Genomic DNA, 57,008 nt, shown 5'->3' with positions numbered 1-57,008 from the left:
CACGCCGGCTCGGTGGGCCGGGTCTGGGTGGCGACCGTGCCGAACTCCCTGTTCGGGTCGCGCAACCCCTACCTCGAGCGCATCGGTGGGGACTGGTTCTTCGACCAGGTCAACACCTGGCACACGGGCGAGGTGTATCTCGACGGCAAGTCGTTGTACGAGTCACTGACCATGGCCGGCGTCGAACACCCCGAGGTCACCGTGGACTCGTTCGACCAGGCGGGTTCGCTGCTGACCTGGTACTGCGAGGTGGGCGACGACGTCACCACGATCTGGGCGAACTTCGGGGGCGCCGACCCCGCGGAGCACCAGATCGAGATCAACGCGCGCAAGTTCGTCTTCTGGCCCGCCGCCACGGGCATCGACTACATTACGGTGCGCGGCTTCACCCTGACGAAGGCCGCCACGCAGTGGGCCCCGCCCACGGCGCTGCAAGAGGGCCTGATCGGCCCGCACTGGTCGAAGGGCTGGGTGATCGAGGACAACACGATCACCGACTCGAAGAACGTCGGCGTCTCGCTGGGCAAAGAGGCCCGCACCGGGCAGAACGAGGCCGCCGCAGGGCCGAAGGGCGCCAAGGGCGGCACACAGCGCGAGCGCGAGGTGATCCAGCGGGCGCTCGCCCTGCGCGGGCCCGCCGCTGGCGAGCCGCACCCGTGGGACCGGGATCACGTCGGCTCCCACACGGTGCGCCGCAACACGATCCGGGACTGCGAGCAGGCCGGCATCGTCGGGCACCTGGGGGCGGCGTTCTCGACCATCAGCGACAACCACATCTCCCGCATCCACGTGAAGCGTCAGTGGCACGGCGCCGAGGTGGCCGGCATCAAGCTGCATGCCGCGATCGACACCGTGATCAGCGGGAACACCATCCATCACACGCACCGTGCCCTGTGGCTCGACTGGCAGGCCCAGGGCACCCTGGTGCGGCGCAACGTCTTCTACGCCTCCACCGCCGAAGACTTCATGGTCGAGGTCTGCCACGGCCCGTACCTCGTGGACTCGAACCTGTTCCTGTCACCGTGGGCGGTCAAGGACATGTCCAGCGGCGGCGCCTACGTGCACAACTACATCGCCGGTCGCATCGCGAACTGCACCGAGCACCAGCGGTACACCCCGTACCACCTCCCGCACTCCACGGCCGTCCACGGAGTCTCGAACATCCTCGGTGGAGACAACCGGTTCTACAACAACGTCTTCGTCGGCGACGGCGCGCGCGCCGAGCACACCGAACCGCAGTCGGAATCGACGCTCGCGAGCTTCTGGTCCGGCGCGATCGACATGGACGGCGTGCCCGGGCAGGCCACCTTCGTGCCCACCCCGGTGGGCACCTCGCAGTACGACGCCTACCCGACGGCGCAGGAGTACCCGAACGAGCACGGCAGCGCGATGGCCGGGCCACGCCTCCCGGTCTGGATCGAGGGCAACCTCTACGCGGAGGGCGCCGAGCCGTTCCGCGCGGAACCCGCGGCCATCATCACAGGCGCATCACCCGTGCGAGTCGAGGTGCTCGACACCGCAGCCGGCACCCTTCGCGTCGAGGTCACCCACCCGGGCACCCACGTGGTCGCCCCGGTGAGCACCGACCGCCTCGGGACCAGCTACCAAGCCGAGATGGGCTACACCAACCCCGACGGGTCTGACCTGGACCTGAGCGCCGACCTCTGTGGGATCCTCCGAGGTGAGGTTGTGCCCGGGCCTTTCGCCGCATCGGCGCCCGTCACCCGGATACTCGCCGCGCCAGAACCGGCGGGCCGACGCTAAGGGTCGCGAACAGCTGAGGGTCGAGTGTGCATAAGCCGTTATGAATGCGCATGGGTGGATGCTAGGGTTCGTTCGTGAATCTTGCGGAGTGGGCGAGGGCGCAGGGGGTCAGTCCCCATACGGCGTATCGCTGGTTTCGTGAGGGCACGTTGCCGGTGCCTGCGACGCGGGTAGGTCCACGTACGATTTTGGTGAATGTCGAGGCGAACGCCGGGCCGGGCCCGGTTGCCGGGGTGGGGTTGTATGCCCGGGTGTCCTCGCATGATCAGAAAGCGGATCTTGATCGTCAGGTGGCACGGTTATCGCGGTGGGCGGCGCAGGCCGGACACGTGGTGGTACGGATCGAGTCCGAGGTCGCCTCGGGTATGAACGGCTCCCGTACCAAGGCCCGGCGCCTGCTCGCCGATCCGAAGGTGACGACTGTTGTGGTGGAGCATCGTGACCGGCTCGGGCGGATGAACACCGAACTGGTGGCGGCCGCGTTGTCGGCTTCTAGCCGTCGGCTGGTGGTCCTCGACGACGGCGAGGTCGATGACGACCTGGTGTGGGACATGGTGGAGGTGCTGACCTCGTTCTGTGCCCGCCTGTATGGTCGCCGCTCGGCGAAGGACCGCGCTCGCAAGGCGTTGGAGGCCGCCGCGCATGGCTGACTTGCGGTCGATCGCCGCGCCGTTCGTGGTGCCCGGCCCGTCCGGGGTGGCGATTCGCACCCGCCTCAAGGGCTTGAGCGCCGAGGACGAGTATGTGCTGGCTGCGGTGGGTGAACATCTGGGTTCTGTGGCCGCTGCTGATCTCAAGCAGCGTTGTGCTGACGGGCTTGGCCACGACATCGGTCGGTGGGCGCAGCGCAAGCGGGGGTTGACGGGCCTGTCGTCGTCGCGGTGGGCCGGGTCGATCACCAAGTCCACCCACGATCAGTGGGCGCTGGCGCGCCGTGGTCTGGCCGCGCATGTGCAGGGCCTACAGGCCGGTATCGACATGCTGGCCCACCGCCTGTGCCTGCCTGTGGGGCAGAAGGGATCGAAACGCGCTCCGGGCGGGTACCGGTCGCGGCGGGAATGGCACGCCAAAGCACGACGCCTGGCGTGCCTGACCGACCGGCACGCGGCGGCGCTTGCGGACTACGACAGCGGCCGGGTCCGGGTGGTCCGTGGCGGCCGTCGCCTGCTCAACACCCGGCACCACCTCGATCAGGCGCAGCTGTCGCAGGAGCAGTGGCGGCAGCGGTGGCGGGCCGCGCGCTGGTTCCTGTCCGCCGACGGCGAGTCCGGTAAACGGTACGGCAACGAGACGATCCGCGTCACCGACGACGGCCGGCTGTCGATGAAGCTGCCCGCACCCCTGGCCGACCTGGCCAACGCCCCGCACGGCCGCTACCTGCTCACCTGCCGCGTCAGCTTCGCCCACCGCGGACAGCAGTGGACCGACCGGATCGCCGCCGACCGCGCCGTGGCATACCGGATCAGCTTCGACGCCCAACGTGGCCGCTGGTATTTGACCGCGTCGTGGCAGCACCCGCCCGTACCCACTATCGGACTTGCGGCTGCCCTGGCCGCCGGGTGTGTCGGCGTGGACGCCAACGACGACCACCTGGCCGCCTGGCACCTGGACGCCCACGGCAACCCGGTCGGCGCGCCGCGCCGGTTCTCCTACGACCTGTCCCGTGACGCCGATCACCGTGACGCGCAGGTCCGCCACGCCCTCACCCGGCTGCTGCACTGGGCCAGAGCCTGCGGCGTGAAAGCGATCGCGGTCGAGGACCTCGACTTCGCTGCTGAGAAGACCCGTGAGAAGCACGGCCGTAGGAAGCGGTTCCGTCGGCTCATTTCGCGGTTCCCGACCGGCCGGCTACGGGCTAGGCTCACCTCGATGGCCGACCAGACCGGCATCACCATCGTGGCCGTCGACCCCGCCTACACTTCCAAATGGGGCGCCGAACACTGGCACAAACCCCTCGCCAGCCCCACCAGGAGGATCACCCGGCACGATGCGGCGAGCATCGTGATCGCAAGACGTGCCCAGGGACACAAGGCCCGGCGACGGACGTCACCGCCCCCAACCGACCAGAGCGATCGGGTGGGGCATCGGAGCGCCCAGGCCAGACCGGACGTGCCTGGGTGTGAGGGACCCCGCCGCCGCATTCCCGGACCGCGCACACGATGCCCGTCGCCGGACAGCGACCCGAACGCGGGCGACCAGTGTGCTCAACACCGTTCGGGGCACACGACTGAGCCTGTGCAACTTATGCACAGTCAGTAGGAACGGTCAGAGCTGCTGTGTGGCACCTCTCGCGGCTGGTTCGAGCGAGGGGCGCCCTTGCTCGATGGCACCCTGTGGCGTGAGCTGCATGCTCGGGCGGTGGCGCCCGCCGATGTGGACTTCCTTTGGGACGGCCGACCGCGCGAGGTGTGGGGCTTTCAATCTTTGTCTCTGCACGACAGGGACCCATGGGGCAGCCCGAAGCGGTTCCGAAGGGGCACCAGCCTGCCCCCCTCGAAGGGCTCCGGGCTGGCTTCAGCCGGCAGGAAAGAACTCCGCGAGGTGTGCAACCAGTTCCACTGCTCCCACATCATGCTGTTCGCCGCAGCCGGGACCGCGGCACCTCCAGGCCGAGGGCGAGGGTTACCCCTCGCCGTCCTCTGCGCCCACGTCGTTGCGCTCGGCGAACGCATCAGCACCGGACTGCCGGGGGTCGGATGCGGTGAAGTTCCGGCGCGGCCGGATCCCGCGCTTCGACGAGCACGGTGTGCGCCTGGAACCGGTGCTGCCGGGGCGGATCCTGGAACGCACGGACGGCCCGGTCATGTTCCGGGACGAGGAGATCTCCCGAGCCGGTGTGCACGTCACCAGGACACCGGTGCTGACCCGCTGGCACGGTGGTGGCGTCTTCGGCTGGACCAGCCGTCGTGCGCAGACAGGCCAGGGCGAGGCTGCCAGCAACCTCCAGTACGACGCAGCAATCCCGCCGAGGACCGTCACCGGGTAGACCGCCCAGACCCGTCCCGCCCCGAGGACCCGACGCTCTACCTCCGCTTCTTCTGACGAGGATCGGCGTCCGTGGCCGGAACACGTGGTGTGATACGACGTTCCGGCCACGGACACCGATCGCCTCAAGCGTCGCGAGGCCGCTGGACGGTCACGGGCGCCGGGGGGACGGGGATGGTCTGGGGCTGGTCGACGGGCTGGGTTTCGGGCTGGGCTCGGGGGACGGGTCGCCGCCGCAGGGCTGGTCCGGGCCGCAGGAGGGTGAGGGCTCGGGGGCAGCGCTGGAGGGGGCTGCCGACGGGGCGGGGGACGCGCCGTCGCCGCGGTCGGGGTCGCCGAGGTTGCCGTCGCTGCCGTCGGCCAGCGGCTGGGCCTTGAGGTTCATCGCCTTGTGCGCGTCGTTCATGAACTGCTCCCAGATCTGCCCAGGCAGCGCCGATCCGCCGATCTTGTCCTTGTCGCGGTCGCGCAGCGGCAGCTCCTCGCGGACGTTGCCGACCCAGACCGCGGTGGCGATCTGGGGGGTGTATCCGATGAACCACGCGTGCGCGTTCTCGCCGGGGAACATCTTCTGGCCGTTGGGTTTGAGGCGGCCGTTCTCCCAGGTGCCGGTCTTGGCGGCGGACTGGCGGCCGGACAGCGCGTGCGCGCCGGGGATCTGTCGGAGCACCGAGGTGACCTCGTCGGCGATCTCGGCGCGCATCGCCTGCCGGGACTCGACCTTCTCGCCGAGGCCATCGACCGGCTCCCACTCGCCGGTGTCCTTGTCCTTCTTCTCGACCTTCACGACGAAGTGCGGCTTGCGCCAGACGCCGTGCGCGGCGAAGGTGGCCGCGCCGGAGGCGTGGTCGAGCACGGTGATCGGGTACTGCCCGAAGCCGACCTGGTAGCCGAACGTGCTCTTGATGCGGCTGGCATCGGCCCCGGCCAGGCGCATCGGCTTGCCGTCGGTGCCCCAGACGGTGGTGACCCCGGCGCGGCGGGCCATGTCGACGACCTTGTCCTGACCGATGTCCCGCGTGATCTTGTAGAACGGCACGTTGTACGACTTCACCGTCATCTGCTCCAGCGTGCAGAACTTGCCACAGCTGGCGTCGTTGTCCCGGCCCGCGTTCTGCACGTTGTCCGGATCGCCGTTCGCCTTGGACAGCGGCGTCGGGTCGAAGTGGCTCTTGACGGAGTAGCCGTCCTCCAGCGCCGCCGCCAAGGTGTAGATCTTGAACGAGGACGCGGGCGGGTGGCCGCCGTACTCCTTCTCGGTGCCGATGGCGTTGCGCCCCGCGTAGTCGACGCCGGTGCCGCTGTTGCCGCCGTAGTACGCGATCACCCGGCCGTTGTTCGGGTCGATCGCGACCGCCGCGGCCATCAGGTTCTTCGGCTGGCCCTCCAGCAGGGTGCCCTTGCCGTCGACAGCCGCCTTCAGGGTCTCGGTGCAGGTCTCCTTGCCGTCCTTGGTCTGGCAGATGCGTTCGAACTGGTGCGCGCGGTAGACCTGGCTCTCCAACGCCTTCTGCGCGCGGCTGTCGATCGAGGTGGTGATGCGGTAGCCGCCGCTGCGCCAGTCCGGCACGTTCCAGGCGCGCATCTCCGCGCCGACGTAGTTGATCACGTTACCGGTGCCGCGGTCCTGGTAGCCCCACTCCCCCGCGTTCTGGCCCGCCTTGTACGCCTTCAGCGTCTGGTCCGGGTAGGCCGCGGCGGCCCGGTCTGCGGCGCTCAGCCAGCCCATCTCGACCATGTTGTCCAGCACGTACCCCCAGCGGGCCTTGGCCGCCTCGGGATTGTTCTGCGGGTCGTAGCCGCCGTGGTTGTCGCTGGGCTCGGGCTGGCGCAGGACCGCGCCCAGCACCGCCGCCTCGGCCACGGTCAGCTTCGCCGCCTCCTTGCCGAAGAACGCCTGCGCGGCCGCGCCGACGCCGTAGGAGCCGCGGCCGAAGTAGACGGTGTTCAGGTAGAACCCGGCGATCTCCAGCTTGTCGTACTCGTCCTCCAGCTTGCGGGCCATCACCGCCTCGCGCATCTTGCGCGCATACGTGATCTCCAGGTCGTCGGCGGCGGCGCGGGCGTACTGCTGGGTGATGGTCGACGCGCCCTGGGTCTCGCCGCCGGTCAGGTTGTTCCAGGCGGCGCGGGCGATGCCCGCCAGGTCGATGCCGTCGTGGCTGTAGAAGTTCTTGTCCTCGCCCGCGATCAGCGCGTTGCGCACCGGCTCCGGCAGCGTGCCGATCTGGATCAGGGTCCGGTTCTCCGCGCCCAGCTTGGCGATCGCCTTGCCGTCGACGGACAGCACCTCGGTGTTCTCCTTCAGCGGCAGCTGCTCCGGACGGGGCACGCTGCTGTAGAACCAGGCGCCCGCGATCAGCCCGACGCCGGACAGCACGACGGCGACGCCGATCATGCCTGCGATCAGCGCCCGCCGACGCCGCGGGCTGCGCTTCTTCTCGGCCACGGACTGCGCCGCCCCGCCAGCCCGGCCCGCCGGGGACGGGACGCCGGCTCGGGACGCCTGCTCCCGACCCGCGACCGGGGCCGGGGCGCCGGCCCGGGGGGCCTCGGCCCGGCCGGTCGCCGGCGGCGCGGGCGGCCGCGCCCGGCCGATGACCGGCTCATCATCACCATAGGTAGTCAAGTTTCACACCGTCCCATCCGGATACACGAATGCTGCCAGGACCTACGCTTGCCGCAGACTAGCCACACCCCGCATGCCCACGGGGAGCGCATGACAATCAGTGGTCTATGTAAAACTGACGAAGTCGGTTGACACCTACAGGGCTCCACGGAAGTTGGAGACTGTATGGACGTCCCCCCGCTCGACCGCGACGGCAAACGCCGGCTGGCGATCATCCGCCATGTCGAAGAAGTCACCGGCAACGTCTCGATGACCTGCCGGTACTTCATCTTCTCGACCCGCTTGAGCTCGAACGACCCGACGTTGTTGACCAGGATGTCCACGCTCGGGATCCGGTCGCACAGCCGATCGACGTGTTCGGTGACCGCGAAGTCTGACCGCTGACCGACGCACCAGGCACCTCGCGGCGCGGCCTGTCGACGGCCTCGGTCAGCCTCTGCGGATCACGGTTGTTGAGGATGATGTCGGCGCCTTCGGCGGCCAGGGCCTTCGCGGTCGCGTAACCGATTCCCTGGGTCGATCCGCTGATGAACGCCGTCTTGCCCGGTCAGGACGGGACCCGGAGCCGCCGGCGGTTGTCCGCGGCGGCCGCCAGCGCCGGATGCCCGCCGTCCACGGTTGCGGCGAGGATGCGGTACGCCCGCTCGGCCAGCACATACGCCTTGGACGTGTCACCGCGGTCGGCGACGACGACGGCCAGGTTGTGCAGCGTCAGCGCGGTGTCCGGATGCACCGCCCCGAGCGACGCCCGCTTGCCCGCCAGCGCCGCGCGGTAGAGCACCTCGGCCTCGGCCAGGTCAGCGCCATCAGCAGCCGGTCGATGCCCATGCCGCCACCGCGGCTTGCGATGGCCAATGGTGAAGAGCGAGGGTCAGCGGCTTCCGCGAGCCGTCGGCGGCTGTGCGGAAGTCCATGTTCTCGTCGATGTGGGGCGGCCGTACCCACTCGGTGAGGTGGTTGAGTCCGAAGTCCACTCGGTCGAAGATCGGTTCCTCGTCAGCGTCATAGGCGACTCCGCCGAGTATGCGCCCGACGTGGATAGGGAGTTCTTCTGAGCCGGGCAGCCGGCGCGCTTCCGACCGCGCAAGCGGGAGCTGGGGCGCGAATGGCAGCAGGTGACCGCATGTCCGGACATCGGGCCGTCTGACGTCAAGGCAGTGGGCAGCCCGCTGTCGTACCAGTGGCGGTTACGCCGGCGTCGGCTGCCGCAAGGTGCGCCGATATCCGTACCCGGTCATGCCGCGCGGTTTGAACGTGGCCAGTGCCGTGGTGACCAGCAGCACGACGATGGCTGCCCCGGCATCGGTGAGGACTTGGATCTGCAGGCCGCGTAGTTGTCCGGCGGCCAGCGCCGTGACGTTGGCGGGGTCGGCTAGTGCGGCGATGGGTCCGGTGTGTAATAGCAGGACGCCTGTGGCCGGGACAGTGAGGATGGTCTTGGCCAATACCCAGTAGTGGCGCAGCAGTCCCCAGGTGGTGCCCGCCGACTGGATGATTCCGGTGGTGAGGCTGGCGAAGGCGAGCGGGACGATGACGGCTGTGGTGATGATGTCGTTGGCGGTGTAGGCGGCGTGGGCGCGGCCGGGGTCGGTGGTGGTCAGGCCGACGACGGCTAGGGCGACGAAGCTGGTGACGGCGCCGAGCCAGGCCAGTGATGTGGTGATGTGTGCGGTGAGCGCGGTTTTGCGCAGCCGCGGGGGCATGGGCATCAGTGGCCGCCGTGGGTGGGCATGTTCCCGATGAGGTGGATGGCGGCGAACACGGCTGCCAGCAGGAGGGCGATGATTGCGCTGATCTTGACCCATCGGGGCGGTCCGGGGTGTGGCCGGTCGGGCTGATTCATGGCGTCCTCCTTTTAACGCGGGGTGGCCCACAGACTTTATCGAGACACAGTGTCTACATCAAGACGTAGTGTATGAAGCATGACGGCCCGTACACTAGCGGGGTGCCGAAGCTGTGGAACGCCACGATCGATGCGCACCGCAACGCGGTGCGCGAAGCGGTCCTGGACGCTGCGGCCGCGCTGGTCACCGAGCGCGGCCTGGCCGCGGTGACGATGTCACAGATCGCCGAGTCGTCGGGCATCGGGCGCGCGACGCTGTACAAGTACTTCCCCGACGTCGAGTCGATCCTGCGGGCGTGGCACGAGCGGCAGGTCGGCGCGCATCTAGCCGCCTTGGAGCAGGTACGCGCCAGCTCCGCAGCGCCGGGCGCGGCGTTGTCGTCGGTGCTGCACGCCTATGGGTTCATCTGCCATGCCCGCCACGGCGGAGCGCTCGCAGCGATGCTGCACTCCGATGACGGTCTGGCGGAGGCGCACCGCAGGCTTCGGGACATGGTCACGGAGCTGGTTGCCGCCGCCGCGAGCGCAGGCGAGGTCCGCGGCGACGTACCGGCCGCTGAGCTGGCGGATTTCTGCCTGCACGCACTGGAGGCCGCCCGGGTGCTGGAGTCGAAGGCGGCCGTGGCACGTCTGGTGGCGGTCACGACAGCCGCACTTCAGCCGACCACTTGACCGCACCTTGCGGCACCAGCGCGGCGTCCAGCTCCGGCTGTCACGCCGCGGCCGGGCTTGACGCATTGGGCAGTCTGGTTGCGTCGGCACAGGTCGCGGCCTACTCGGATGACTGGGGCGACGGTGGCATTTGCCACTGATCTTGTCGTACGGATACCCCCGGGGGTACCTTCGGCTCATGCAGCTGAACGAAGCAGTCGCAGGCGACGCCCTCACCCGCCTCAAGCGTGCCCAGGGCCAGCTCGCTTCCGTGATCTCGATGATCGAGGAAGGCGAGGAGTGCGTGAAGGTGCTGACCCAGCTGGCTGCCGTTTCGAAGGCGCTTGACCGCGCCGGATTCAAGCTGGTCGCGACCGGGATGCGGCACTGCCGAAGCGCCCGGGAGCGCGGCGAGGAGCCGCCGATGTCCGAGGAGGAGCTGGAGAAGCTGTTCCTGGCGCTCGCGTGACCTGATTCCGCTGCCGCCACTCGAACCCTGAGTGGCGGCGTTTTTCGGCGCATCGTATACCCCCGGGGGTATCTGACCTGCGCCGATCCCTATACGTCGGATACCCCCGGGGGTATACGAAATTCGAAGGAGGAAGACCGTGGAGATCGTTTCATTCCGCACGCCCGGCCTGGGCGACCAGACATACCTGCTGAGCCATGAAGGCCAGGGCGTGCTGGTCGACCCGCAGCGCGACATCGAGCGGTTCCTGGTCGCAGCGGCCGAGCGCGATGTGCAGCTGCGCTTCGTGGTGGAGACGCATCTGCACAACGACTACGTCTCCGGCGGACACCAGGCCGCGCTGCGCACCGGCGCCGAACTGGTCCTACCGGCCGCCGCAGCCCCCACCTACACCCACACCCCGGCGTTCCACCTCGAAGACATCGACGGCGGAGGCGGCTTGGCGTTGCGCCCGATCCACACCCCGGGCCACACCCCCGAGCACACCAGCTACCTGGTCCTCATCGACGGCGAACCGGTGGCGGTGTTCTCCGGCGGCAGCCTGCTGGTCGCCTCCGCCGGCCGACCGGACCTGCTTGGCCCGGCTCGGGCGCGGACTCTGGCCAAGCTGCAGTACGGCTCCCTTCACCGCCTCGCCTGTCTGCCACGCGATGTCGAACTGCTGCCCACCCACGGTGAGGGCTCGTTCTGCACCGCGTCCGGAGCCGGCCGCTACACCTCCACCATCGGCGCGGAAGTCGACACCAATCCGCTGCTGTCCGTCGGCGACGCCGAGGCTTTCGCCGACAGGCTGCTGGCCGACCCGATGCCGGTCCCGGCGTTCTACGAGCATATGAGCGCAGCCAACATCCTCGGTGTGGCACCGATGCCGCCGCTGGCGGTGCCCGAGCTCGACGTCGAGCGGCTGCCCGCCGGTGCGCACGTGGTCGACATCCGCCCCCGCCAGGTGATGGCCGCAGGCCACCTGCCCGGGTCGCTGGGCATAGAACTGGGTACCGATTTCGGATCGTGGGCGGGTTGGCTGGTGCCTTTCGGCAAACCGATCGTCCTGGTCGCCGACACCAACCAGGACGTCAGCGAGGCCGTCACGCAGCTGGCGCAGATCGGCGTCGACAGCGTCACCGGCGTCGTCCGCGACCTGCGCACGCACGCGAACGGCACGTTCGAGGTACTCGACCTCGCCGCGTTCGCCGTCCGAGCGGCCGCCGACGACGCGCAGCTGCTCGACGTGCGGATGCCCAACGAGCACCGGACGGTCTCGCTCGACGGTGCGGTGCACAGGTTCCTGCCTGACCTGCTCGCTGTGGGCGTCCCCGCCGAGCTCGACCGCGGCAGGCCGGTGCTGGTCGCGTGCGGGTCCGGTAGGCGTGCCGCGATCGCGGCGACCGTGCTGCTGCGTGCGGGGTATCAGCCCGCGGCGCTGGACCGAGCTGGTGTGCCTGAACTCGCTGAGGCTCTGGCCACCTGAGCGGTCGCGGCGCCGAACTGACGACGCCCGATTCACGAACTACCGCCATTACAACGATCCTTCAAAGGGAGCCTTCACATGACCCAGACCGCATCGGCCATCGACGTTTCCGCCGTCCGTGCCCTGCTCGCCGGCGAGTCCGAGGTGCTGCTGGTCGACGTGCGCACACCAGGTGAGTACCAGACCGCGCACATCGCCGGCTCCGTCAACCTGCCCCTGGACCAGGTCGAGGCGCACCTGGACGACTTCGTGGCCGCCGCCGGCCCGACGATGGTCATGGTCTGCCAGTCCGGCAACCGCGCCGGCCGATGTCAGGCCAGGCTCGCAGCCGCCGGAGCCAGCGGCGCCCGTGTCCTTTCCGGTGGGCTCAACGCCTGGCTGCAAGCCGGTGCGCCGCTCGTGCGCGGCCGTCAGCGTTGGGCTCTCGAGCGTCAGGTACGCCTGGTCGCCGGCGGCATCGTTCTGGCTTCGATCATTGCCAGTGTGTGGGTGCCCGGCGCGCGCTTCGTCGCCGGCCTCATCGGCGCTGGGCTGACCTTCGCGGCGCTGAGTGACACCTGCGCCATGGGCCTGATGCTGTCGAAACTGCCCTACAACCAGCCGCGCAACGCAGCGGCGACGACGGCCGCCGTCGCTCGGCTGCGTGAGCACGGGACGGGCCGGTGACCGCGTCGATCGGCCTGGTCGCGGCTGCGTCGGTGGTCATCGGTCTGACGCTGGGGATGCTCGGCGGCGGCGGCTCCATCCTCACCGTCCCGGTGTTGGTCTATCTCGCCGGCGCGCAGCCGAAGCCGGCGATCGCGATGTCGCTGGTCGTCGTCGGCGTGACCAGCGCCGTCGCGCTCATCTCCCATGCGCGCGCCGGGCGTGTGCGGTGGCGCACGGGAGTGCTGTTCGGGGCGGCCGGCATGGTCGGCGCCTACGCCGGCGGCCGGGTCGCGCAATACATCCCGGGCAGCGTCCTTCTCATCGCGTTCGCCGCGATGATGCTGGTCACCGCGGTCGCGATGATCCGTGCCCGGCAGGACCGAAGCGTCAACGCCGCCCAGGCCCAGATGCGGCTTCCGGTGCGGAAGATCCTCGTCGAGGGGGTCGGTGTCGGATTTGCCACCGGCCTGGTCGGCGCAGGTGGCGGCTTCCTGGTGGTGCCGGCCCTGGTGCTGCTCGGCGGGCTCGCCATGCCCGCTGCCGTCGGCACGTCCTTGTTGATCATCGCCATGAAATCAGCGGCCGGCCTCGCCGGCTACCTGCACAGTGTCAGCGTCGACTGGCGTTTGACGGCCATGGTCACCGCCGGTGCCGTCGTCGGCAGTCTCGTCGGCAGCCGTCTGGCCGGGCGTGTCAGGCCGGAGATGCTGCGTCAGGCGTTCGGCTGGTTCGTGATCGTCATTGGTGCCGGGCTGCTCGCCAGCCAGCTCGCAGGATGAGAACGGGCCGTCGGCGAGGACCAACATCTGCAGGACCCGGCCAGCCCAAGTGCACCTACGTCGACGGCGGGCTGGGACGCTGTTCACGTTGGTCTTGGTGCGCGGCGGCGCTCGAGCTCGTCGGCGTCGACGAAGGTGACCATAGGTGCACCCGGCACACTCAGCATCACCGCCAAAAGCGGCTTGACGAATCTTCCGCTGACGCTGGATGGCTTCGTGAAGTACGCCGCGGGCGCCTACATGGCGATCGTGCAGTGGTGGCTGCACAGTGCAGAGACGATGCAACCGGCGGCCTTGGACCAGAAGGCCCGCGCGTTGATTCTCGCAGCTGCGTATCACTAGCCCATCGACGTCGCCTTCCGCCGCCTGGAGCGGTGGCATGAGGCCCTTGTGCAGCCCTGGCGCCCACTCGATGCCCTTCGGCCAGCTCGCCGCCGAGGGGCAGGGAACGGCCTCTGCGACAGCTCGGCGCATGGCGAGGTGCCCATACGCGGGCTGCGGCACAAGGCGGGCCGGCAGCGGCGTCCGCTGCCGGCCCGCCTCAGGACAGCCGGACTCGCCATGCGCGCGGCCTGCTGGCCCGATTCAGCTGGCGGCCTCCGCGGTGGCAGGCGTGCGGGGCGGCTGCGGCGCGGGCGGGGTGTGCCGGCGCAGCAGCAGGGCGTTGAAAGTGACGATGATGGTCGAGGCGCTCATCAGCAGCGCCGCCCACTGCGGTTGCAGCAGGATGCCCAGGCTCGTGTAGAACACGCCGGCGGCGACCGGAATGGCCAGCACGTTGTAGATCGCGGCCCAGAACAGATTCTGTTTGATCTTGGTCCGGACCGCGCGGGCGATCCGCAGTGCGAACGCGACGTCGGCAGGGTTGTCGCGGATCAGCACCAGGTCAGCGGTCTCCACCGCGACGTCGGTGCCGGCGCCGATCGCGACGCCGATGTCGGCCTGGGCCAGCGCAGGTGCGTCGTTGACGCCGTCGCCGACCATCGCGACCTTCGACCCAGCCTGCTGCAGCTTGGCGATGTTGCCGGCCTTGTCGGCGGGCAGGACCTCGGCGATGACGGTGTCGATGCCCAACTGCCGGGCGACCGCCTCGGCGGTGGAGCGCTGGTCTCCGGTCAGCATCACGGTGCGCACGCCTGCGCCGTGCAGCGCGCTGATCGCGGCCTTGGCGGAGTCGCGGATCGGGTCGGCTACCGCGAGGACACCCAGCGGCCGTCCGTCGACGGCAACGTACATGGCCGTCTTACCGTCGACGGCAAGCGCCCCGGCTTTGCCGGCCAGCGCGGCGATGTCGATGTTGTCGCGCCGCATGAGCCGGGCGTTGCCGATGAGCACCGTCCGGTCGCCGACGGTGGCCTGGACCCCGTGGCCGGGGATCGAGTCGAAGGCCTCAGGAGGGTTGACGGTGATGCCGCGCTGGCGGGCGGCGTCGACGATCGCCGTGGCGAGAGGGTGCTGCGAGGGCTGGTCGGCGCCTGCGGCCAGTCGCAGCAGTTCCTCCTCGGTCACGCCATCGACGGAGATCAGGTCGGTGACGGTGGGTTTGCCGGCGGTCAGGGTGCCGGTCTTGTCGAACACGACGGTGTCGATGCCCGCGGTCGTCTCCAGGGCGGTCGCGTTCTTGAACAGCACACCGCCGCGGGCACCCTGCCCGACACCGACGGTGATGGCGGTCGGTGTGGCCAGGGCCAGGGCGTCGGGACAGGCGATGACAATCGCCGACACCGCCGCGGTCAGCGCGAACCCGACTCCGTGCCCGCCCCACAGCATCCATGCCGCGAACGTCAGGGCACCTGCGGCCAGCGCGACGTAGACGAGGTACTTGCCTGCGGTATCGGCCAGGCGTTGCGCGGGGGCTTTGGACGCCTGGGCGTTGCGAACCATCTGCACGATACGTGCCAGAGCGGTGTCGGCGCCGACGGCGGTGGCGGTGAACGTGAACGCGCCGGTGGTGTTGATGGTGCCGCCGACCACCGTGTCGCCGGGCCGTTTGACGACCGGCACCGGCTCACCGGTGATCATCGATTCGTCGACGTAGGACTGCCCGTCGGCGACGGTGCCGTCGACGGGGACCTTCGCGCCTGGCTTGACGACGATCACGTCGCCGGTGACGACCTGGTCGAGGGGAAGCTCGGTGTCCTGGCCGTCGCGGCGCACGATCGCCGTCGGCGGCGCCAGCGACAGCAGCGCTTCGACGGCGCGTCCGGTGGCGAACCGTGAGCGCATCTCCAGCCAGTGGCCGAGCAGGCTCAGCGTGGTCAGCATCGCGGCGGCTTCGAAGAACACCTCGTGTCCGCCGAGCAGGGTCGAGGCGACCGAGTACAGATAGGCCACGAGGATGCCGACGGCGATCAGCGTCATCATGGTGACCTCGCCGTGGCGCAGCGACCGGGCGGCCGAGGAGATGAACGGCCAGCCGCCCCACCACACGACCGGGGTGGCCAGGATCAGTCCGAACCAGCCCATGGACAGGCCGAACGGTGGCTGCGACGGGAACCCGAACACCTCCCCGATCGGGGAGAACAACACGATCGGGATGGTGAGGATCGCGCTGAGGACGAAACGGCGCAGCATCGAGGCGACCATGTCGGCGCCGTGGCCGGCGTGCTCGTCGTGGCCGCCGTGTTCGGTGTGCTCGGCCGGGTGGGCGGGCTCGGCGGCATGCGGGTGGTCCATCGTCGCTGTGCCCGAGTGTTGGTGGTGATCGGCGTGGGCGGTACCCGGGTCGTCGGCGGGTGCGCCGGCGGCGGTGTGGCTGGGGTGGTGGGCGTGGGCGTCGGACTCGTCGGTGTGGCCGGCGGCCGGGTGCCCTGGCTGGCAGCACGAGGCGGGGCAGTCGGCGCAGTCGCAGCCGTAGCCGTGCCCGCGTAGCAGTGCCTGGATGCTGGCGGTGTCGGTGCGGGCCGGGTCGTAGGCGATGTGCAGGACGGAGCGGGTCCGGTCGGCGACTGCGGAAGTGATGGCCGGCTGCGCAGTCAGGAATCGTTCAAGTGCGGCCAGTTCGGTGGCGCAGAAGCAGAAGTCCAATGCGACCTCGGCGACGTGGCTGCGGCGCCCCCTGTCGTGCCGGTGGTCGTGGCCGGTGTGTTGCTGTTTCATCGCGGTTCCCCAGTCCCGTCTTTTCTAGATCCACTTCCGACCATACCCCGTGGGGGTAAGTCAGGCGCGGAATTTGATCATTATTCGGGAGCGCTGCTGATGGCGCCGGTGACGATCTGGTGGGTGGCGGCGGGCAGCTGCCGTGTCGGCGGCTGCCCGCCCTCGGTTGGTCAGGCTCGGACGTGGAGGTCGCCGCTAGGCTGCTCGGCGGTCGCCTGCCAGGTCGGCGTCTGTGTTGAGGGGGACGGTGGTGTGCGCAGTGTCAGTGCGGCCAGGACCGCAGCTGCGGCTGCGATGACCGCGGCGCCGGTGAACGCGGCCGAGAATCCGCTTGTCAGCGCCAGGGGGTCGCCGAGCGCCGTGGCGCCGCGGGAGGCGGCCAGGGCGGTCATCGCCGCCAGGCCGAGTGCCGAGCCGACCTGGTAGCTGGTGTTGACCAGACCAGAGGCCAGGCCTCCGTCGGCGGGCGGCGCGGCGGAGATCGCGGTGCCCAGCGACGGGATGAACGCCAGCGCCATACCCACTGCGGCCAGCAGTGACGCGGCGAGCACGTCAGCGGTGAAGCTACCGTCAGGGCGTACCAGCGCCAGCCAGCCGATGCCTGCGGCCAGGATCGCCAGGCCGGTGACCGTGGTCGTCTTTGACCCGAACCGGGCGATGACCCGGGGCGCGACGGTGATCATCGCGGCCATGATGAGCACCGTCATCGGCAGCAGCGCTGCGCCTGCGGGCAGTGAGCTGTAGCCGAGGACCTGCTGCAGGTAGAGGTTGAGGAAGAACCACATCGGGATCCACGCCGCGCCCAGCAGCGCCTGGGCGAGGTTGGCCGCGGCGAGGTTGGGTGAGCGCAGCAGCGACAGCCGCAGCAGCGGCGCCCGCCGCACGCCCTGGATGATCACGAAGGTGGCCAGCAGCGCGGTCGCGGCGCCGAGCACGGCCCAGGTGTAGGGCGAGGTCCAGCCGCGTTCGGGGGCGGCGATGATGCCGTACACGAGTGCGGCCAGGCCGGCGGTCACGGTGAGTGCGCCGGCCCAGTCGATGCTGCCGCGGGCGCGTGTTCCTGCGGGCATCAGTGCCGGTGCGGCGATGACGGCGACTATGGCGACGGGGATGTTGAGGTAGAAGATCCACGGCCAGGACAGGTACTGGGTGATCAGGCCGCCGAGGAACACTCCGGCGGTTCCGCCTGCCGGTGCGGCCGCGCCGTACAGGGCCAGGGCCCGGGTCAGTTCGCGGGGGTTGGCGCCGAACAGCATCATCAGCAGGGTCAGCGACGATGGGGCGATCAGGGCGGCGCCTGCGCCCTGCACGGCGCGGGCGCTCAGTTCGGTGGCGACGTTGCCTGCGGCTCCGGCCAGAGCGGATCCGGCCAGCAGGATGATCCAGCCGGTGATGAACATGCGCCGGGCGCCGAACAGGTCGGACAGGCGTCCGCCGAGAAGCAACAGGCCACCGAAGGCGATGACGTAGGCGTTGAACACCCAGGACAGGTTCTGCTGGGTGAAGCCGAGCTGGGACTGGATGTGGGGTAGGGCGACGCCGATGATCGACGTGTCCATGATGACCATGAACTGTGCGGCGGCGATGAGCGCCAGGGCCCACCAGCGCCGCGGTTGCGTTGACATGACTTCGAGGTCCCTTCAGGGTTCCGGCCGGGTGGGCCGGCTGGTCTAGGGGTGAGCGGTGTATCCGGCGGCGGCGAGGGCCGCGACGATGTCGGCCTGGGTCGCGGTGCCGGCGACGGTGAGGGTGGCGGTGGCAAGGTCGACCGAGGCGTCGGTGACGCCCGGCACGGCCCGCGCTGCGGCGGTGACGCGAGTGGCGCACGAGCCGCAGGTCATCCCGGACACGGCGTAGGCGCGGCCGATGGTCGGGACGGTGGTGGTCGAACAGGTGCCGTTGTCGCAGCAGCCCATGACAGAACCCCTCTCAGATACCCATACCCGGTGGGGGTATGGCGTCTTCGGCAACCTAGCATACCCCCCGGGGGTTTCGCTATAGTGGTGTCATGACGACGCACGCCCACGCCCCGACCACGCCCGCCACCGGCGCCCCGACCCGCGGCTACACCGCGACCAAGGACCAGTTGCTCACCCGCATCCGCCGCATCGAGGGCCAGGTGCGCGGCATCGAGAAGATGGTCGAGGACGACCGCTACTGCATCGACGTGCTCACCCAGATCTCGGCGATCCAGGCCGCGCTGGACAAGGTCGGCCTCGGCCTGCTGGACGGCCACGCCCGCCACTGCATGCAGGCCGGCGCCGAGCAGGGCCGCTCCGACGAGATGGCCACCGAGATGATGGCCGCGGTCGGGCGGTTGATGAAGCGCGGCTGAACGGGTCACCGCGTCGTGGACGGCGGGTGCAGGGCTGGTCCACGCACCCGCCGCGTGCCGCTACTTCAGCCGGTCGAGAATCTGCTGCCACGAACAGAGCAGCGGCGAGTGAGCCGGTCAGCAGCAGCCGCCGGACGGTGTGCTTCGCGTTCACGGGTATGCCTTCCATCGGTCTGCCTGACGTGAGGTGTTCCGTGCGGCCGCGGGTGGGCCGCCGGGTCGTCTCACGTCCGAGACACCGACAGTCGGGCAAGGCGTATGCGCAGCGGTTCCACCGCAGGCGGCCCACGCGAGCAGGCGAACGCCGCCGCGGCCGGCCGTGGCGGATGGACGCGGCCGGCCGCTCGGCGCAGCCAGAACCAGGCGATCGCGAGCAGCGCCAGGGCTGACAGCACGGCCATGCAGACGCTGAATGCCTGCCATGGCTGGTGGTCGCCGCATCCGTGGCAGTCGTCCTGCTGGAATGCGGGGGCTGCGGCCGGCACGGCTTGGGTGTTGGCGCTCGCCGATTCGGGGTGGTGGGGGCCTGCGTGTGCTGCGTGGCCGAAGGTGTGCATGAGGGTGAGGCCGAACAGGACTGCCAGCAGCAGCGCTCGCAGCGTCACCCGGTGCACGTCGGTCACTTTCCACGGTAGCCATGCTCTCGCCCGCGCAGCGGGTGATCGCATCTGCGGCCAGGGTGCCACGCGCCGCGGTCCGGATACGGGCGGGGGGTATCTTCGGCGGCGAGCAGGCGATACACGCATCGGCCAGTGGTCGGGCGGTGAGCCCGGTGCCAGTGCGGTCAGCCGGTGAGGGCGTGGCCTGCGGGGAGGAAGTGTCTGTTGTGACGAGGGCCATCGCCTCCCGCTGGCCACACCCCCGGGGGGTATGCTACGGTCCGAGGAAGAGATACCCCATGGGGGTATCGCGTGGAGGGAGTTGTGATGGAGACCGTCTACACCGTCAAGGGCATGACCTGCGGGCACTGCGTCAACTCGGTCAGCGCCGAAGTCGGCAGGATCGACGGCGTGACCGGTGTGCAGGTCGACCTGGCGTCCGGTGCGGTCACCGTGACGAGCACCGCGCCGCTGCAGCAGGCCGCGGTCGCCGCCGCGGTCGACGAGGCAGGCTACGAACTGATCGGAGCACGGTCATGAACACCCCGCTCAAGCTGAGCCTCTACGGGCTCGGCCTGGCCGCGGTCTTCGCAGCGTCGCTCGGGGCCGGCCACCTGGCCGGCCCCGGCTCTGCCGCTGACAACCCCCCACCGGCAAGCCCGGCGCACGGCGGCCACACCGCCACACCTGCCGCCCCGCAGGCGGCAGAGGTTCCCGGCGGACTGCAGATCGCCCAGGACGGCTACCGGCTGCAGCCGCTGACCGCCGCGCTGTCCGCCCAGTCCCCCGCCACGCTGCGGTTTTCGGTCCTGGGCCCGGACGGCAAAGCGGTCACCGGCTACACGCCCACCCACGACAAGGACCTGCATTTGATCGTCGTGCGCCGGGACCTCACCGGTTTCCAGCACGTGCACCCCACGCTGGGTCCCGACGGCGTGTGGCAGATCGACGTGAAGGCGCCGGCGGCCGGGCAGTACCGGCTGTTCGCCGACTTCCAGCCCGCCGGCCGCAACGGGCCGCTGACCCTCGGCGTGGACCTGCCCGCCGCAGGTGACTACCAGCCGCAGCCGCTGCCCGCGGCCGCACGAACGGCCACCATCGACGGCTACACCGTCACCCTCGACGGCGACCTGGTTCCCGGCACCTCGTCGAAGCTGACGCTGACCGTCGCCAAGGACGGCGTACCGGCCACCGACCTGCAGCCGTACCTGGCCGCCTACGGGCACCTGGTCGCGCTACGTGACGGAGACCTGGCCTACCTGCACGTGCACCCCGACGGAACACCCGGCGACGGCCGCACCGCACCCGGGCCGCACATCGTCTTCCACGCCGAGGTCCCGTCAGCCGGGGCGTACCGGCTGTTCCTGGACTTCCAGCACGCCGGGGTCGTACGCACCGCGGCGTTCACCGCGCTGGCCGGGCAGCCCGCCGCATCTGATTCACCGGCACCGGTGCCGAGCGCACCGGCGCCCCGCCCGTCGCACGGACACGAAGGAGGGCACTGATGAGCACCGACAGCAAGCCGCTCACCTACGCCGCCCAGCAGATCGAGCTCGCCATCGGCGGCATGACCTGCGCCTCCTGCGCCGCGCGGATCGAGAAGAAGCTCAACCGCATGGACGGCGTGACCGCCACGGTCAACTACGCCACCGAGAAGGCATGGGTGACGTTCCCCGACACGGTGAGCGCCGATGACCTGATCGCCACGGTTCAGGCCACCGGCTACACCGCCGCCGTGCCCGCACCCCCGCAGACCGACACCGACCAGCAGCCCGAACCGGCCGACGAACTCGCCGGGCTGCGCCGACGGCTGTGGACCTCGCTGGTCCTGGCGGTGCCGGTCGTGGTCCTCGCCATGGTCCCGGCGTGGCAGTTCACGAACTGGCAGTGGCTGTCGCTGACCCTGGCGGCACCGGTCGTGGTCTACGGCGGCGCGCCGTTCCACCGCGCCGCGTGGGTCAACCTGCGCCACGGCGCGGCGACCATGGACACCCTGATCTCGGTCGGCACCCTGGCGGCGTTCGGGTGGTCGGTATGGGCGCTGTTCTTCGGCAGCGCGGGCACCCCCGGCATGACGCACCCGTTCAGCCTGTCGATCTCCCGCAGCGACGGCTCCGGCAACGTCTACCTCGAGGTGGCCGCCGCGGTCACCGTGTTCATCCTCGCGGGCCGGTTCTTTGAGGCCCGGTCCAAGCGACGCGCCGGCGCGGCCTTGCGGGCGCTGCTCGAACTCGGCGCCAAGGACGTCAACGTTCTGCGTGACGGCCGCGAGCAGCGCATCCCGGTGGCACAGCTAGCGGTCGGGGACAGTTTCGTGGTCCGGCCCGGGGAGAAGATCGCCACCGACGGCGTCGTCGCCGACGGCAGTTCGGCGGTGGACGCCTCGATGCTGACGGGCGAGTCGGTGCCGGTCGAGGTCGGTCCCGGTGACGCGGTGGTCGGTGCGACCGTCAACGTCGGCGGGCGGCTGGTCGTGCAGGCCGGCCGGGTCGGTGCTGACACGCAGCTGGCGCAGATGGCACGTCTGGTCGAGCAGGCACAGACCGGCAAGGCGGCCGTGCAGCGGCTGGCTGACCGGATCTCGGCGGTGTTCGTCCCGATCGTCATCGCGCTGGCGGTCGCGACGCTCGGGTACTGGCTGGGCACCGGCAACGGGGTCGCGGCGGCGTTCACCGCCGCGGTCGCGGTACTGATCATCGCGTGCCCGTGCGCGCTCGGCCTGGCGACACCGACGGCGCTGCTGGTCGGCACCGGCCGAGGCGCACAGCTGGGCATCCTCATCAAGGGTCCCGAGGTTCTCGAATCCACGCGCCGGGTGGACACCGTCGTGCTGGACAAGACCGGCACCGTGACGACCGGCCAGATGACGCTGGTCGAGGCCGTCACCGCCGACGGCACCGACCGGGCCACGGTGCTGCGGCTGGCCGGCGCGGCCGAGGCAGCCTCCGAACACCCGATCGCCCAGGCCATTGCCGCCGCGGCGGCCGAAGCCGGGGACCTGCCGCCGGTGTCCGAGTTCGCCAACACCCAAGGCCTGGGTGTCACTGGCACGGTCGAGGGCACGGCGGTGGTCGTGGGCCGGGCGGCGCTGCTGGCCGAGCACGGAATGACCGTGCCGGCCGAGCTGGACGGCGCGCGGCAGGCCGCCGAACGCGTCGGACGCACCGCGGTCCTCGCTGGCTGGGACGGTGCCGCGCGGGCGGTGTTCGCCGTCGCCGACGTCGTCAAGCCGACCAGCGCCGCCGCGGTCGCCGGGCTGCGGGCGCTGGGTTTGACGCCGGTGCTGCTGACCGGTGACAACACCACCGTCGCCAAAGCCATCGCGGCCGAAGTCGGCATCGAGCAGGTCATCGCCGAGGTCCTGCCCGCCGACAAGGTCGAGGTCGTCAAGCGGCTGCAGGCCCAGGGCAAGGTCGTGGCGATGGTCGGCGACGGCGTCAACGACGCCGCCGCCCTCGCCCGGGCCGACCTCGGCCTGGCGATGGGCACCGGCACCGACGCCGCGATCGAGGCAGCCGACCTCACCTTGGTCCGCGGTGACCTCATGGCGGCGGTCGACGCGATCCGGCTGTCGCGCCGGACCCTGGCGACGATCAGGACGAACCTGTTCTGGGCGTTCGCCTACAACGTCGCTGCCCTGCCGCTGGCGGCGCTGGGGCTGCTCAACCCGATGATCGCCGGGGCTGCGATGGCCCTGTCGTCGGTGTTCGTCGTTACCAACAGCCTGCGGCTGCGCGGCTTCAAAACCGTCACCGCACGCTCCTGACCGAACAGCGCCGGTGGCACCGCCCAGGCTCGGACGGTGCCACCGGCGCACCTTCGCCCGGAAGGCCACCCCACATGCCCTCCTCCACCCCCGCGGCAAGCACCTGCCGGGTCGTGCTGTGCCGCGGCTGCTGCTGCGGCACCCTCGACAAACACCCCGACACCGACCACCACCTGCAGACCGACCAGCTGCGCGCCGCCGCGGGCAGCAACCTGACGGTCACCGGCTGCCTGGGCAACTGCGAGCGCAGCAACACGATCGTGGTGCTGCCCAGCGCTGCCGGCCGTGCCGCGGGCGGCCGGGGCACCTGGCTCGGGCGCATCCTCGACCCGGCGCTGACCCAGGCCGTCGCCGACTGGATCGCCGCAGGCGGACCGGGGCTTGCCGACCCGCCGCAGCGGCTGGCCCCGCACGTTCAACCACCTGGTCGTCGCATCGCCGCGGCCGCCCCAGCCGATGCGCGCTGACCCCACCGCGGCGCAGCGGCAGACCGCAGCCGGACGCGCCCCGTATCCTGTGTCCATGCAGCACAGCGCGACCCGATCAGCGGCGATGCCGCTGCGTGTCGTGCTCGTCGCGCTGCTGCTGGCGGGGCTGGGGCTGTGGCAGTCGTGGCAGTGCACCGATGACATGGCCCTGCTGCTGATGCCGGCTGCCATGGCAGCCGACTCGGGCCACGACCGGCATCCGACTGACGCCGAGCACGGACAGCAGCCCACCGACGACCACGGCAGCCTGGCTGTGGCGTGCATGAGTGTGCTGGCTGCGATCGCCGGGGCGCTGCTGTTGCTGGCCGAACCGTCTCGGCTGCTGACGCTGCTGCGCCGAGCCGGTCAGGTTCTGGTGCACCCCGTCGGGCCGCTGCCGCGCGCGGCGACCCTCGCGCAGCTGTGCATCCTGCGCACGTAGGAGAAACCCGCCCCGACACATCTACTGACGTGGATGTTGTGCTGCTGGTTTCCTCCTTCTTGCGAAAGGTCTCATCCCCACGTGTCGACGAATCTTTTCTCCGTGCTGCTGCTCGGCCTGCTCGCCGGAGGCGTGTCCTGCGCCGCGGTGCAGGGCGGCCTGCTGGCCGGCCTGGTGTCCCGCCAGCGCCAACCTGTCACCACCGGCCCCAGCCGTCGCCGCGCTGCCCCGGTTGCGCCGGCCGGCGTCGGTGACGACCTCGCCCCCGTCGGCGGGTTCCTGATCGGCAAGCTCGCCTCCCACGCCCTGCTGGGCGCCCTGCTCGGCGCCGTGGGCACCGCGGTGCAGCTCGGCATGCACCTACGTGCCATGGTCCAGATCGGCGCCGGGCTGCTGATCATCGCGATGGGTCTGGGCCAGCTGGGCGTCAAGGCGTTCAACGGCCTGACCTTCACTCCCCCGGCCTCCTGGACCCGGCTGGTACGCGGCCGCGCCCGATCCCAGTCCGCACTGGCTCCGGCCGTGCTCGGCGTGGCCAGCATGCTCATCCCCTGCGGGGTGACGCTGTCGGTGATGGCCCTGGCTGTGGCGTCCGGGTCGCCGTGGCAGGGCGCGCTGATCATGGCCGTGTTCGTGGTGGGGACCGCGCCGCTGTTCACGGTGCTGGGCTTCGCGGCCGCCCGTGCCCGCCGTGCCGCCGGTGCCTGGGCCAAGCGTCTGGCGGTCGCGACCGGGGTGCTGATCCTGGCCCTGGGTGCCTACACCTTCAACGGTGGCCTGGAACTGTCCGGCTCCCCGGTTGCCGCCAGCCAGATCGCCTACGCCCTCGGCCTGACCGGCGATGCCCCCGCTGAGGTCACCGGCCCCCGGGTCAGCGTCGAGTCCGGCCACCAGACGGTGATCGTCAGCGCCGTCACCGGCGCCTACACCCCGGCCAACCTCGACGTGGCCGCCGGGCTGCCCACCACGCTGATCGTGCGCTCGGACAAAGCGCAGGGCTGCGTGCGCTCCTTCGTCATCCCCAGCCTCAACGTCGAGAAGATCCTCCCGGTCAACGGCGACACCCGCATCGGCCTCGGTGTCCTGAAACCAGGCCGGCTGGCCTACTCCTGCGGCATGGGCATGTACACCGGCCGCCTGACCGTCACGGAGCAGTCCTCATGAGCGCGACCTACGTATTCACCGTAACCGGGATGCACTGCGCCAGCTGCGGACTGCTCATCGACGAGACCCTCGAAGACGAGGTCCCCGGCGTGCAGCGCGCCGAAACCAGCGTCCGCAAAGGCCACACCGTCGTGACCGGCGACGACGGCCTCGACCCGGCCATCGTCGCCGCAGCGATCACCGCGGCCGGATACCAGGCGGTTCTGGCGCCGCAACCCTGAGCGCGAAAGACGGCAGATGCCGTTGCCGGTGGCGCGACGACCGCCACCGGCACCGCAGTATGCCCACTGCGTGCCGAGCACCGGCCTGCCACGAAACCGCACCAATGAACGCTTTTCGGACATATGGTGGTCGAGGATTGCTGGACCTGTCCCAGGGAGCCGACATGGGTCACACCGTTCGCGCGACGGCGCTCACCGCCGCGGTCCTGATTGCCACCGGTTCTGTTTCGGGCTGCGCCGGCACGCAGGCCACCCAGAACACACCTGTGCCTGCCGCGGTGCAGCCAAGCCCGACCCAGCAGTTCAACGACACCGACGTGCAGTTCGTCCAGCAGATGATCGTGCACCATCAGCAGGCACTCATGATGGCCGACATGGCGGCGCAGAAGGCGGCCGGATGAGCCTCGCCGCACCCTTGAACCACAGTGACGACGGACCGCAGTTTGCACAGACTACAATTTGCTCATGCGCGGTCACCGTGCGTTGATAGAGCCGTCAAGTGTGGCGCCGGCGAAATCCGCCAAGGCGGCAAGTCCGGATGCTCTGGTGTCCTCGCCCGCTGACGGCATCTCGCTGCCCGAGCCGTTACGCACCCGTATGCAGCAACGATTCGGTTTCGACCTCTCCACGGTCTCGATCCATGCCCGCGGCGCGGACGCCGCAGCAGCGCATGCGCTGGGCGCCGCGGCGGTCACGGTGGGACGACACATCGTCTTCGCTCAGGGAACCTATGCGCCCGAGACCGCTACCGGTCAGCGCCTGATCGCCCACGAACTCACACATGTCGTCCAGAACGCGCGCTTCGGAGCCGGCCCACCGCGGATCAGCGCCGCGACGGACACTGCGGAACGCGAGGCCGAACGCCTCTCGAACAGCGACGCCGGAACCGTGCGGGAGGCCCCGACGGCGGCGGTGGCCCGGCAGAGCGCTCCGGCGACGGCGCCGCCGCCCAACCGGGTGCAGGAGAACATCCCGCCGGTGTTCGCCGTGTTCGCGAACCCGGTCGCCGCGACGCCCGCCGGCGCGCCAGCCGCGTTCGACGCCTACAAGGCGTTGGCCGCAGATGATAAGGAAAAAGCCCTCAAGTGGGCCCATTCCACGGGTCGACTGAAGCTGGTACTTGCCGCGCTGGGACCGGTCAGGGCGGCCGAGCCGAAGTATGCCGACATCGTGCATGGCATCCTGCGCTGGATCGAGGAGACCGAGACGCGAAAGACGACGGGAAAGACCGACGCGGAGATGGCGAAGGTGCAGGCCACCTTCATCAAGGCCCAGCCATCAGCGCCGCCAGGCTGGGGCGGGACCACGCAAACACGCTGGGCCGGGCTGCTGCCGGCGGCGCGGAGGGACTGGGCCGATCGCGGGCTCAAGGCGATCGCCGCGATGGTCTCCTACGCCCACGGCGCCGCTCCCGAGCTGGGGCTGACGGCGGGCAGCTTCGAACTGAACTTCGACCTGATGGACACGCTGTCGTTGGGTTCGCTCGCAGCGGTAGGGTCGGCACCTGGCAAGAACGTCACGATCGGCTTCGAGTTCGTCGCCCTCGTGGAGGTCGATCCGGCCTATGCACTGTCGACCGTGGTGCACGAACTGGCCGGCCATCCGATGTACGACGAGGCCAGCGGCGCCTCGACCTACTCCGCGAACTATGCCGCGAAGCTGTACAGCGCCGCTGCTGCACAGGTACCGTCCGTGGCCGACCCGCACGGGAACGAGACGTTCGGGTACTGGCAGTCGGAGATCTACTCGCTACTCAAAGAAATCCCCTACTGGCGTGCGGTGTTGCCTGCACACGCCGCCAAACGCCTCGATCTGCCGGGCCCCGCCACGACCGCTGCCGCGACCGCCTACGACCCACGCAGCGAGATCCCCGGCGTCTTGCAGAGCATTCGCGACAACTGGGAACCGTCGCTCGTCAACGGCCTCGTGCGCGGGTTCTACCAGCGGGTGGCGAACGATCCGAGCATGAGGAGGGAGTCCGTGACCGAGTTCGAGAACATCGTCAGGCAGGTGTTTCCCGCAGCCGACGCCGCGGTGATCCTCAAGTGAGCGTTCCCGCCTTGCCGCTGCCCGACGACGCCGAGGCCGATCGCCAGATCCGACGATTGCTCGCGCCCAGCGGAGATCCGCAATACCGGCTGGCACGCGGCGCGGCGCTGACCTGGCTGCTGGAGCATCCGCAGGAGGCATATCCGCGACTGCTGGCGATCCTGCAGAGTCCGGCACCGCCTGCCCTGGCGCTGGCCGCGGTAGTCCACTTCCAGCGCGCCGACAGCGTGCCGGTGTTGGAACACGTGCTGCACACCGCCGACGATCCGACCGTGGTCGTCGCCGCGCAGGCACTGGCCGAGCACCCGGCACCCGAGGCGGGCGCGGTGCTGCGACGTGCGCTGGGCTCGGCACGCGAGCAGACCGTGGCGTCGGCCGCCGACGGACTGGCGATGCGCGGCGACTCGGCAGCGTGCGTGCCGTTGACCGCGGCACTGCAGCACCCCGACCCCGACGTGCGCAGGCGCGTGCAGGCCGCGGTCGCCCGACTGGGTTGCGAGCAGCCGGCGCATGGTGCGCCAGGGTGACGTGACGCTGACGCCGCGGTGACGGCTGGTAGCGACGATGCGTTCATGGGCAATATGACCTCGAGCCCGCGGACGCTGCGCGGCGCGATCTTCGCCATCGACATGGCGATGCCGCTGCCCCGTATCGTGATCTTTCAATACAACCCGGAGAGCGTCACGCGGTCGCTGACGCCGCGATCGGCCCCGACGGGCGCGTCGGCTGCCGGGCCCGCCGATGCGCACCGTATCTGGGGAGCGCCGGTCGAGTCCTGCAGCATGGTCGTCGAGGTCGATGCTGCCGACCAGCTTTCCGACGTCCATGCGGGGGTGGTCGGTGTCAGCGCGCAGCTGGCCGCATTGGAGTTGCTGCTGTACCCCAACGTGATCCAGGTCGTCGCGAACACTGCGCTACTGGCGGCAGGGACGATCGAGATCCTGCCGCCGCAGAGCCCGCTGACGGTGTTGGTCTTCGGGCCGGGGCGCGTCGTTCCGGTGCGTGTGGACGGCCTGTCGATCACGGAAGAGGCGTTCGATCCGTTGCTCAACCCCATCCGGGCCCGGGTGGAGTTGAAGGTGACCACGCTGACCTACAACGATCTGCCGCCGAGCGACGCGGGGTATGCGCTGTTCCTGGTGCATCAGGTAGTGAAGGAGGCGCTGGCGGTCACGGGTTCGGCTGTGGCCGTCGGGTCGGCGTCATTCGAGCTGGCGGGGGTTTGAGTGTCGACCGCGATCAGCCGCTACGCGGATGCGCCGACGGCGACTCTGACGGTCTCGGACGGCCGGGGCGGTCGGCGGGAGGTCCGGTACCTGCTGAGACGTGCGCCGACGATGGAGGTGGCCCTCGAGTCGGGTGTGCTCATCCGTCACCGGGTACGCGCCGACGACCGGCTGGACCTGCTGGCAGCGCGCTACCTGGGTGATCCCTGCGCGTACTGGCACATCTGCGACGCGAACGCGGCGTTGGACCCCGACGCTCTGGTGGGGCCGGCCGCGGAGGGTTCCACCATTCTCATCCCGGGGGGCTGAAATGCCAGGCGGTGGGCTGCATCTGAGCGTGCTGGCCGGGTCGACCATCCCGGTGCCGCTGCCTGCACCGATGGCTGCCCGGCTGCGTTCGGTCACGGTGACCGAGAGCGACAAGGATCGTTCGCTGTTCTCGATGACCTTCGATGCAGGGCGGTCCGGGCCCGCGGCGGTCATGGACACCGCGCTGCTGACCGCCTCCCCGGTGGCCGCGTTCGCGCGCGTGGTGCTCGTGGTCAAGTTCGGTGCGCTGCCACGAGTGCTGATGGACGGCATCATCACGCAGGTGGAGCTGGCGCCAGGAAGGCAGCCGGGGTCGGCCACCCTCACCGCTCTCGGCGAGGACGTGACCTACCTGCTCGACCGCGTCGAGGCCGACGCCGAACACGCCTGCCTCAGCGACTTCCTGATGGTGCAGAAGATCCTTTTGCAGTACTCCGGGCACCGGCTCGTGCCGATGGTGATCCCAACCCCGGTATCGGACCCCGTGTTGCCGGTCGAGTACGTCCCGACTCAGCACGACACCGATCTGGGACATCTGCGCCAGCTGGCCGAGCTCCACGGCTATGTCTGCTACGCCATTCCGGGACCGGCGCCGGGCCAGAGCGTCATCTATTGGGGTCCGCCGGTGCGACAGGGGCCGCCACAGCGTGCCCTGTCGGTCGATCTGGGGCCGCACAGCAACGTCACGGAGGTCAACTTCCGCCTGGAAGCCCTCGGACCGGTGCTGCTCGACGGCGAGGTGCTGGACGAACGTTCCGGACAGCAGCTGCCCGTGCGCACCGCGGCCAGTCTGCGGCCCCCGCTGTCGGTGCTCCCGTTGTGGGCGACCCGCCAGGGCGACCTCCGCCGGCGCCGGTTTCGTGACAGCGGCGTGACCATCACCACCGCCTACGCCCGCGCGCAGGCCCGGGTCGACGCGGCCAGTGACGCGGTGATCGCCGAGGGCGCCCTCGACGGGGCGCGCTACGCCGACGTGCTGCGCCCTCGCGGGCTGGTCGGGGTACGCGGTGCGGGCTGGTCGCACGACGGCCTGTGGTACGTCCGCCAGGTCACCCACGAACTCTCCCGCGGGGCATACCAGCAGCGTTTCACTCTCAGCCGCGACGGTTACGGCTCGACCGTACCGGTGGTGGTGACGTGAAGCAGTTCTTCGGCAAGTACCGCGGTGAAGTCAGGGCGAACATCGACCCGCTGCGGCGTGGCCGGGTGCAGGTCTCGGTACCGGCCGTGTTCGGCCACGGCAGGTTGAGCTGGGCCGAGCCGTGTGTGCCGTACGCCGGACGCGGTGTGGGGTTCTTCGCGGTGCCGCCGGTGGGCACGAAGGTGTGGGTGGAGTTCGAGGCCGGTGATCCGCGACGGCCCATCCTCGCCGGTTGCTTCTGGGAGCTGGGCCAGGTTCCCGGTCCTTCGCTGCCGCAGGTCAAGGTGTGGCAGACCGACTGCGTGACGATCACACTGAGCGATCTACCGCAGGTCGGTGGGCTCAGCATCGAGGTGCGTCCGCCCGCGGTCGCCAGCCCCATGAAGATCTCCTTGTCCGGCAGCGGCATCGAGGTGAAAAACGGCCTGGCCAGTATCTCCCTGGATCCGAAAACCGTGTCGATCAACGGCGGGGCATTGGAGGTGACGTGAATGCCAGGGTATCTGGCCCATCAGGCCGCCACGGTGCTCTGCGCCCACGGCGGCCAAGCCACACCCACTGCGACCTATCCGCGGGTGAAACTCAGCGGCAACGCCGCGGTGGTGCTGACCACGCCGTATGTCGTGGCCGGCTGCGCGATGCCGCCGCCGCCCCCGGGCACCGGCCCGTGCGTGTCGGGCCAGTGGGCCACCGGCACCGTGCGGGTACGCGTGCTGGGCGGCCTGCCGCTGGTCGTCCAGGGCGGCCAGGCGGTGTGCGTGCCGACCGGCACACCGCTGACGGTCGCGGCACAACAGATCAGGGTCAGGGGGACGTGATGCATCTGGCGTTTCCACTGCGGATCGACAGCCGCGGGCGCACCGCCGTGGCCGGCGACGAGGAGTACCTGCGCGGCCTGATCGAACAGGTGCTGTTCACCCGCATGGGCGAGCGGGTCAACCGACCCGACTTCGGCAGCGGGGTGAACAGCCTCGTCTTCGCCCCTGCCGGCGACGAGCTCGCGCAGGGTGTGCACGCCATGGTGCACGGGGCCCTGCAGCAATGGCTGGGCGAAGTGCTGCATGTGGAGGAGATCGGCGTGCAGGCGGCCGACAACGTCCTGCATGTCACGGTCGTGTACCGCCCGAGCAGCTCCGCGGCGGACCCGGCCGAGCGGCGAACCATACGCGTCAGTGCACCGGGCGGTGCGCCATGAGCGAGCAGGGCCGTACCGGGGTCGACGTCGACCGGGAGGCCCGGGTGGCGTTGATCCGCGGCAGCGGCCACAACGGCATCGACTTCGTCGAACTGCTGCCGGCACAGCCCCGCAGCATGTCCGACGGTGGCCGCACCCTGCTGGTGCACCTGCTCCGGGGTCCGGTCCCGGCCGAGCTGGATCGCAGCCGCGTGGCCGTCGTCGGGGGTGTGCGCCCGGATCCGCGTATCAACCCGGTACGCGTCGGCTGGGCGTACCCGGCCGCCGCCGTGACCAGCGCTGACCCGCCGCCGCTGGTGACCGACGCCGACCAGCAGGCGGTTCGGGCGGCATTGCAGCCGCAGGTCCGCGACCGGGTGCTGGTCGTACGCACCTCCAGCGGCGGCGACTGGTCCACCTATGTGCTGCGGCTGCTGGGCGCCGGCACGCACCTGGCACCGGACGGTTTCGACGAACCGCTGGCCGAGATCCCGTTCGTGTTCACCGTCGATTGCCCGTCGGACCTGGACTGCCGGGCCTCGCAGCAGGTGGCCGGGCCGCCGGAACCGGCACCGGTCGTCGACTACCTGGCCCGTGACTACGCGGCGCTGCGTGTGACGCTGCTGGATCGGCTGGCCGCACAGCTTCCGCAATGGACCGATCGCAGCCCCGCCGATCTGGGCGTGACTCTCGCCGAGCTCTTCGCATACCTGGGTGACCGCCTGGCTTACTGGCAGGACGCGGTGGGCGTGGAGGCGTATCTGAGCACCGCCCGACGCCGCACGTCGGTCCGCCGCCATGCCCGGTTGCTGGACTACCACGTGCACGACGGCTGCTCGGCACGGGCGTGGCTGGCGTTCACCGTAGGAGGTCCCGACAAGGACGGAACAGCACGGCCTGACGCGGTCGCCGACGTCGAGCTGCCCGCCGGCACGGCCGTCGCCGACCATGTGCCGGCCACCGCAGCCGGCATCGTGTCCGCCGACGAAGCCGCAGCAGCGGGCGCCGTCGTGTTCGAAACGTGCATCGCCGCGCGGCTGACAGCCGCGCGGGACAAGCTGCAGCTGCACAGCTGGGGCGACCCCGATCACACCCTGCCCGCCGGGACCACCTGCGCATACGTGCAGGTCCCCGCCGATACCCCGGACCTGCTTCTGCACACCGGTGACGTGCTCGTGCTGGCCGAGGTCGGAGCCAGCGGCAGGCCCGACAGCGGAGATCCGGCACGGCGATACGCGGTGCGGCTGGACCGCGAACCTACCCTGCGCCAGGACCCACTGGCCCCGGCCGGCGTGAAAGTCGTGGAAGTGCACTGGCACCCCGATGATGCGCTTCGCGGCCAGCTGCGGGTGTCGCGTCCGGCAGCCGACGGCCACATGTTCGTGGCCGCTGTCGCACTGGCCAATGTGGTGCCGGCCGATCACGGGGCGACGGTGGCCGTGGCCGAGCTCGACCCGGCCCAGGTGCCGCAGCATGGCGGTTACCGGCCGCGGCTGCCCCAGCCCGGCCTGGCGTGGGTCGAGCCGTACCGGCTGGCCCCGGACGCACCGGCTGCGGCCGTGCTGCGCCCCGACCCGCACGGAGCGGTGCCGCAAATCGAGTTGAAGGACCAGATCTACACCTGGAGCGCGCGGCGCGACCTGCTCGACAGCGGCTGGCTGGACGCGCACCTAGCCGTCGATATGGAGTCCGACGGCGTGACGCGGCTGCGGTTCGGCGATGGGGTCCTGGGCCGGCAACCGATCGCCGGAACGAGGCTGCAAGGTCACTGCCGTATCGGCGGCGGCACGCACGGAAACGTTGCCGCCGGGCAGCTCACCAAACTGCTGAGGCTGCCCGACGGGCAGGTGCTGAGCGGCATCTCGGTCGACAATCCGATCCCGGCCGCCGGCGGCACAGACCCGCAGCCGATCGCCGAAGCCCGCAATCTGGCACCGCACGCCTTCCGCGGGCAGCTTCGGGCCGTGACACCGGCCGACTACGCCGCCGTGGCCAGCGTCTTTCCCACGGTGCAGCGGGCCGTGGCGCGTCGCCGCTGGACGGGTTCGTGGTACGCGCACGAGGTCATGATCGACCCGATCGCGGGGCACGGCGAGGACGCCACGGTCGGCGCCCAGATCGCCACGGCACTGCAGATGCGCCGGATGGCGGGCGTGGACGTGGAGACCGCACGTCCGGTCTACGTCCCGCTGGAAATCGTGTTCACCGCCCACGTACACCCCGGCTATTCCCGCTCGAGCATCGCCGAGCAGCTGCGCCAGGCGCTGGGCACCGGCACGCAGCCAGACGGACGGCGCGGGTTCTTCCACCCCGACAACTTCACCTTCGGCCAGCCGGTCTACCTCAGCGACGTCGTCGCGGCGGTCATGGCGGTGCCGGGCGTGGCCCGCGTCGAAGTCGACGACACCCCGGGGTCCGGCAACGTCTTCGGCCGGTGGGGCCGGCCCAGCCGCAACGAGGTCGCACTGGGCCGCATCGAGATGGCACCGCGCGAGGTCGCGCGTGCCGACAGCGATCCGAGCAACCCGGAGAACGGCCGTGCCGAGGTCCTGCTGGAAGGCGGTGAGGCATGAACGCCGCGCAGCAGAGTGACCGGCCGCCGCAGTCTTACCCGGCAGCCGGGGGCGGGCCGCCGCAGAGCGGCGTGTTCAACCCTGCCGGGCAGCCGCGGCTGCGCTACCGCGCCGCGCCGCACGCGCAGGCCATGACACGTATGCGAGCCGCGCTGAGCGCCGCGCACCAGCCGCTGGCTGTGCGGCTGATGGCCGGGCACAACACCGACGACCCCGCGCTGGCGCTACTGGACGCCTGGGCCGTCGTCTGTGACATCGTGTCGTTCTACCAGGAACGCATCGCCGATGAGGGCTTCCTGCGCACGGCCAGGAGACGCGACTCGGTGCGAGAACTGGCCCGCACGCTTGGCCACGAGTTGCGCCCGGGGGTGTCCGCCCAGACACATCTGGCGTTCAGCGTGGAGGACTCCCCCGGCGCGCCGAGCACGGCCGTCGTCGCCGCCGGTACACCGGTGCAGAGTGTGCCGGGCCAGGACCAGCTGCCCCAGACGTTCGAGACGACCGCGGCGCTCACCGCGCACGTGGCGTGGAACGAGATCGCCGCGGTCGACACCGAGGCACAGGTCTTCGGAGCCGGCGAGACACAGATCTGGCTACTCGGCACCGGTCACGGCCTGCGGCCGGGCGACCCGCTGCTGCTGATCGCCGACACGCGAGCGGACCCCTCCCAGCGGCCCACGGGCAACCGCCGGCAACGCGCCCTCCACTGGGATTTCCAGGTGCTGCACGAGGTGCTGGAGCTGCCGGAGCCCGGCGGCGGCTGGACGGTGCTCACGATCACACCGGGCCTGGGCGCCAGACCTGATCTGGACCTCGGCACGCCTCGGGAGGCAGACAGGTCACGAGACGTGCAGGTGTATGCCTTCCGTGAGCGCGCCAACCTGTTCGGCATGAACGCCCCCGACCCCAAGCGGTTTCCCGACGAGACGCCCGTGGACGGCGATTGGGCCCAGTTCGGCGTCGGCTCCGGCGAGTTGGAACTCGACGGCGATCACCCGCAGGTGCTGACCGATTCATGGGTGGTACTCGAGCAGGCGAGCACGTGCGCGCTGTACCTGGTGACCGAGGTGTCGCCCGACGGGGCGAAGAAGTACGGCCTCAGCGGCCGTATCACCAAGGTCAAAGTCGCCGACGGAACGGGGTTGGGCACTTTCACCAGGCGCAAGACGCTCGTGCACTGCCAGTCGGTGCCGCTGCCGGCGGCACTGCGCCCTCGCCGCGGCACACTGGCGGGCCCCGAACTCGAGTTGCGGGCCAGCCAGCCGACGCTGCCCGAGGGTCGCCTGGTGCTGGTCACCGGCACAGCCGACGACACCAGGCAGCCGGCCGTCGAGCCGGCCACGGTGTCGGAGTGCCTGGGATCAGGTCCGGCCATGACCGTCAAATTCCAGCAGGCCCTGCGGCACCGCTATGTCCCGTCGAGCGTCCGGGTCCTGGGCAACGTGGTGGCCGCCACTCACGGCGAGACGGTCCTCCAGGTGCTCGGCAGCGGAGACGGCCGCGCGTCCTTCGCCGAATACCTGCTGCGCCGCGGTCCGCTGACCTATGTGCGAGCCGGCAACGCCGCCGGTGCCGTCGACACCCTGGAGGTTCGCGTCGACGACGTCCGCTGGAGCGAGGTCGAGTCGCTGGCCGATGCCGCGGCCACCGACCGCGTCTACAGCGTACGCACCTACGACGACGGCGAAGTGGGCGTCGTGTTCGGTGACGGCGTGCACGGCGCCCGCCCGTCCACCGGCATCGAGAACATCACCGCACGCTACCGCGTCGGCATCGGCCAGGAGGGCCGGGTCGATGCCGACGGGGTCAGCCTGCTCGTCCAGCGGCCGCTGGGCATCCGGCAGGTGCGCAACCCCGCCGCAACCCACGACTGGGCCCCGCCCGAAGACGTCGACCAGTCCCGTGCCAACGCAGCGCTACGCGTGCGCACGCTGGACCGCGCCGTGTCCGTGACCGATCACGAGGACTTCGCCCGGGGCTTCGCCGGGATCGGCCGTGCCCGCGCCGACCTGGTCTGGGACGGGCGCCGGCACCTGGTGGCCGTTTCGGTGCTCGGCGTCGACGGGCGAGAGCCCGGCGACGGGTTGCTGGCCGACCTGCGAACGGCGCTCGTCAACGCCCGCGACCCCGGCACCGAACTGATGGTCTGCGGTGGGCGGATGCTCACTTACGCGTTGACCATCCAGCTGGCCCACCACCCGGATCATGAGCGTGCCGCCGTGGAGGCCGCGGTGCGGGCAAGCCTGCGGGATCGGCTGGGTCCGGCCCGGGCCGACTTCGCATCGACCATCGCCGCCTCGCAGGTCCTCGTCGCGGCCGGCGCCGTGCCCGGCGTGCTGGCGGTCACCATGCCCCGTCTCGTGCTGGTCGGAACCGGTGCACCTCAACCACCCGGTCCGGGCCGAGGCGACCCACCGGGTGAGGCGCGGCCCGGGTCTGGTCCGGTCGGCGCGCTGCTGATCGCACAGCCCGCGCGGTGGGTGGACGGCGACCTCGCGCCGGCCCAGGCACTGTCACTGGCCGGCGACCAGATCACGATCGCGGAGATGCCGTGAGCGACAGCGTGCCGGATCCTGACGGCACCGCCGCGCCGGCCCGGCTGTTCCAGCTGCTGCCGGCGCACCTACGCGCCCGCGACGCCGCGGCCGGCGATGACCAGCCCGGTGGGCCGCTGGCCGCGCTGCTGCAGGCGGTCTGCGGCGAGCTGGAAGTCCTGGAGGCCGACATCGAGGGTCTCTACGACAACTGGTTCATCGAAACCTGCGCCGACTGGGTGCTGCCATATCTGGCGGATCTGGTCGGGCTGGAGCACCTGCCAGCCGACCTGGGGCCCGGCGTCAGCGCCCGCCGGCTCGTGGCCAACACCGTCGCCTACCGGCGGCGCAAGGGAACACCGGCGGTGCTCGAGCAGGTGGCCCGGGACGTCACCGGCTGGCCGGCCCGGACCGTGGAGTTCTTCCAGCTGCTGGCCACCACCACACACCTCAACCATGTGCGGCTGGACCGGCCGACGACCGCCGACCTTCGCCGCGCCGACACGCTGCAGCTGGTCGGGAACTTCGCCGGTGGCGCACTCGACTCGGTGGCGCACACCCCCGACGTACGGACCCTCAGCTCGGGCAGGGGCCGGTACGGCATCGCCAACATGGCCGTGTTCCTCTTCCCCCTGCAGACCTACGAGGTCACCTGGGCCCGGGCCAGCCACCGCGGCGAAGGCACGTACGCCGCCGACCCGCTCGGCAGAACCACGCCGCTGTTTGCGGCACACCGCACCGACCCGGTGATCGAGCACCTGGCGCAGGAAGCCGACCTGCCGCTGCCGCTGCGGCCACACCGGTTGCTGCAACTGTTGCAGGCGGCCCGGAATGCGCTGATCCCGGATGACGACCTGCCGATCGGCGTGCGGATAGGCACCCAGGGCCGGCCACTGCCCCCCGGCCGGATCCGGGTGTGCGGGCTGGAAGACCTCGACCCTCACGAGACCGAGCCACAGGTCATGATCGACCCTGTCGGCGGCAGCCTGAAGGTGTATCAGCTAGGCCGTCAAGTCACCCCCGAGCAGCTGTTCGTGCGGTACCGCTACGGTGCGGTGGCCAACGTTGGCGCGGGGCCCTACAACCGGCGCCAGATCCACGACCACTCCCTCTGCACCGACAACTTCCTGGGCGCGCCTCACGTCGCCGGGCAGATCGCGGTGCGCTCCGGCGCGCCGCCCTCCGCCGGCACCGTCGGCTCCCTCGGTGCAGCCCTGCAAGCGGCCGGGCACGCTTGGACGGGCTCGGCCGGGCCTGCCGGAGGGACCTATTTCGTCATCGTCACCGACAGCGCCACCTACACCGAAGACCTGAAGGTCGCGATCCCCGCCGGAGCACGCCTGGTGATCGTCGCCGCTGCGGCGCCGCCCGGCAGCCCCCTGCTGGCCGGCACCTACATCACCGACGGCCTGCGCCCTCACCTGCTCGGAAATCTCCATGTCACAGGCGACCAGACCAGTAGCCTGATCATCGACGGCCTGCTCGTCGAGGGCCGGGTCAGCGTCGGAGCCGGTCTGCTGTCCGCGCTGACCGTCAGCCAGTGCACCGTCACCAACGGGGTCACCGCAGGAACCCGGCTCGACGTTGAGGAGGATGAAGAGCGCGACACAGCGTCGGTACGCCAGGACGCCAACAGAGGCTTGAACATCAGGCTGGTCCGCAGCATCGTCGGTGCCGTCACGCTGGCCGACACGGTGCCGTCGCTGGCGGTCGCCGACAGCGTGTTGGACCCCAGCCTGCCGATGCGGTCGAACGCCGGCACCGCCGGAGCCGCGGCCGTGGCCGTCGCAGCCGCGGGCGCCGCGTTGACGGTCGAGGGCAGCACCGTGCTGGGCGAGGTGACGGTGCGCCGGCTGGAGGCCAGCAGCGCCATACTGGCCGGGCGCACCACCGTCCAGCACCGCCACACCGGCTGCGTTCGATACTGCTTCGTCGCACCGGGGTCGCGCATCCCCAAGCACTTCCGCAGCGTGCTGCCAGGCGATGAGGCCGCCCCGCAACCGGTGTTCGCATCATTGGATCCCGGATCCCCGCACTACGCGGCGCTGGCGCGGAGCTGCCCCCAGGAGATCGCCGAAGGCTCCGAAGGCGAGGCCGAGATGGGCGTACACCACCACCTGCGCCGCCCTCAGCGCATCCGTGCCGCACGGCTGCACATCGCACCGTACGTACCGACCGCACTGGAGATCACGATCATCGGAGGCTGACATGCACGGCGACTTCTCTCGACTTCCCGCTGACCGCGGACACCGCGCGGTGCTCCTCCAGCAGGGCCGAGTGCTGCTGGACTCGGACTGGAACGCGCAAAGTGCGATCGTCGTCTACCAGGACGAGACCCGCACCCGCGACATCGTCGGCCGCTGCGGCGGCCCGGCCGACTCCGCAGGCTTCAAAATCGTGGCAGACGACGGCACCGCCGCTACCAACGTGCCATGGGCCAGGCTGTGCATCACACCCGGCCGTTACTACGTCGACGGCATCCTGGTCGAGGCCGCCGCACCCGACGCGCCGACCGCGGCCCTCGACGGGTTCGGCCAGCAACCCGTTGCCGCGAAGGCAGGATGGTTTCTGGCCGACCAGCCGCACCTTCGCACCATCGGCCAGAACCCCGGACTGCCGGAAGAGACGGACGGGCACTTCTACGCCGCATACCTCGACGTCTGGCACCACCACCTCACCGCCGAGCAGGATCACGCCCTGCGCGAGGTGGCGCTGGCCGGGCCGGACACCGGAACGCGGCTGATGACCGTGTGGCAGGTCAAACTTCACAAGCTGGACGCCGCGACGGTCTGCGCCGAGGCGCACGCCGCGCCCTGGCTCACCGATCAGCCCCGGACCATGTCAGCCTCGCTGCAACAGCCCGCGGAGGAGATCGACCCGTGCCGCATCAGCACCTCAGGTGGCTACCAGCGGCTGGAGAACCAGCTCTACCGCGTGCAGATCCATGACGGCACGAACTTCCTGTGGTCGCGGGAGAACGGCAGCGTCGTCGCCGGCCTGGTGGCGATCGAGGAAGGCCATGATGCCCAACATGCCCGCCTCGTCATCGATCGAGCAGGACGCGACGGGGAGCTGTCCATTCCCAAAAACGGTGTCGTCGAGGTGACCAGCCGCGACTGGGAGCTGCGCGGCAAGGCCGGCTTCCTCGCCACGGTGGAGACCCCCCAGGACCTGGTGCTGCCGGTTCGCTGGATCGACAAGCCGGCCGTTCCGCTGCCGGACCTCGGCCGCGCGCCCATCGTGCGCCGCTGGGAGGGGCCGCCCCGCGCGGCGGCGGGCACGGCGGAACTCGAAGCCGGTATCCAGGTCCAGTTCGGCGAGACGGGCACGCACCAGATCGGCGCCTACTGGGCGATCCCGGCCCGCGCGGTCAGCCACGCTTACGGAATCACCGGCATCAACGGCACGATCGAGTGGCCGAAGGGCGCCTCGGGGCCGCTGGCGCTGCCGCCGCACGGCCCGGCACATCACCGCACGCCGCTGGCGATCCTGGAACGCTCTCAAGGAGCCGGTCCGGTGACCTGGACGGTGCTGTCGGACTGCCGTCGGCTGTTTCCGTCATCCACACAGCTGACGACCCTGGATCTGGTCGGTGGCGACGGCCAGGAGTCACTGCGCGGGCAGGCCCTGCCTGCACCGGTGCGGGTGTGCGTACGAAACGGCGGCCGGCCGGTGGCGGCAGCCCGAATTCGGTTCAGCACCACCGACCAGGGAGCAGCGCTGGGCAGCACGCAACCGCCGACCGGCCCGCCCCAGCTGCCACCCCAGGCCACCGGTGTAGACGGCGTCGCAGCCGTGTTCTGGCGCCTCGACCCTGCCGGCAGCGCGACGCAGACACTACGAATCTGCCTGCTCGACGACCGTGACAACGAGCTGGCTCCACCGCTGACGGTCACCGGCAGGTTCAACCAGCCGACGCTGCGGCTGCTCGGTGGCGACGGGCAGCTGGCCGGCGCGAGGAACACGGTGCTGCCACAGTTCGTCCACGTGGTCGTCGACAGCCCGGACGGGCCCGTTTCCGGCGTGAAACTCGTGGCCGCGGCGGCGCCCGGAGCAGGTGCCGGCACCCTCGTCGCCGACGTCGTGAAGATGCCGCAACGCCCGCAGACGCTGACCGGCACCGGCGCCTCCACCGTCACCGCCACCACCGCCGGCAACGGATCGGCCAGCTTCTGGTGGCAACCCGGCTTCCCGAACACCGACACCGACGCTCTACAGATCCGCTTCGATGATTCCACCCTCAAGACTGCCCCGCTGCGCGTCACCGCTCAGCTGGCGGCCGCGGCGGCTGGGCTGCCTCAGGGCATGCACATCGAAGCGGTCCGGCTGCGCACCGGAACCCCCAAGCCGCTGCTCAACGACGCGGATGTGTCGGCGGCGGACCTGAAGACCGGCATCGACGTGCTGATCAGCGAGCGGGTCCGTGCAGACTCCGTCAACGGGAAGCCGGTCATGCGTGTCGTGATACAACTGCCGTGGCCCCTGTTCGACGACTTGACGGCCAAATGGAACAGCCCCGCAAAGTTGCTCGGAACGCAGTCGATGGAGCTGCGGGCGACGTGCGACGTCGAGGATGTGACCATCGACGGTAAGCAGAAGTCTCGGCTGCGATGGACACCGGATGCCCAGACCAAGCAGTGGTTGAAGGGCGATGGCGCGGACGTGGGCGGCCTGTGGACCACTTTGGCCAGCGGCAGCATCACCGCGGTTTCCGGCTGGTTCCTGCTCGACGGTTGGGCGGTGTTCTCACAGGATCCGGCCCTGCGTCCGCTCAACTGTCACGCTGTCGCCCTGCCTGACGATACCCGGCCCGGCCGCACGAGCCTCAAACTGCCGACCGACGACGCCGTTACCGGCGGGCAGTTCGTCCAGTGGTTCAAGCTGACGAAGTCGTAGGTTCGTGCGGCGGTTCCATTCGTTCAGGCCGGCTCCGTTCAGCCGGCGTCGTCGGGAACCCGGCCCGACTTGGCCAGCTCCCAGGTGATCGCCGTGGCGATGTGGTCGGCCGTCACCACCTCGGTGTCGGCGGCGGCCAGGTAGGCGGCGTTGCGGGCGATCGACGCGACGCCGCCGCCCGGCACATCCACGGCTGCCAGCTGTCCGGGGTCGATGTCGTGCCGTGGTGTGCGGTCGGGGAACGCCCCGCGCCACAGCACCAGCCGCGCGGCGTGATCGGGGTAGGGAAAGCTGACCACGAGGCCCAGCCGGCGCAGGAACGCCGGATCGAGTGCGGCACGGTTGTTGGTGGTCAGGATGGCCAATCCACGAAACGATTCCAGCCGCTGCAGCAGGTAGCCGACCTCCAGGTTGGCGTAGCGGTCGTGGCTGTCGCGCACCTGCGTACGCTTACCGAAGATCGTGTCGGCTTCGTCGAACAGCAGCACCACGGCGCCGTCGTCGGCGTCGGCGAACAGCCGCCGCAGATTCTTCTCGGTCTCCCCGATGTACTTGCTGACCAGTTGGCTGAGGTCCACGTGCACCAGGTCCACGTCGAGTTCCGTCGCGATGACCTCGGCGGCCAGTGTCTTGCCCGTGCCGCTGGGCCCGGCGAACAGCGCGGTCGTGGCCAGGCCACGGGTGGTGCGGGCGGCGAACCCCCACTCGTCGAGGACGGTGGCGCGGTGGCGGACCTGCGCGGCCAGCGCGTGCAGCTGGGTCAGCTGCGCCGCGGGCAGCACCAGATCGGCCCAGCCCGCCCGCGGCTGCAGCACCGCGGCCAGCCCGGCGAACGATCGGCGGGCGCGCAGCCGGCAAGCGTCCCAGATCGGCACGCCCGCGGCGACATCACCGGCAACCGCGTCCACGTCGGCGAGGGGAAGGTCGAAGGCACCCGCCGCGCCCGCCACCGCGGACGCGGCCTCATCGTGCGCACCCGCTGCCCGGGACAGGACGTCACGCCGCTCGGCCAGGGGCAGCCGCGGCACCGTCACGGGCACGACGTCGGATGCGACGCCGGTCCAGGCAGCGCAGTCCCCGGCGCCGAGCAGCACCATAGGCGTCGGAATGTCACACAGTCCGCGGACGACCCGGGCGACGTCGGCCGGCGCCATGTCTGCCACGTCCACCGCCCAAGCGCATCCGGCCAGAATGGTCTCGCGCTGCATCCGGCGCACCAGCCGCCGCCGCTCCAGCGCATCGCCGGGCAGGTCGGCCGCGGCAACAATCCGCAGCCGGAGACCGGCAGCGTCTGCGGCAGCGGCGGCGACGTCCTTGACGTTGGCCGGCTGCGGTCCCTCCAGCAGCACCAGGCGGTGCGCCGCCCAATGCGTGGCCACCAGCCGCACCGCCTGCTGCAGCGTGTCCGGCAGGTGCTCGCGGGCCGGCATCGGCTTGCTCAATGCCGCCAGGCACGGGTCGGTGCCGGTGAGGCCGGCCAGGTGATGCAGGATGGTCTCGTCGATGACCATGGGGCTGCGTGTGGGCGAATCGGGGTCGCTCAGGTGCACCAGCTGCCAGCTGCGCAGTGGTGCCTGGGGGGTCAGCGCGCTCCAGTGCGGCTGTTGCAGCAGCGACATCGCCGCGCCGAACGAGAGCCGCGGCGAGCCGGTGACCGCGTGCAGCTCCTCGGCGCACTGGGCGACCAGATCGGGCCCGGCCGCGAGAACGAGCACGTCGCGCTCGAACTCGGTCAGGCCCAGGCCGCTGACGAGATTCTCCAGCGCGCTGGCTGAGCTGAGCCGCGTGGCGACCTGGGCCAGCGCTGCCTGCGCCTGCGCCACCGAGGCCAGCGACGGGTCTTGTTGCTCGGCTGCGGCGCGTACGTGCGCGCGCAGCACGCCCAGGGCCGCGAACAGGTAGTCCCGGTTCGCGGTCAGCCAGCTGTCGGCGGCGCTGCTGTCGGTCATGGCGGTGGCAGGGTGAGGGCCGGTGCCGCGTACACCCCGTCGACGGTCTGCGGGACGCTGACCACGCCGTCGACCTGCACCTGGACCAGCCAGGTGCCGTCGGGCACCGCCGAGCGTGCGATGTTCACGACGTCTCGCGGCGCGGCGCCGGGTTCGGGCGCGTCCAGAGGTAATACGAGCAGCTGGTCGGCGCGGTCGGCACAGGCGCCGGCGATGCAGGACAGCTGCACGCTGGCCTGCTGACCTGCCCACAGCGGAGGACTGAGCCGCAGCCGGACATCTTCGTCGACCACCTCGACGGCTCGGAGGTGCGGCCGGATGAGGGCGGCGACGGTATTGGACGCCGCTGCGACCGGTTCCGGCCGGTGCGGCAGCGGCGCGTCCAGGTGGAGCACCTGAACGGTGTGCGCACCGGCGGGGACGTGACCCTCGACCGCGACGACGAGAGTGCCCTGCTCGGCGGGCTCCGCAGCGAGTCTTGCCGGCCCCACCTGAGCCACCGTTCGGGTGGCGTGCAGGTCGATGCCGCGCAGCCGCAGCGTCCGGCCGGTGCCGTCGGCGGCTTCGGCCGACAGCAGCCGCGGGCCGGGCGAGGACCGTACGTCCAACTCGCGGTGGCGCACCGGCAACGCCACGGACGGCATGTCGGGGGCCTCCAACACCACCACCGAGGCGACATACGCCACCGACAGCAGGTAGGACGCTTGGAAGTACACCGACCAGAGCTTGGACAACTCCTCCAGCGACAGCAGCGCGGGCGACAGTTTTACCGGCTCCGGTGCGTCGGCCAGGTCGGCATCGGCCAGGAACTCCAGGTCGCTGCCTGCGGTGCCATAGGCGCGCAGGGCACGTCGCACCAGCTTCGCGGCCAGCACGGGTGTCCTGGCCAGTTCGGTCACCGTGCGGGCGAGCAGTCGCTGGCTCTCCAGTTTCGCGTCGTCGCCGTAGCAGGTGATCAGGTAGTGCAGATCGAGCGTGGCGCACGGGCGGGCGGCCAGCGAGCCGTCGGCACGGCGGGTGGGCAGGTCCCGCCTGCCGTGGGCGTGGTTGTCGCCGATCTGGTAGAGGTAGATGTTGATCCCGGCCGATCCGTTCTCGGTATCGGTGCTGTCGTGCAGTCGGTCGGGTCGTAGTGTGGTCACCTTGGCGCCGCCGACCGGTCCGGGCAGCTCGCATGTCAACGCCCGGGTGAGCAGGAACCGGAGCGTCGAAGTCACCGCCGCGATGGACAGTACGTTGCTCATGCCCACTCCGAGGCACGGCGGGCCGCATAGGTGCCGAGCCGGTCGGCGGCCGACGGGCCGGCCGGCGGGCTGTGCGGCTGAGGTTCGGCACGCCGCGGTTCGGCCGGCCGCACCACCTCCACCCGTCCGATGTTCAGATGGACCCCGTCGCTGTCGTCGAGGCGGTGCTCCCCTGTGACGAGGCGCAGCCCGGCTGCCTCGTGCGGCTCCACGAGTCCGCGTTCGAGCAGCAGCGGGACGAGCTGTGATCTCAGCAGCCCCGGTATGTCCACCGCGGCGGGTGGTGGCGGGTGCGGGTCGTCGCCTGCTGGTGTGTCTGCCGACGGGCCCGGCTCATGCTGCCCGTCTCCGGCATGTGATGTGTCGACCCTGGTCGGCGGTGGGCCGGCAGGCGGAGGGAGCAGCGCCTTGGCGCGGTTTCGGGCCGGGCGGGCGGCTGCCCTGCCGGCGGCGCCCGTGCCGGCCGTGGCACCCGGCTGCGCAGGCCGCGCCGCGAGATGCGGTGTCACCGGCACGGACGGCTGCGGCTGCGCCGCTGTTGTCCCCGCGTCGACATCCGCAGGCTGCAGCGAGGGCTGCTCCCGCGCGATGGTGTCGCTCTGGTGGTCAGCGCCCGGTACGGGCAGCGCCGGCGCCGCTGAAGCGTGGACGTTCTCACCGGGCACGGGGTTCGCCGAGTGGCTGGGGATGGGCGCTGCCGACACGGCATGGTGCGGGGCTGCATCCAGCCGCCGCGGTGTAGTGCTATGAAGATCCGTCGACTCGGCCGGCCCTTCGGATGCTCGGACGACGTGCTTGACGTCGGTACTGCCGGCAGCCTCGGCCGGCGAATGCCGCGCGCGGGCATCGGCGGGGCGGGCAGCCCCGCCTGCATTCGGCTCTGGCGGCTGCGCTATCGCACCACGCTCGGATTCGGGCTCGTCAGGCACCACCTTCGGGCGGATCGGCGCTGCCGCCGCCGGCCAGGTTGCCGAGAGGGGCGGATCGAGGGCGGCTTCGTCGCCGCTCGGTCGAGCACCCGCCGTGCCGAACCGGTCGGGCGTCAGCGTCTCGGCGGGCGCCTCGGCCATCGGGACGCGGTCAAGCGGCACATGCTCGGGTGGTTCGCCGGCCGGCTCGTCGGACGGCCAGCCGACGGTCGGTTCCTCCGGCTCGAAGCGGGAGCTGACCCGCAGCGAGAGGGCGCACGGCTCCGATCCCCTCGCCCGCGCTGCTATCCGGGCCAGAAAGGTGTCCATCGTTCGCCCCTGCTCTCACCTCGGCGTCTCATGAACCCACCAGCGCCAGGTAGGACCTCCTGCGTCTGGCCGACATCGCCAGCACCGAATCCTCGCTCCAGCCGTAGGCGCCGGCGAGGGTGGCCACTTCGCTCAGCAGCCGCGGCGCGGCCGCATCTATCCGCTGCCACAGCAGCGCGGCGACGTCGACGCCGGCACGGATGTCGCTGCCGCAGGCCGGGCAGTTCATGCTGAGCGTCACCGCCGCGGCCCCGGCCAGTTGCCGGGCCGCCGTGTCGACCAGAGCCAGATCGCCATCGCCCAGCTGATCAGGCGTCACGGGACGGCCGTCGGGCCAACTGGCACAGGCCGATACGAGCGCCGGCACGGCTTGCTGCTCCGGCAGGCCGCGCACAGCCAGCAGGTCGCGCACGGTCAGCGCAGACACAACAAGCTCGCCCGCGCCTGTCCTGACGCCAAGCGGTGCCACGTCCCTCGTGGGCTGGGCGCCGCTGATCCCGGCCTCGCTCAGGTCGATCTGCGCTTCCAGCAGCTCACCGCATTCAGGACAGGGCACCAGGCCGGCCACGGCGGGGCCGAACATGTCGGCGTAGACCTCGGCGGCCAGGGCCGCCACGTCGCCCAGTGGCAGGTCGAGGACGTCGGCGACGTCGGCGGCCGCACCTGCGTGGTGCACGAGCACCGCGCCTCGCGCCGCCGGTGGCGACCCCGCTGCCGCCTCCCAGCCGCGCAGCAGGCTACGAGCGTCGAGCATGGCTGCCACTACTCCGGGTAGGAGAGCTCTTGGGGCTCGGCGACCGCGAAGTCCCGTTCCCAGCCTTCGTTCTCCAGCTTGATCGACTGGATGGCCACGGCATTGGCGTTGGCGTCGAGGTCTGGCAGCGCCTGGTACTCCGACACCCAGCACCGGTACACCTTGTAGGCGATGGCCAGCTGACCGGCCTCGTTGTAGACCTCGATGATCACGTCCTTGCGGAAGTCCTTGAGCGAGATCTCGCTGCCCAGCCCAGAACCCCAGTTCCAGACCTTGCTGGCCCATTGTTCGAAGTCTGCGTCGTGGGTCACGCCGCGTTCCAGGACGATCGCGTCGTATTCCGAGCGTCCCGGAGATTTGCGGCTGCTGCTGGGGTCACCACCGTGCCGGTGGCGCACCACCTCAGTCGACCGTTTGAGCGCGCCGACCTTGCTGATGCCGGCCACGTGGCGGCCGTCCCAGCGGACCCGGAACTTGAAGTTCTTGTACGGGTCGAAGCGGGTCGGGTTGACGGTGAACTCGGCCATCGCCGTCCTCCTACGTGGTGGCTGCCGATGTCTTCTGCTGGATGCCGATCACGACGAACTCCGCCGGCTTGAGCGGCGCGAACCCGACCATGATGTTGACCACGCCACGGTCGATGTCGTACTGCGTCGTGGTTTCGGCGTCACACTTGACGAAATAGGCGTCGCGCGGGCTGCTGCCCTGGAACGCGCCCTGCCGGAACAGGTCCTGCATGAACGCCCCCACCGACAGTCGGATCTGACCCCACAGGGGTGCGTCGTTGGGTTCGAACACCACCCACTGGGTGCCCCGGTAGAGGCTGCCTTTCAGGAACAGCGCCAGCCGCCGGACCGGGACGTAGCGGTATTCGTCGGCCAGGCTGTCGGCGCCACGCAGCGTCCGCGCTCCCCACACGACGCTTCCGGCATCGCGGAAACTCCGCAGGCAGTTGAGCCCTCGCGGGTTCAGCCGACCGTTCTGCTCGTCCGTCAGGGGCACCGACAGCCCGCTCACTCCGAGCAGGCCGGCGTCGATACCCGCCGGCGCTTTCCACACGCCGCGGGTGGCGTCGGTACGCGCCATGACGCCGGCTACCGCACCGCAGCCCACGAACTGCCCCACGGCACCGCCGCGTTCGGGGTCGGCCTGGCGCAACCGGGGAAAGTAGAGCGCGGCGTTGCGCATCTGCACGCCCGCCAGACCGGCGGTGTCGGTGACCCACGTCGGCAGGGTCTCGATCGTTGCCAGTGCCGGCGGATCGACCAGGAGCATCGCGTCGCGATCGGTGCACAGTGCCAGTGCCTCGGACCAGATCTCGGCCGGCACGTCGCCCTGTGGGCTCGAGGGCGGCAGGCACAGCAGGTTGAACAGGTCGACCTGCCGCAAAGCGTCGATGCCAGGCCCGGACTCATTTGCCCGGTAGTCGTCGGCCTGCAGTTCGGATCCGTCATCGCCGAAGTCGGGTGTGGCGACCTCGTAGACGGCCTCGCCCGGCCGGTCGTCGGGCAGTTCGCCGCTGACGCGGACGAGGCGCGATCCTTCCAGGACCAGATCGATCCGCCGCGGGCCGTCGCTGACGGTGACGTTGTTGAACTGCTCGAGGGCACGCGGCTCGGCCTGCGGCCCCTCCCACACGGTCAGGTCGAAGTACGACCCGGCCGCCTCCCCCAGCTCGGCCGAGTCGGCCGATCCGGGATGGGTGACCTTGACCTTGATGTCGTTGCCCCAGCTTCCCGGCCCGTACGCTTGCAGCGGTAGCCCTCCGGCGTTGAGCGTGGCAGTGAGCGCACCCCCGTCCAGCCGGACGATCTGTGCGGCGCTTCCGCCGTTGCGGAAGTAGTCCCGCACCGCGTAGCCCAGGCCGCTCTCGAGCCACAGCCCGCCGAAGGTCTGCTCGTACTCCGACCAGCTGCCTACAGCCACTGCCACCCCGGTCGGCCCCCGCCTGGCACGGCCCACAAACGCGGTGATCGACGTGCCGACCCCGGTGATGGTCCGGCTGCCACTGGCAAGTTCGGTGACATGCACACCCGGATACGTCAGCGTCAACGCCATGACGGCTCCCTCCCTCGATACGGGGCACCTGCCGACCACGATGCCGGGTAGGTGTCACCGCCCCGTCACCACTCCGTCAGCACCCTGAACGCGCCGGCAGGCGCTGAGTCGGCGACGGTGAGCAGCCACCCATCCGCTTGCCTGCAGGCAGGCGCTGCGCGTGACAGCGTGGTGACGTCCGGCTGACGACCGCTGCGCAGGATGGAAGCGCGCTGACACCAGATGGTGTGGCACCGCATCCGGGAGGTCACGATGGTCGACATTTCGCTGAAGTCGTCCGTGCAGGTACGCGGCGGCCCCATGTTCGCCATGGCGGCGACCATGGAGCCGACCTCATACACGCTCGCCACCGTGAACGTCGCCAAGAACACCAGCAAGGAGGTACCGCTGCTGGCGAACGAGGGCGTCCCGATGCTGTTGGCCATCCGGGCATACGACGCCGAGGGCAAGAAGGCCACCATCGGGGTCACCCCGAAGAAGGACGGTCAATCAGGTAAGAAACTGAACGTCGTCGGCAATCTCCTGCTGGCGCACTCCGGGGCGCTGGACGCGCTCGTCACCGGCGGGCCGCGGTCGGTGACCGTGGAGAACGCCGGCGACAAGCCCGTCGTCGTGGAGATCCTCGCCGGCCTGGCTCCGGCCCCGGACACCGGCCCGGACCCGGGGCCGGGCCCAGGCCCTGACCCAGGTCCAGGCCGCACCCGATAGCCGGCTATGACGACGACCTGTACACCAGGCGTTCCAGGTCAGCGGTCGGAGTCAGTCCGAGCTCGTCGGCAAGCTGCAGGCGAAACGCCTGAAAGTGCCGCATCGCCTCGGCGACGTTCGACTCGGCCAGAAACGCCTCTATCAACACGCGCGTGGCGCTCTCTCGCAGCGGGTCCATCCTGACCGCCGCCAATCCCGCCTCCACCGCCTCACCATGGCGACGCTGGGCGGTCAGCCGCACGGCCAGCGCCTCCAGGGCATGCAACTGCAACTGGCGCAACCGCTCCCGCTCGAAGATCACCCAGTCGTCGTACCAGCCTGGCAGCAGCTCACCGACCAGCACACACGACGGCGAGGGAAGCGCAGCAGCGTCCGGGCGGTCTGCGGCCCGCCGGTGACCTCCCTCTACCAGCCGCCACGCCAGCGTCTGGAAGTTCGCGACGTCAGTGTCCACCGCGGGGCCGATGGCCAGGGTGTCCCGGCCGGACAGCAGACCGGGGGCGATCCGGTGCAACCGCCACAGCAGCGTGCGCAGCCTGGCCTGAGCCTTGTCCTCCAAGGTTTCCGGCCAGAGGGTGCCGACGATCTCCGCACGGCTGCGCCGGCCGCGGATGCACAGGAAGGCGATCAGCCGCCCCGCGGCCGGCTGCTGCGTGACCGGACAGCCGTGGTGCTCCATGTGGAAGCCCTCGAACAGCCGCAACCTGAAGTCGGGACGGGCGCCCGAGCCTTCGCCCTGGCCGCCGACGTCCGTCTCGACGGTGGAAACACTACGTGGCATCAGCTGGCTCCTGGGTGGTACCGCAACCGGGCGAAGGGCGGCCGGTTCAGCACTGAGGCCACACCCTGATCACTAATTCGCGTCACCATGACCATCGGCAGCCGCCGGGACGACACCGCGAACTGCCCGCTCGTCTCGGCGGCTTCCCACGACCGGCCGCTAGCCTGCATGGACGGGCTGCTCGCTCAGCTCGACGGGTGCGGTGTACACCTGGTGTGTCGTCATGGACCGGAAAATGATCGAGCGCCATGGCGGCTGCCAGACCGGTAGCCCGTTGTGCGGCACCGGAGCGGCGACGACGGTGAAGTCCAGCGCCACCGAGGTCGTGCGGTGTTGCAGGGTCACGGTGTGCACGCCGATCCCGAGATCGGCCGCGGTGGCCGCTGGTCCCATTCCCATGACGTCGTCGTCGACGATCCAGACGAGCTCGCTGGCCTCACCGTCGCCATCGAGGTGACCGGCCAAGCTCACGCGAACTCCCTTGGGTATCCGCGCCCCGGCCGGCGGGGAAGTGATCACCGGCACTCCCGCCTGCGGCGGCAGGAACAGGCCGCCCTGTGTCGTGGTCGCCTCGCGGACACCGTCGAAGTAGCTCACCTCGAGTCGGCACCCCTCACCGCCGGGTAGCCTCGTCAGGTCGAGGTCGAGGATCGCGGGTTCACCCGCGCTGAGGTTGACCATTCCGACCGGCACGGGGGGCCGGCCCGGCGGCGACCACGTGCCGACCAGGTACGCACCGAAGCCAGGCTCGGGTCCGTCGATCTGCACGGGGACCCGGACGTGCCGGCGCGGCAGTCGCGGCCCCAGCGGCTCGACCAGACGGACGGCTGCCGGCTTGGGAACCGTACGACGCAGCACGTCCCTGCCACAGTCGCGGACTGCGACCGACGCGGTGCCCCCCGGCAGTGCCAGGACGGCGCTGAAGTTCTGAACGGGCCTCACGCCGCAGGCCGGGGCGGACAGCGTCAGGACGCCCGGGGCACGTGCGAGTGTGTGGCCGCTGTGGTCCAAGGCGGCGGCCCCCCAGCCCGCCTCGCCATCAGGATCCGGAACACCCGGCGGCGGCTTTTCCGGCTCGGCAGAACTCCACCAGCCGGTCGTGAACGCGCCGCCGCAGTCGACTCTGCCCGTCACACGTACGTACTGCATGGGCATTCCTCTCGCTACGGTCCTACCTTGAGGAAGATGCGTCGCCAGCGTTCCGGCGTCATCCAGCTCTTGCCCCAGCAGAACGTCATGACGTCGATGCCATTGGGCACCGTCTTGTTGCTGTACGTGTCCCAGCCGGTGACGACGAGCTTGCCTTCATCGGGGAACGACGACGGCTCTTCCGGGTTGTGCGCGGCACCGCACAACCCGAGGTCGCGCTGGTCGAACATGTGTCCGATGCCGTGGGCGGCGAGCGCGGCGCTGGCTTCCGTGGAGCCGGTCCACGGCTGCGAGCCCTGGTTGACGACCGAACCGACCCCGGGAGGGCCGACGACCAGCCAGATCTCGTTGCGCCAGTCCGCCGTCGGCGTCCCTCCACGTTCCTGGATCATGTCGGCGATGTAGTCGGAGCTGGGGCGCGCCGGATCGTTGTCGAGCACCACGATCTCCGGATCGGGGATCGGGAGCATCGCCACAGCGGCACGGATGGCCGCCACCGCTTCCTGGGTCGTGGGTGTCGGCTGGTCGTCAGCAGTGTGCCGTCGGTATCGGATGCGCACCCGCCGCCGGTGGTGGAACTTCGCCACCCTGCTCGCGGCGACCGTCCAGGACTGCTTCGGCGCGGAGGCGACCACCGTCGCCTCGAGTGTCACCTCCGACTTGCACCAGTCGGCGGGCATCACCACGTTGAAGGTCGCCGGCAGATTGCCCTGGGCGACCCACTGCTGATAGTGCTCGACCGAAGAGAAAGGCGGGCCCGACGGCAGGGTGATGCTGGTCATCGGCGGATCCTGCGCGGTGGAGGTCCCGGGCAGCAACGTTCCCGACAGGGACGGATGACCGTGATTGATCACCCGAAGCGTGGCCACCGCCGACAGTTGCTCGCCGACGGGCACCTGCGCGACGGCCGGCCACCAGTCGATACGGACGACCGTGCGCTTCTCGGCCACCAGCGGGATCGACCGGCCGGTGGCCGGAGACAGTGCCTCCGCGCCACCGGGGTTCACAAGATCGACGTCACCGCCCGGCAACGATTGCAGCACCGTGATCGTCGGCCCCTGCTGCAAAGCCGCACCGGTGACCACCAACCGCAGCGGCACGCTGCGTTTCCCGCAAACGGTGTTGCCGGCCTCGACGGTGAACTGCAGGATACTGGGCTGCGACGGTGCGAGCAGCCGGACCTGGCCCTCGCGTCCTGCCACGCCCTCGGCAGGATGCCCGGCGGCCTGCAGAACCTGCGTACTGACCGCGTCCACCGCCTTCAGCGCGCCGGTCACGGAGTTCGCCGACTTCCACACGATCCAGAACTCTTGGCCGGCTTGCAGGTGCAGGGCGGTATCGCTCCACGCGGGCACTGCTGTTCCGGACAGATTACGGGTTACGGCCGCCGTGATCAGCGGCAGGCCGAGGTCGACCTTCGCGGCCGGCGTCGGAGTCGGAGTCGAGGCATACGGCGGCCAGGCCAGCGGCCGTTGCGGTGGCCCCCAGCCCGGGCACCCTGCCGCACGCATCGCCTTGATGATCTGGTCGTTGGCGATATTGGCCCACCGGTTGAAGGCTTGGATGTAGTCGAGATCGGCGAATGCCACCGTACCGCCCACGGAACCGGGCGGCAGCTCGGCGTTCACCAGCGTGTTCGACCAGCTGAGAACCTTCGCCACGCGGTAGCGGACGCTGCCCGTGGTCCGGTCCCACCAGGGGGCTATCACCGACAGACCCGGTGGCCTGACCGACCCGAATCCGCTGCCGTGAATGGCCACCTTCGGCTGGTCGGCGCAGGGATCGTTGGTCACCACCGAGGTGATGCCCGTCGTGGACATCACCACATTGGGTTCTGGCGGCGGTGGATTGCTGTCCAGGATATTTTCGGTCGTCTCCCCGAGCAGCCTTATGCACTCGAGCGACGGCCGACCGAGAAGGTTGATGCGCTCAGACAGTTGTGACAACGACGCCCAAGCCGCGGATCCCACAGCGAACTCGTCCCGAGCACCGTCGAACTCGGTTCCGGCGGCGCCGTCATCAGACGGGCGAGCCGAGATGGACCGACCAGGAGCGTCAGCTTCGGCGTTGTGATCAGCGGCGCCATCTCCGAGCTGGTCGAGCAATTGCGTCTCGGCCGCAGTGGCCACGTTCGACAGCGCACCGACCACCAGCGCGCCCTGCATACCGGTGAGACGGGCGGCCACCCCCAGAACGAGGTTGACTCCGCAGCTGTCGACCAGCCCGTTGCCGTCGGATTCGGCTCCACAGCACGGGTCGTGCCGTGGGCCGCCGGGTTCTGCTTCCGCAGCTGCGTGAGTCTCGGCATCCGCATCGCGCTGGTACGTGAAAGCCTCGGAGCCGACAAGCCACGGTGCTTCAGCGAGCAGCGTTCCGATGCTCTGCCGGAAAGCCTCCTCAGCCTCCGGGGCACCCCGGTGGACTTCGCGCGCCTGGGCGCCAAGCCGGTCCAACATTCGGTGCGCGACCAGGTCAGGATGCTCCAACAACGAGTCCGGGCTGAACCCACCGGCGGTGGTCCACCGCACGGCCGGATCCCAGCGGACGGGCCATGTCCACGATTGGTCGATGTCCGCCATGATGCCCCTTCCATTTCGGAGTTCAGGAACATCGTATTTCGGATTAGTCCGGTATGCGCCGTCTCTAGCAAAAAACCGCAGCTCAGGTCATATCGTCCGACGCGAAGTGCCATCGGCACCGCGTACGGGCCGGCAGTGAACCAGGACGGATCAAGGCCAGTCATCGCCCCCACGCCTCAAGCGCCCGGTTCACGACCCCGCGTAGGCCGCAGGAAGGCAAGGGCCGTCTCCAGGCCCGCTCGGCTTCCTGAGTGCACACCTCACCGGCTGCCAACTTGCGGGAACGCAACGCACCCTCCGCCGGCTCGCCAGGGTGCTTCATCGCCGAGGCGGCGGAAGCGGGAAGATCGCCCGCACGGCGAACGGGAACACTCCTCGGCCGAACATGCGCCCTGCGGCGTAGTTGTCCAGTTGCATGAGGCAGATGTTGCCGAGGTACACCGACTCCTCGAGCGGCGCCGGAAGGGCGAGTTCGAAATCCAGCCTCTTGATGCCGGGCGGAAGCGGAAACTTGTGCGGGTCGCCTTCGGCGAGGCCCGGGTATTCCGGCCGGGTGAGTCTCGGGAAGCGGCTGTCGACATTCGCCAAGAAAGTGTCGACACCGGAATCGATGTTGCCGGAGCCGACCCATACATGGACGAACACCTTGGGAGTCGGGTATTCCACCGAGTCGTGGATGAACAGCCGCAGATCGAGCTTACCGCCGGGTGGTGCGCCCTTCCTCCAGCCGTACATCGTGAGAAAAGGATCCGTGGACGTCGCGAGACGCCGCTCCACCTCGTCCGCGGGCATTGCCGAAAAGTTTTCGTCGTTGGCGAGGGCGTCCTTGCGCTCCCGCTCGATGAGATCCAGCACGCTCTCGGCATCGTGACTGGCTTTCGTGGTCGTTCTCCCCATTGCCGTCAGCCTTCTTCCGATCGTTCCACATCGAAACCCGAAGCCAATCGCCGCGGCGAGGGCTCGAGACGAGCGTAGCGGGGCTACTACCTGCACATATGGGGAAACAACGGTGGCCTCGCGCGCCCCCACACCGGGATGTGCAGGAAATCTGGGCGAAAACGATGAACAACCGCGTTGGGGACGCGACGTGGAGCTGTGAACAACGGCGTCAGGCCGTGGGAGACCGTGGGACAATGATCATATGTTCGGCGAAGGGGGGCACATGGCCGAACACGCGGAGCGCCCAGTACACCGCCCTCCCGCCACCTGGCGGAGCAAGCGCCAGCGAGCGGAGAGCGAGCCGTGTTGCGCACGCGTGCCGTCGAGCGCGTCGCGCGACCAGGCGACGGGGTCGACGATGGACAGCCCGTTCGCGTACGACTTCAGCCGCGTCCGGATTCAGGATGGCACGGCGGCTTCGGAGCGCTCGGCGGGTCGGGCGTTCGAGGTGAGTCAACCGGACGATCACGCAGAGCGGGCCGCCGAGGCCGCAGCGGAGGCCGTCACGGCAGCCACGACCGCTGCGGTGAGGCCCGATCGCCTCCAGCGCACACCGATGCGGCCCGGCTCTACGGCGGCCGGCGCGCCGGCCGGGGTCAGCGCGGGCCTGGCGTCGCATGGGGCACCGCTGGACGCGATCATCCGCGATGAGATGGAGAGCAAGTTCGGCTTCGACTTCGGCCAGGTGCGTGTGCACACCGATTCCACCGCGGCCCGTTCTGCCGCTGCCGTCAGTGCACGCGCCTACACGGTCGGCCGCGACGTGGTCTTCGGGGCCGACCAGTACGCCCCGCAGACCGCCAGCGGGCAGCGGCTCCTCGCACACGAACTGGCCCACACGGTCCAACAGGCTGACGGCCCACCGCGGCTGAACCGCGACGTCGACCCGGCTGCCCTGGAACAGTGTGTCGCCGAGCTCGGTGGCAGCCCGTCCTACCGCGATGGCGGCATAGCCCAGCCCGAGGAGCTGGAGCGCTACCGGAAGGAGTGCCAGCGGCGCCTCGCGCCGGTCGCGCCTGCCATCTCGGCGATCGACAACCTGCTCCAGGCCTGGGAGTACGCCAAGCCCCAGCTCAAGCCCGAAGTGGTCAAGGAGGTCGAGAACCTCTTCACACGGCAGTCGATCGCAGCAATGGCCGCGTTCGCCGCGCTCTATGCGGGGGCGCAGTTCACCCCGGTCGGCTGGATCGCGGATGCGTTCGCCCTTACCCTGCTCACCCTCACGGTGATCGTCGTGGGCGCCGCCGCCTGGGACATCCTCAAAGAACTCTCGACATTCCTGTCCGTTGTCAACGCCACGACGGACGACGAGAGGCGCGAGGCAGGGAACGCGCTTGCCCGGGCCCTCGCCAAGGGCGGCGTGGCCATCTTCGTCGCCCTGGTGGCCCACACCTACAAGGGCGTGGCCCGCCCCGGCCCGCCGACGCAGACCGCAGTCGTCGAAGTGGTCGCCGTGAACGGGGCACGGATACGGACCGCGGTGACCGTCGGCGAGGCGGTGGAGGCATCCCGCGCGCAGAAGATCGCCTCGTACGCGATGACCGTGCCACCGCCGGGCGGTCACGAGCCGTCGTCGCCGCAGCAGTCGTCCAGCGGGGGCGGGTCCGGGGGCAAGGAACCGGCCGGGCGTGAACCTGCCTCACCCGAGGGCGGCCCAGGACGCGTACCCGGCGGGTTCTCGCTCGGGCGCGTCGGCTACGGCGAAGGCCCCATGAGCCGGCTGGCCCAGCGGCTGCGCCTGGCGCAGGGGTTGCGCCGGGGCGGCAACGTCGCCGTATTCGAGTTCGACAACCTCCCGCAGGGTTTCCAGAAGATGCTGACCAACCTGGGCGGAAGGAATGTCAGTATCGAGGGCAACCGCGTCGCCTTCCAGAACGTGGCCGGTGCGGCTCATTCGGAGCAGCTGGCCCATCAGCTCATCACGCAGGGTCGCAAGGCCGGATACACACTGACCGTGCGTCGGATCTACACCGAGTACAACCCCTGCTCGCAGTCATGCCTTCCGTTGGTTCGGCGTCAGTACCCGTCGGCAGAGGTGTCCTACTCGTTCCTCTGGGAGCTCTGGGGCCGGGAGACCCCGGACCGCAACGCCGCAGTGGAGCGTTTGTTCGAGTCGAACCAGCGGTGAGGAGCGTCGGCGCCGGGAGTTCTCGGACCGCAACGCCGCCGTGGAGCGGCTGTTCAAAGCCGGGCTGTCTTCGCCCCACGAGACGCACCTGCCAGGGACCTGCAGTCAGCTCGGCCGTTCGAGGTCCTTGGTGTCTTTGGCCTGTTGTGCCTGGTGGCGCAGTAGTTCGCCGGGGGCGCCGTTCGTGCCGCCCGGCTCTTCGGTCAGCGCGCTGCTGGACAGGTCGGGTCTCAGTTCGGGTCCGATGAAG

Annotated in this window: 53 protein-coding genes (1 of these 53 running past the window's edge); 35 read left to right on the top strand and 18 right to left on the bottom strand. The window is 70.2% G+C overall.

Annotated features, from left to right (window positions below; all coding sequences use genetic code 11):
- The 4 genes from HAV39_RS31625 to HAV39_RS31610 form a co-directional block, all read left to right on the top strand.
- Positions 1 to 1,764 carry the 3' portion of a right-handed parallel beta-helix repeat-containing protein gene (locus HAV39_RS31625; RefSeq protein ID WP_191842843.1) on the top strand. The gene continues 264 nt to the left of window position 1, outside the view, so 1,764 of the gene's 2,028 nt are visible here — the last part of the coding sequence; its start codon lies beyond the left edge, outside the window; the stop codon is at positions 1,762 to 1,764.
- A gap of 74 nt (positions 1,765 to 1,838) precedes the next feature.
- Positions 1,839 to 2,414 (top strand): IS607 family transposase, encoded by a 576-nt coding sequence (locus HAV39_RS31620; RefSeq protein WP_191842842.1) that lies wholly within the window; start codon positions 1,839 to 1,841, stop codon positions 2,412 to 2,414.
- On the top strand, positions 2,407 to 4,023 hold the full coding sequence (locus HAV39_RS31615; RefSeq protein WP_191842841.1) for a transposase: 1,617 nt from the start codon (positions 2,407 to 2,409) through the stop codon (positions 4,021 to 4,023). Before HAV39_RS31620 ends, HAV39_RS31615 begins: the two co-directional genes overlap by 8 nt.
- A 442-nt stretch (positions 4,024 to 4,465) precedes the next feature.
- Positions 4,466 to 4,750 carry a hypothetical protein gene (locus HAV39_RS31610; RefSeq protein ID WP_191842840.1) on the top strand — a complete coding sequence of 95 codons (285 nt, stop codon included), beginning with the start codon at positions 4,466 to 4,468 and terminating at the stop codon, positions 4,748 to 4,750.
- 150 nt (positions 4,751 to 4,900) lie between these two features.
- Here the strand turns inward: HAV39_RS31610 and HAV39_RS31605 are convergent, their stop codons facing one another.
- Positions 4,901 to 7,378, bottom strand: a complete 2,478-nt coding sequence (locus HAV39_RS31605) for a transglycosylase domain-containing protein (protein WP_191842839.1) — start codon at positions 7,376 to 7,378, stop codon at positions 4,901 to 4,903.
- Between the two features lie 165 nt (positions 7,379 to 7,543).
- On the opposite strand from HAV39_RS31605, the gene HAV39_RS42980 reads away from it, so the two are divergent.
- Positions 7,544 to 7,762: a hypothetical protein gene (locus HAV39_RS42980; protein WP_239120637.1), complete on the top strand. Its 219-nt coding sequence runs from the start codon at positions 7,544 to 7,546 to the stop codon at positions 7,760 to 7,762.
- Between the two features lie 163 nt (positions 7,763 to 7,925).
- Here HAV39_RS42980 and HAV39_RS31595 read toward each other — a convergent pair whose 3' ends face one another.
- Entirely contained in the window at positions 7,926 to 8,174 is a 249-nt protein-coding gene (locus HAV39_RS31595; protein WP_275413932.1) for a tetratricopeptide repeat protein, read from the bottom strand.
- A 58-nt stretch (positions 8,175 to 8,232) separates the two neighbouring features.
- Here HAV39_RS31595 and HAV39_RS31590 point away from each other — a divergent pair, with 58 nt between their 5' ends.
- On the top strand, positions 8,233 to 8,433 hold the full coding sequence (locus tag HAV39_RS31590; protein ID WP_191842837.1) for a hypothetical protein: 201 nt from the start codon (positions 8,233 to 8,235) through the stop codon (positions 8,431 to 8,433).
- A 132-nt stretch (positions 8,434 to 8,565) separates the two neighbouring features.
- Here the strand turns inward: HAV39_RS31590 and HAV39_RS31585 are convergent, their stop codons facing one another.
- Both HAV39_RS31585 and HAV39_RS43410 read right to left on the bottom strand, forming a co-directional pair.
- Positions 8,566 to 9,087: a hypothetical protein gene (locus HAV39_RS31585; RefSeq protein WP_191842836.1), complete on the bottom strand. Its 522-nt coding sequence runs from the start codon at positions 9,085 to 9,087 to the stop codon at positions 8,566 to 8,568.
- Complete coding sequence (locus tag HAV39_RS43410; RefSeq protein WP_275413931.1) at positions 9,087 to 9,221, bottom strand: hypothetical protein; 135 nt, start codon at positions 9,219 to 9,221, stop codon at positions 9,087 to 9,089. Before HAV39_RS43410 ends, HAV39_RS31585 begins: the two co-directional genes overlap by 1 nt.
- Positions 9,222 to 9,323: 102 nt before the next feature.
- On the opposite strand from HAV39_RS43410, the gene HAV39_RS31580 reads away from it, so the two are divergent.
- The 6 genes from HAV39_RS31580 to HAV39_RS31555 all read left to right on the top strand — a co-directional run bounded on the left by HAV39_RS31580 (position 9,324) and on the right by HAV39_RS31555 (position 13,578).
- Positions 9,324 to 9,893, top strand: coding sequence for a TetR/AcrR family transcriptional regulator (locus tag HAV39_RS31580; RefSeq protein ID WP_191842835.1), 570 nt, complete (start codon positions 9,324 to 9,326; stop codon positions 9,891 to 9,893).
- A gap of 178 nt (positions 9,894 to 10,071) precedes the next feature.
- On the top strand, positions 10,072 to 10,341 hold the full coding sequence (locus HAV39_RS31575) for a metal-sensitive transcriptional regulator (RefSeq protein ID WP_191842834.1): 270 nt from the start codon (positions 10,072 to 10,074) through the stop codon (positions 10,339 to 10,341).
- Positions 10,342 to 10,480: 139 nt separating this feature from the next.
- On the top strand, positions 10,481 to 11,809 hold the full coding sequence (locus tag HAV39_RS31570) for a rhodanese-like domain-containing protein (RefSeq protein WP_191842833.1): 1,329 nt from the start codon (positions 10,481 to 10,483) through the stop codon (positions 11,807 to 11,809).
- 78 nt (positions 11,810 to 11,887) lie between these two features.
- The gene (locus tag HAV39_RS31565) at positions 11,888 to 12,475 is read left to right on the top strand and encodes a rhodanese-like domain-containing protein (RefSeq protein ID WP_191842832.1); all 588 of its coding nucleotides are present in this window, start codon (positions 11,888 to 11,890) and stop codon (positions 12,473 to 12,475) included.
- Entirely contained in the window at positions 12,472 to 13,236 is a 765-nt protein-coding gene (locus HAV39_RS31560; RefSeq protein ID WP_191842831.1) for a sulfite exporter TauE/SafE family protein, read from the top strand. The genes HAV39_RS31565 and HAV39_RS31560 overlap by 4 nt, the downstream gene beginning before the upstream one ends.
- 135 nt (positions 13,237 to 13,371) lie before the next feature.
- Positions 13,372 to 13,578: a hypothetical protein gene (locus HAV39_RS31555; RefSeq protein WP_191842830.1), complete on the top strand. Its 207-nt coding sequence runs from the start codon at positions 13,372 to 13,374 to the stop codon at positions 13,576 to 13,578.
- Between the two features lie 243 nt (positions 13,579 to 13,821).
- Here HAV39_RS31555 and HAV39_RS31550 read toward each other — a convergent pair whose 3' ends face one another.
- From HAV39_RS31550 to HAV39_RS31540, 3 genes are all read right to left on the bottom strand, one after another.
- Positions 13,822 to 16,335, bottom strand: a complete 2,514-nt coding sequence (locus tag HAV39_RS31550) for a heavy metal translocating P-type ATPase (protein ID WP_191842829.1) — start codon at positions 16,333 to 16,335, stop codon at positions 13,822 to 13,824.
- A gap of 170 nt (positions 16,336 to 16,505) precedes the next feature.
- A complete protein-coding gene (locus HAV39_RS31545) occupies positions 16,506 to 17,960 on the bottom strand; it encodes an MFS transporter (protein ID WP_191842828.1) in 1,455 nt (484 codons plus the stop codon).
- A 45-nt stretch (positions 17,961 to 18,005) separates the two neighbouring features.
- Entirely contained in the window at positions 18,006 to 18,251 is a 246-nt protein-coding gene (locus tag HAV39_RS31540) for a cation transporter (RefSeq protein WP_191842827.1), read from the bottom strand.
- A 92-nt stretch (positions 18,252 to 18,343) separates the two neighbouring features.
- Between HAV39_RS31540 and HAV39_RS31535 the strand changes: the two genes are divergently transcribed.
- Positions 18,344 to 18,670 (top strand): metal-sensitive transcriptional regulator, encoded by a 327-nt coding sequence (locus HAV39_RS31535; protein ID WP_191842826.1) that lies wholly within the window; start codon positions 18,344 to 18,346, stop codon positions 18,668 to 18,670.
- 224 nt (positions 18,671 to 18,894) lie between these two features.
- Here HAV39_RS31535 and HAV39_RS31530 read toward each other — a convergent pair whose 3' ends face one another.
- Positions 18,895 to 19,293 carry a DUF6153 family protein gene (locus HAV39_RS31530; RefSeq protein ID WP_191842825.1) on the bottom strand — a complete coding sequence of 133 codons (399 nt, stop codon included), beginning with the start codon at positions 19,291 to 19,293 and terminating at the stop codon, positions 18,895 to 18,897.
- A gap of 303 nt (positions 19,294 to 19,596) precedes the next feature.
- Here HAV39_RS31530 and HAV39_RS31525 point away from each other — a divergent pair, with 303 nt between their 5' ends.
- The 20 genes from HAV39_RS31525 to HAV39_RS31430 all read left to right on the top strand — a co-directional run bounded on the left by HAV39_RS31525 (position 19,597) and on the right by HAV39_RS31430 (position 41,231).
- Positions 19,597 to 19,809 (top strand): heavy-metal-associated domain-containing protein, encoded by a 213-nt coding sequence (locus tag HAV39_RS31525; protein WP_191842824.1) that lies wholly within the window; start codon positions 19,597 to 19,599, stop codon positions 19,807 to 19,809.
- Positions 19,806 to 20,774 (top strand): hypothetical protein, encoded by a 969-nt coding sequence (locus tag HAV39_RS31520; RefSeq protein ID WP_191842823.1) that lies wholly within the window; start codon positions 19,806 to 19,808, stop codon positions 20,772 to 20,774. The genes HAV39_RS31525 and HAV39_RS31520 overlap by 4 nt, the downstream gene beginning before the upstream one ends.
- Positions 20,774 to 23,035 (top strand): heavy metal translocating P-type ATPase, encoded by a 2,262-nt coding sequence (locus HAV39_RS31515; protein ID WP_191842822.1) that lies wholly within the window; start codon positions 20,774 to 20,776, stop codon positions 23,033 to 23,035. Before HAV39_RS31520 ends, HAV39_RS31515 begins: the two co-directional genes overlap by 1 nt.
- A 74-nt stretch (positions 23,036 to 23,109) precedes the next feature.
- Positions 23,110 to 23,502: a (2Fe-2S) ferredoxin domain-containing protein gene (locus tag HAV39_RS31510; RefSeq protein ID WP_191842821.1), complete on the top strand. Its 393-nt coding sequence runs from the start codon at positions 23,110 to 23,112 to the stop codon at positions 23,500 to 23,502.
- A gap of 55 nt (positions 23,503 to 23,557) precedes the next feature.
- Positions 23,558 to 23,944, top strand: coding sequence for a hypothetical protein (locus tag HAV39_RS31505; RefSeq protein ID WP_191842820.1), 387 nt, complete (start codon positions 23,558 to 23,560; stop codon positions 23,942 to 23,944).
- Between the two features lie 81 nt (positions 23,945 to 24,025).
- Positions 24,026 to 25,108, top strand: coding sequence for a sulfite exporter TauE/SafE family protein (locus HAV39_RS31500; RefSeq protein WP_203736296.1), 1,083 nt, complete (start codon positions 24,026 to 24,028; stop codon positions 25,106 to 25,108).
- Positions 25,105 to 25,329, top strand: coding sequence for a cation transporter (locus HAV39_RS31495; RefSeq protein ID WP_191842818.1), 225 nt, complete (start codon positions 25,105 to 25,107; stop codon positions 25,327 to 25,329). Before HAV39_RS31500 ends, HAV39_RS31495 begins: the two co-directional genes overlap by 4 nt.
- Positions 25,330 to 25,493: 164 nt before the next feature.
- Positions 25,494 to 25,730 (top strand): DUF305 domain-containing protein, encoded by a 237-nt coding sequence (locus tag HAV39_RS31490; RefSeq protein ID WP_191842817.1) that lies wholly within the window; start codon positions 25,494 to 25,496, stop codon positions 25,728 to 25,730.
- A gap of 64 nt (positions 25,731 to 25,794) precedes the next feature.
- Positions 25,795 to 27,378 (top strand): eCIS core domain-containing protein, encoded by a 1,584-nt coding sequence (locus tag HAV39_RS42365; RefSeq protein ID WP_203736297.1) that lies wholly within the window; start codon positions 25,795 to 25,797, stop codon positions 27,376 to 27,378.
- Complete coding sequence (locus tag HAV39_RS31480) at positions 27,375 to 27,905, top strand: HEAT repeat domain-containing protein (RefSeq protein WP_191842816.1); 531 nt, start codon at positions 27,375 to 27,377, stop codon at positions 27,903 to 27,905. Before HAV39_RS42365 ends, HAV39_RS31480 begins: the two co-directional genes overlap by 4 nt.
- Before the next feature lie 45 nt (positions 27,906 to 27,950).
- The gene (locus tag HAV39_RS31475) at positions 27,951 to 28,604 is read left to right on the top strand and encodes a hypothetical protein (protein ID WP_203736298.1); all 654 of its coding nucleotides are present in this window, start codon (positions 27,951 to 27,953) and stop codon (positions 28,602 to 28,604) included.
- Between the two features lie 111 nt (positions 28,605 to 28,715).
- Positions 28,716 to 28,913, top strand: a complete 198-nt coding sequence (locus HAV39_RS42360) for a LysM peptidoglycan-binding domain-containing protein (RefSeq protein ID WP_203736299.1) — start codon at positions 28,716 to 28,718, stop codon at positions 28,911 to 28,913.
- A 1-nt stretch (position 28,914) separates the two neighbouring features.
- Positions 28,915 to 30,054, top strand: a complete 1,140-nt coding sequence (locus HAV39_RS31465; RefSeq protein WP_191842814.1) for a hypothetical protein — start codon at positions 28,915 to 28,917, stop codon at positions 30,052 to 30,054.
- Positions 30,051 to 30,545, top strand: coding sequence for a phage baseplate assembly protein V (locus HAV39_RS31460; RefSeq protein ID WP_191842813.1), 495 nt, complete (start codon positions 30,051 to 30,053; stop codon positions 30,543 to 30,545). The genes HAV39_RS31465 and HAV39_RS31460 overlap by 4 nt, the downstream gene beginning before the upstream one ends.
- Entirely contained in the window at positions 30,546 to 30,872 is a 327-nt protein-coding gene (locus HAV39_RS31455; RefSeq protein ID WP_191842812.1) for a hypothetical protein, read from the top strand.
- The gene (locus HAV39_RS31450; protein ID WP_191842811.1) at positions 30,872 to 31,249 is read left to right on the top strand and encodes a GPW/gp25 family protein; all 378 of its coding nucleotides are present in this window, start codon (positions 30,872 to 30,874) and stop codon (positions 31,247 to 31,249) included. Before HAV39_RS31455 ends, HAV39_RS31450 begins: the two co-directional genes overlap by 1 nt.
- The gene (locus HAV39_RS31445; RefSeq protein WP_191842810.1) at positions 31,246 to 33,801 is read left to right on the top strand and encodes a baseplate J/gp47 family protein; all 2,556 of its coding nucleotides are present in this window, start codon (positions 31,246 to 31,248) and stop codon (positions 33,799 to 33,801) included. Before HAV39_RS31450 ends, HAV39_RS31445 begins: the two co-directional genes overlap by 4 nt.
- Positions 33,798 to 36,356, top strand: coding sequence for a baseplate J/gp47 family protein (locus HAV39_RS31440; protein WP_191842809.1), 2,559 nt, complete (start codon positions 33,798 to 33,800; stop codon positions 36,354 to 36,356). Before HAV39_RS31445 ends, HAV39_RS31440 begins: the two co-directional genes overlap by 4 nt.
- Entirely contained in the window at positions 36,353 to 38,542 is a 2,190-nt protein-coding gene (locus tag HAV39_RS31435; protein WP_191842808.1) for a phage tail protein, read from the top strand. Before HAV39_RS31440 ends, HAV39_RS31435 begins: the two co-directional genes overlap by 4 nt.
- 1 nt (position 38,543) lies before the next feature.
- On the top strand, positions 38,544 to 41,231 hold the full coding sequence (locus tag HAV39_RS31430) for a DUF6519 domain-containing protein (protein WP_191842807.1): 2,688 nt from the start codon (positions 38,544 to 38,546) through the stop codon (positions 41,229 to 41,231).
- Positions 41,232 to 41,269: 38 nt separating this feature from the next.
- On the opposite strand, the gene HAV39_RS31425 is transcribed toward HAV39_RS31430, so the two are convergent.
- Genes HAV39_RS31425 through HAV39_RS31400 form a run of 6 tightly spaced genes read right to left on the bottom strand, consistent with a single transcriptional unit; the run spans position 41,270 to position 48,474 of the window.
- Positions 41,270 to 43,180, bottom strand: a complete 1,911-nt coding sequence (locus HAV39_RS31425; protein ID WP_191842806.1) for an ATP-binding protein — start codon at positions 43,178 to 43,180, stop codon at positions 41,270 to 41,272.
- Complete coding sequence (locus tag HAV39_RS31420) at positions 43,177 to 44,424, bottom strand: Pvc16 family protein (protein ID WP_191842805.1); 1,248 nt, start codon at positions 44,422 to 44,424, stop codon at positions 43,177 to 43,179. Before HAV39_RS31420 ends, HAV39_RS31425 begins: the two co-directional genes overlap by 4 nt.
- Entirely contained in the window at positions 44,421 to 45,662 is a 1,242-nt protein-coding gene (locus tag HAV39_RS31415; protein ID WP_191842804.1) for a hypothetical protein, read from the bottom strand. The genes HAV39_RS31420 and HAV39_RS31415 overlap by 4 nt, the downstream gene beginning before the upstream one ends.
- Before the next feature lie 28 nt (positions 45,663 to 45,690).
- On the bottom strand, positions 45,691 to 46,425 hold the full coding sequence (locus tag HAV39_RS31410; protein WP_191842803.1) for a hypothetical protein: 735 nt from the start codon (positions 46,423 to 46,425) through the stop codon (positions 45,691 to 45,693).
- Positions 46,425 to 46,943, bottom strand: coding sequence for a phage tail protein (locus HAV39_RS31405; RefSeq protein ID WP_191842802.1), 519 nt, complete (start codon positions 46,941 to 46,943; stop codon positions 46,425 to 46,427). Before HAV39_RS31405 ends, HAV39_RS31410 begins: the two co-directional genes overlap by 1 nt.
- A 10-nt stretch (positions 46,944 to 46,953) precedes the next feature.
- A complete protein-coding gene (locus HAV39_RS31400; RefSeq protein WP_191842801.1) occupies positions 46,954 to 48,474 on the bottom strand; it encodes a phage tail sheath family protein in 1,521 nt (506 codons plus the stop codon).
- A 252-nt stretch (positions 48,475 to 48,726) separates the two neighbouring features.
- Here HAV39_RS31400 and HAV39_RS31395 point away from each other — a divergent pair, with 252 nt between their 5' ends.
- A complete protein-coding gene (locus HAV39_RS31395) occupies positions 48,727 to 49,182 on the top strand; it encodes a hypothetical protein (protein ID WP_191842800.1) in 456 nt (151 codons plus the stop codon).
- 4 nt (positions 49,183 to 49,186) lie between these two features.
- On the opposite strand, the gene HAV39_RS31390 is transcribed toward HAV39_RS31395, so the two are convergent.
- From HAV39_RS31390 to HAV39_RS31375, 4 genes are all read right to left on the bottom strand, one after another.
- A complete protein-coding gene (locus tag HAV39_RS31390) occupies positions 49,187 to 49,963 on the bottom strand; it encodes an AfsR/SARP family transcriptional regulator (protein WP_191842799.1) in 777 nt (258 codons plus the stop codon).
- Positions 49,964 to 50,122: 159 nt separating this feature from the next.
- Positions 50,123 to 51,112, bottom strand: a complete 990-nt coding sequence (locus tag HAV39_RS31385) for a hypothetical protein (RefSeq protein ID WP_191842798.1) — start codon at positions 51,110 to 51,112, stop codon at positions 50,123 to 50,125.
- 14 nt (positions 51,113 to 51,126) lie between these two features.
- Positions 51,127 to 53,691, bottom strand: a complete 2,565-nt coding sequence (locus tag HAV39_RS31380) for a hypothetical protein (RefSeq protein WP_191842797.1) — start codon at positions 53,689 to 53,691, stop codon at positions 51,127 to 51,129.
- Positions 53,692 to 54,009: 318 nt separating this feature from the next.
- On the bottom strand, positions 54,010 to 54,546 hold the full coding sequence (locus tag HAV39_RS31375; protein ID WP_191842796.1) for a hypothetical protein: 537 nt from the start codon (positions 54,544 to 54,546) through the stop codon (positions 54,010 to 54,012).
- Between the two features lie 442 nt (positions 54,547 to 54,988).
- Between HAV39_RS31375 and HAV39_RS31370 the strand changes: the two genes are divergently transcribed.
- Positions 54,989 to 56,758, top strand: a complete 1,770-nt coding sequence (locus HAV39_RS31370; protein ID WP_203736301.1) for an eCIS core domain-containing protein — start codon at positions 54,989 to 54,991, stop codon at positions 56,756 to 56,758.
- The last annotated feature ends 250 nt before the right edge of the window (positions 56,759 to 57,008 follow it).

This window comes from Catellatospora chokoriensis (assembly GCF_011297315.1).
Lineage (GTDB): Bacteria > Actinomycetota > Actinomycetes > Mycobacteriales > Micromonosporaceae > Catellatospora > Catellatospora citrea.
The sequence above is the reverse complement of the archived record's forward strand: the minus strand, read 5'-3'. Positions and strand labels throughout refer to the sequence as shown.

Bases quoted from the DNA above. Each gene is read 5' to 3' on its own strand.
- HAV39_RS31615 (WP_191842841.1), top strand. From the start codon at position 2,407: ATGGCTGACTTGCGGTCGATCGCCGCGCCGTTCGTGGTGCCCGGCCCG.
- HAV39_RS42980 (WP_239120637.1), top strand. From the start codon at position 7,544: ATGGACGTCCCCCCGCTCGACCGCGACGGCAAACGCCGGCTGGCGATC.
- HAV39_RS31590 (WP_191842837.1), top strand. From the start codon at position 8,233: ATGGTGAAGAGCGAGGGTCAGCGGCTTCCGCGAGCCGTCGGCGGCTGT.
- HAV39_RS31585 (WP_191842836.1), bottom strand. From the start codon at position 9,087: ATGCCCATGCCCCCGCGGCTGCGCAAAACCGCGCTCACCGCACACATC.
- HAV39_RS43410 (WP_275413931.1), bottom strand. From the start codon at position 9,221: ATGAATCAGCCCGACCGGCCACACCCCGGACCGCCCCGATGGGTCAAG.
- HAV39_RS31575 (WP_191842834.1), top strand. From the start codon at position 10,072: ATGCAGCTGAACGAAGCAGTCGCAGGCGACGCCCTCACCCGCCTCAAG.
- HAV39_RS31565 (WP_191842832.1), top strand. From the start codon at position 11,888: ATGACCCAGACCGCATCGGCCATCGACGTTTCCGCCGTCCGTGCCCTG.
- HAV39_RS31550 (WP_191842829.1), bottom strand. From the start codon at position 16,335: ATGAAACAGCAACACACCGGCCACGACCACCGGCACGACAGGGGGCGC.
- HAV39_RS31545 (WP_191842828.1), bottom strand. From the start codon at position 17,960: ATGTCAACGCAACCGCGGCGCTGGTGGGCCCTGGCGCTCATCGCCGCC.
- HAV39_RS31540 (WP_191842827.1), bottom strand. From the start codon at position 18,251: ATGGGCTGCTGCGACAACGGCACCTGTTCGACCACCACCGTCCCGACC.
- HAV39_RS31535 (WP_191842826.1), top strand. From the start codon at position 18,344: ATGACGACGCACGCCCACGCCCCGACCACGCCCGCCACCGGCGCCCCG.
- HAV39_RS31525 (WP_191842824.1), top strand. From the start codon at position 19,597: ATGGAGACCGTCTACACCGTCAAGGGCATGACCTGCGGGCACTGCGTC.
- HAV39_RS31520 (WP_191842823.1), top strand. From the start codon at position 19,806: ATGAACACCCCGCTCAAGCTGAGCCTCTACGGGCTCGGCCTGGCCGCG.
- HAV39_RS31515 (WP_191842822.1), top strand. From the start codon at position 20,774: ATGAGCACCGACAGCAAGCCGCTCACCTACGCCGCCCAGCAGATCGAG.
- HAV39_RS31510 (WP_191842821.1), top strand. From the start codon at position 23,110: ATGCCCTCCTCCACCCCCGCGGCAAGCACCTGCCGGGTCGTGCTGTGC.
- HAV39_RS31505 (WP_191842820.1), top strand. From the start codon at position 23,558: ATGCAGCACAGCGCGACCCGATCAGCGGCGATGCCGCTGCGTGTCGTG.
- HAV39_RS31495 (WP_191842818.1), top strand. From the start codon at position 25,105: ATGAGCGCGACCTACGTATTCACCGTAACCGGGATGCACTGCGCCAGC.
- HAV39_RS31490 (WP_191842817.1), top strand. From the start codon at position 25,494: ATGGGTCACACCGTTCGCGCGACGGCGCTCACCGCCGCGGTCCTGATT.
- HAV39_RS42365 (WP_203736297.1), top strand. From the start codon at position 25,795: ATGCGCGGTCACCGTGCGTTGATAGAGCCGTCAAGTGTGGCGCCGGCG.
- HAV39_RS31475 (WP_203736298.1), top strand. From the start codon at position 27,951: ATGGGCAATATGACCTCGAGCCCGCGGACGCTGCGCGGCGCGATCTTC.
- HAV39_RS42360 (WP_203736299.1), top strand. From the start codon at position 28,716: ATGGAGGTGGCCCTCGAGTCGGGTGTGCTCATCCGTCACCGGGTACGC.
- HAV39_RS31465 (WP_191842814.1), top strand. From the start codon at position 28,915: ATGCCAGGCGGTGGGCTGCATCTGAGCGTGCTGGCCGGGTCGACCATC.
- HAV39_RS31455 (WP_191842812.1), top strand. From the start codon at position 30,546: ATGCCAGGGTATCTGGCCCATCAGGCCGCCACGGTGCTCTGCGCCCAC.
- HAV39_RS31450 (WP_191842811.1), top strand. From the start codon at position 30,872: ATGCATCTGGCGTTTCCACTGCGGATCGACAGCCGCGGGCGCACCGCC.
- HAV39_RS31445 (WP_191842810.1), top strand. From the start codon at position 31,246: ATGAGCGAGCAGGGCCGTACCGGGGTCGACGTCGACCGGGAGGCCCGG.
- HAV39_RS31440 (WP_191842809.1), top strand. From the start codon at position 33,798: ATGAACGCCGCGCAGCAGAGTGACCGGCCGCCGCAGTCTTACCCGGCA.
- HAV39_RS31430 (WP_191842807.1), top strand. From the start codon at position 38,544: ATGCACGGCGACTTCTCTCGACTTCCCGCTGACCGCGGACACCGCGCG.
- HAV39_RS31425 (WP_191842806.1), bottom strand. From the start codon at position 43,180: ATGACCGACAGCAGCGCCGCCGACAGCTGGCTGACCGCGAACCGGGAC.
- HAV39_RS31420 (WP_191842805.1), bottom strand. From the start codon at position 44,424: ATGAGCAACGTACTGTCCATCGCGGCGGTGACTTCGACGCTCCGGTTC.
- HAV39_RS31415 (WP_191842804.1), bottom strand. From the start codon at position 45,662: ATGGACACCTTTCTGGCCCGGATAGCAGCGCGGGCGAGGGGATCGGAG.
- HAV39_RS31405 (WP_191842802.1), bottom strand. From the start codon at position 46,943: ATGGCCGAGTTCACCGTCAACCCGACCCGCTTCGACCCGTACAAGAAC.
- HAV39_RS31400 (WP_191842801.1), bottom strand. From the start codon at position 48,474: ATGGCGTTGACGCTGACGTATCCGGGTGTGCATGTCACCGAACTTGCC.
- HAV39_RS31395 (WP_191842800.1), top strand. From the start codon at position 48,727: ATGGTCGACATTTCGCTGAAGTCGTCCGTGCAGGTACGCGGCGGCCCC.
- HAV39_RS31390 (WP_191842799.1), bottom strand. From the start codon at position 49,963: ATGCCACGTAGTGTTTCCACCGTCGAGACGGACGTCGGCGGCCAGGGC.
- HAV39_RS31385 (WP_191842798.1), bottom strand. From the start codon at position 51,112: ATGCAGTACGTACGTGTGACGGGCAGAGTCGACTGCGGCGGCGCGTTC.
- HAV39_RS31380 (WP_191842797.1), bottom strand. From the start codon at position 53,691: ATGGCGGACATCGACCAATCGTGGACATGGCCCGTCCGCTGGGATCCG.
- HAV39_RS31370 (WP_203736301.1), top strand. From the start codon at position 54,989: ATGGACAGCCCGTTCGCGTACGACTTCAGCCGCGTCCGGATTCAGGAT.